This is a genomic window from Streptomyces silvisoli, assembly GCF_029269905.1.
Taxonomy (GTDB): Bacteria; Actinomycetota; Actinomycetes; order Streptomycetales; family Streptomycetaceae; genus Streptantibioticus_A; species Streptantibioticus_A silvisoli_A.
Map to the genome: position 1 here is coordinate 1 of NZ_JARJBC010000017.1, position 57,671 is coordinate 57,671.

The window sequence follows — 57,671 nt, forward strand, 5'->3', positions numbered from 1 at the left end:
TAGTGTTTCGGTGGTCATAGCGTTAGGGAAACGCCCGGTTACATTCCGAACCCGGAAGCTAAGCCTTTCAGCGCCGATGGTACTGCAGGGGGGACCCTGTGGGAGAGTAGGACACCGCCGAACAAATTTTCAGAGAGCCTCAGTTCCCGTGCCGAGCACGGGAACTGAGGCTTTTTGCGTTTTCATCATCCGTCGTTCACCCGCCGCTTGACCGCCGATCGTCGGGCCTCGGGAGCCTGGCCAGCATCGACGACTGGAGGTGCGGCGTGAAGCCGAGCGGCAGCGTGGTCGAAGGATCGTTGGTCACCGTGTTCGAGAAGGAGTTCGCGGACCTCGTGGGCGGACGGCACTGCGTTGCCGTCCAGGAGGGGCACACCGCCCTCCGCCTGTCCCTCGTCGCGCTCGGCGTGGTGCCGGGCGACGAGGTGATCGTGCCCTCGTACGGTCCCGCGGCGGCGGTGGAGGCCGTTCGGCTGGCCGGTGCCACCCCGGTCTTCGCGGACATCGACGCGCACACCTTCTGCCTGGACCCGGATGCCGTGGCAGCCGCGATCAGTTGGCGCACCGTCGCGATCGTCGCCGGGCACCGGTTCGGGCACCCGGCACCCATGCGTCGGCTGGCCGAGTTGGCGCGGGCCCATGGACTGGCCCTGGTGGAGGACGCGTCGGAGGCATGCGGGGCCGGGCTGGACCGTGAACCGGTCGGTACCTTCGGCGTTCTGGCGGCGTTCAGCCTGGCCGTCGTCACCGAGGACCCACGACTCGCCCGCAGGGTCAGGGAGTTGCGTACGCCGGAGGTGCGGCTCACCGACGAGTCCGCGGTCGCCGGGCGAGGAGAGCTGGAGCGGCTGGCCGGGTTCGCCGCGCGGCGCCGGGCCAACGCCCGTGTCTTCGACTCGGCGTTGAAGGGCGTACACATACCGCACGTGGCGGCGGGCGCCCGGCATGTCTACCACCGGTATGTGGTGCGGGTGCCGGGGAACGGCCGACCGGACCGGGACGCGTTCGCCAGGGCGCTGGCAACTCGTGGCGTCGACGCGGGAATTCCGGTGCCCACCCCGCTGCACCGCATTCCGGCCTTTCGTATGCCGGTGGATTTGCCGCACACCGAACGTGCGGCGGCCGAGACGCTGTCGCTGCCGGTGCATCCGCTCCTCACCGAGCGCGAGGTGGAGCGGATCGTCTCGGCCTGCAACGCACTCGGCGGGCTGCTTTAGCCCGCGGCCGGCCGTCAATTTTGGTCGACGGGAGCGATGGGCTACGATCTTCCCTGTCGGCGCGCCCCAATAGCTCAGTCGGCAGAGCGTCTCCATGGTAAGGAGAAGGTCTACGGTTCGATTCCGTATTGGGGCTCAGATGACGAAGGCCCCGCCTGGTGGAAATCAGGCGGGGCCTTCGTGCATTTCGCTTCGGGACCGCGGGAGTTCACTGGAGTTCGGGAACCCGCATCGCCAGGATCGCCATGTCGTCCGAGGGTGCGTCCGCGGCGAACCGTTCGACCGCCCGCTGCACCCGTGCCGCCACGGCGCCCGCGGTGAGGCCGGTGCTCTGCGCGAGGACCTCGGCGAGCCCGTCGTCGCCCAGCATCCTGCTGCCCTCACGGCGTTCGGTGACGCCGTCGGTCACGCACAGCAGCACGTCGCCGGGCTCCAGTTGCACGGTCTGCTCGATGAGCTCCAGGTCCTCCAACACGCCCAGCAGCGGCTGCGGTTCGGCCGCCGGTTCGACGGTGCCGTCCTGCCGTAGCCGCAGCGGCAGCGGATGGCCGGCGCAGACCACCTTGAGCAGTGCGCTGCCGTCCTCCTGCGGCCACAACTCCCCGTAGAGCAGGGTCAGGAAGCGGCTGCGGGCGCCCTCGTCGAGGATCGCGGCGTTGAGCCGCTCCAGTACCGCCGGGCCGCCGAAGCCCTCCCTGGCGAGCAGGCGCAGCGCGTGTCGGGCGAGGCCGGTGACCGCCGCGGCCTCCGGGCCGGTACCGCACACGTCGCCGATGGCGAAGCCCCAGCAGCCCTCGCGGATCGGGAACAGGTCGTAGAAGTCGCCGCCGACCTCGTTGCCCTCGCCCGCGGCCTGGTAGATCACCTCGACCTCGACGCCGGGGATCTGCGGCAGTTCCGGCGGCAGCAGGCTGCGTTGCAGCGACTGGCTGATTGCGGTGCGCTCCGAGTACAACCGCGCGTTGTCCAGGGCGAGCGCGGCCCGGCGGGAGAGGTCCTCGGCGAGTTCGAGGATCTCCTGGCGGAAGCGCTCGTCGGAGGGCTTGCCGAGGGTGAGCATGCCGATCACGCGGTTGCGGGCGACCAGCGGGAGTACGACCGTCTCGCCGCCGACCGCCGAGGCGGTGGCGTGCGCACCGGTGCCGGTCGCCGGACGGCCGGCCTCGGCCAGACCGAGGCTGCGCAGCGAGGCGCGCAGCGCGGTGGAGTGGGCGGCGTCGGAGGGCGCGGTCCACACCCGGGCGCCGGGGGTCGGGTCGGGGGAGGGCGGGGCGATGCGGGACAGCAGTGCCTTCAGGCCGTCGATGCGGTCCTCGTCCTCGTGCAGTACGAAGGCCAGCTCCGGCTCCGACTGCTCGGCGATGGTGTAGACGGCGCACCAACTGGCCAGGGTTGGGACGGTCATCTGGGCCATCAGGGCCAGTGTCTGGTCCCGCTCCAGCGTTCCGGCCAGCAGGTCGGAGGCCTCGACGAGGAACGACAGCGAGCCGCGGCGCAGCCGTTCCAGCTCGGTGAGCCGGGCGCTCTCCACGGCCAGTGCGATCCGGTCGGCGGCGAACTGCAGGCGCAGCGCCTCCTCGTTGCTGTAGCGGCCGGGGGATTCGGCGGCGACGCCGAGGGAGCCGGTCAGCCGCCCCTCCACCTTCAGCGGCACGGTGACCACCGAGCGCATCCCGGTGCCGGCCAGCAGCGGTACGGCGCCCGGCGCGGCGATGAGGTCCTCGTGCACGGCGGGCATGCGTGCGCTGCCGTAGCGGCCGGTGCCCGCCTCGACGGGCACCCGGGCGAACCGCTGGCGGGCCGCGGGCAGACCGGTGGAGGCGCGCACCTCCAGCTCGGTCTCGTCGTCGGTGGCGAGCAGCAGGTAGGCGGCGTCACCGTCGAGCATGTCCCGGGCCCGTTCCACGGTGCGCTGGAGCAGGCTGTCGAGGTCGTCGGGGGCGGGGGAGCCGATGAAGACCTCGAAGGGGTCGGTGGTGGTCTTGCTGCGGTCGGCCTTTGCCGGGTCCTGCGCCGAGCCGCGCAGCGGGCCGCCCTGGAGAACAGCGCGCTCGTGGTCGCGTACCAGCAGGCAGACCGTGGACGGCTCGCCGGAGGAGTCGCGCACCCGCAGATGCGAGCCGTACACCGGCTGGACCTTGCCGTCGGCGCCGCGCAGCCCGTACGAGCCCTCCCAGCGGGAGAGCCGCAGCGCCTCGGCGAGGCCGAAGCCGGTGCCGGGGGTCTGCGGCCAGGCGGTGAGGTCGCCGAGCGCCTTGCCGACGACCTGCTGCGGTGAGTGCCCGAACAGTGACTGCGCGTCCTCGTTCCAGCCGCTGATGATGCCGTCGCGGTCGACCTGGATGACGGCGACCCGGACCTGGGAGTCCGTCAACGGCAGCGAGGTGAGCGGCAGGGCGGGGCCCGCGGCGCGGGTACCGGCCGGGCGTTCGGGCAGGTCGAGCTGGAACCACACCTGCTTGTGGGTCGGGGCGTACTCCACGCCCCAGCGGGAGGCCAGCGCGGAGCACAGGATGAGGCCGCGGCCGCCCTCGCGGTCGGGGTGGCTGACGCGGTCCCCCTCGTGCAGCGGGACCTCGCGTTCGGGGTAGTGGTCGGCGACCTCGATGCGCACCGACGCCGGGTAGCGCAGGCAGAGCACGTCGGCGGCGGTGCCCGCGTGCACCACGGCGTTGGTGACCAGTTCGCTGGTGAGCACGACGGCGTCGTCGACCACGTCGCTGAAGCCCCAGCCCTGCAGGGTGTCGCGGACGAAGGCACGTGCGGTGGCGACCGAGCGTCCGACCGGCTCGAAGGTGGCGGCTGCACGCGCGGTGATCAATTGGCTCCTCATGTGTCGTGGGTCACCCGGGTCGTGGCTGCTTCGTTGCTCTCCCACATGGCGAAGCCGGGTCTCGGGAGCGTTGGTCGCGGCCGGACCACGCCCCGGTTCGGCGCTCTGCTCGCGCATGTCGCGGCACCCCTCCGCTGCCCAGGTGTACGCCCGGCTCTTGGCGGGCAACCGGATGCCAGGTTACTTACCCACCTGGGGCGCGCGTGCGCCGGTTGCGGGTGTTTTCCATCGTGATCCATCGGGATCGCTCTGTGGCAACCACACCGGGGTCTGGTATGCCATGCTGCCGAACCGTTATGGCCAAGGCCGACCATGGTGAAACACTGGGAGGGCCTTGGGCAGGGGCAAGGGCCAGGGCAAGTCGACGTTCGACCCTCCGGGAGGGACACGGTGGAGTCTGGTGCATCGCCGCGTGGCGGCGCCACGCGGACGAAGGGCGCGCGGTCCCGCGCCAACGGGACCGTCGAGGTCGACTCAGCCGCTCTGCACAGGATGCTGTCCGCGCTGGTGGCCATGCGGGACGGGAACTTCCGCAAACGACTGACGGTCTCCGGTGACGGTGTGATGGCCGAGATCGCCGCGGTCTTCAACGAGGTCGCGGACCGTAACCAGCACCTCACAGGGGAGCTGGCGCGGGTCCGGCGGGTCGTCGGCCGGGAGGGCAAGCTCACCGAGCGCCTGGAGGTCGGCGCCTGCGAGGGAGCCTGGGCCGCGGCGATCGACGCGTCGAACGCGCTGGTGGACGATCTGGTGCGGCCGGTGTCCGAGGTCGGCCGGGTGCTGTCGGCGGTCGCCGAGGGCGACCTGGAGCAGCGCATGGACCTGCGTTCGCAGGGTCCCGACGGCTCGGCGCATCCGCTGCGCGGGGAGTTCCTGAAGGTGGGCCGTACCGTCAACGGCCTGGTGGACCAGTTGTCGGCGTTCACCGACGAGGTGACGCGGGTGGCAAGTGAGGTGGGCACCGAGGGCAAGCTGGGCGGGCAGGCCCGGGTGCGCGGCATGTCGGGTTCGTGGAAGGACCTGACGGACTCGGTCAACACCATGGCGTCCCGGCTGACCGCGCAGGTGCGGGACATCGCGCTGGTCACCACGGCGGTGGCCAAGGGCGATCTGTCGCGCAAGGTCACCGTCCATGTGGCGGGCGAGATGCTGGAGTTGAAGAACACCGTCAACACGATGGTGGACCAGCTCTCGTCGTTCGCCTCCGAGGTGACCCGGGTGGCCCGGGAGGTGGGCACCGAGGGGGAACTCGGCGGCCAGGCCCAGGTGCCCGGGGTCGCCGGTGTGTGGAAGGACCTGACGGACTCGGTCAACACCATGGCCGGGAACCTGACCGCGCAGGTGCGGGACATCGCGCAGGTGACCACCGCGGTGGCCAACGGTGACCTCTCGCAGAAGATCACCATCGCGGCGCGCGGTGAGGTGGCCCAGCTCGCCGAGACGATCAACGGCATGACCGAGACGCTGCGCACCTTCGCCGACGAGGTGACCCGGGTCGCCTACGAGGTCGGAGCCGAAGGCCAGTTGGGCGGTCAGGCGCAGGTGCCGGGTGCGGCGGGTACGTGGAAGGACCTGACGGACTCCGTCAACACGGCGTTCCGCAACCTGACCGCGCAGGTGCGGGACATCGCGCAGGTGACGACCGCGGTGGCCAACGGTGACCTGTCGCAGAAGGTGACGGTCGATGTCTCCGGCGAGATGCTGGAGTTGAAGAACACCGTCAACACCATGGTCGACCAGCTCTCGTCGTTCGGCTCCGAAGTGACCCGGGTGGCACGGGAGATCGGCGTCGAGGGCGAACTCGGCGGTCAGGCGCAGGTACCCGGCGCGGCCGGTACGTGGAAGGACCTGACGGACTCCGTCAACACGGCGTTCCGCAACCTCACCGGCCAGGTGCGCAACATCGCCCAGGTGACGACCGCGGTGGCCAACGGTGACCTGTCGCAGAAGGTGACGGTCGATGTCTCCGGCGAGATGCTCCAGTTGAAGAACACCGTCAACACGATGGTGGACCAACTGTCGTCGTTCGCCGCCCAGGTGACACGGATGGCGCGTGACGTGGGTACCGAGGGCCGGCTGGGCGGTCAGGCGGAGGTGCCGGGTGTCTCGGGCACCTGGAAGGACCTGACCGACTCCGTCAACTTCATGGCGGGCAACCTGACCTCACAGGTGCGGCAGATCGCCCAGGTGACGACGGCGGTGGCGCGTGGTGACCTGTCGCAGAAGATCGAGGTCGACGCGCGCGGCGAGATCCTGGAGCTGAAGAACACCATCAACACGATGGTCGACCAGCTCTCCGCCTTCGCCGACCAGGTCACCCGGGTGGCCCGTGAGGTGGGTACCGAGGGCCGGCTGGGCGGCCAGGCGCAGGTGCCCGGGGTCGCCGGTGTGTGGCGTGACCTGACGGACTCCGTGAACGGCATGGCGTCCAACCTGACCGACCAGGTCCGCAACATCGCGCAGGTCGCCACGGCGGTGGCGCGTGGTGACCTGTCGCAGAAGATCGACGTGGACGCCCGGGGCGAGATCCTGGAGCTGAAGAACACCCTGAACACGATGGTCGACCAGCTCTCCGCCTTCGCCGAGCAGGTCACCCGGGTGGCGCGCGAAGTGGGTACCGAGGGCATCCTGGGCGGCCAGGCCGATGTGAAGGGCGTGTCGGGCACCTGGAAGGACCTGACGCAGTCCGTGAACGGCATGGCGTCGAACCTGACCGACCAGGTCCGCAGCATCGCCGAGGTGACGACGGCGGTCGCGCAGGGCGACCTGTCGAAGAAGATCACGGTGGACGCCAAGGGCGAGATCCTCGAACTGGTCACCACCGTGAACACCATGGTGGACCAGCTGTCGGCGTTCGGTGACGAGGTGACCCGGGTGGCCCGTGAGGTGGGCACCGAGGGCCGGCTGGGCGGTCAGGCGCGGGTGCGTGATGTGTCCGGCATCTGGAAGGACCTCACCGAGAACGTCAACATCATGGCGAACAACCTGACCTCGCAGGTGCGCAGTATCGCCGCGGTCTCCACCGCGGTCGCCAACGGCGACCTGACGAAGAAGGTCACCGTGGAGGCGCGCGGTGAGGTCGCGCAGCTCGCCGAGACCATCAACACGATGGTGGACACGCTGTCCGCGTTCGGTGACGAGGTCACGCGGGTGGCCCGTGAGGTGGGCACCGAGGGCGAGTTGGGCGGCCAGGCCCGGGTGCCGGGTGTGTCGGGTACCTGGAAGGACCTCACCGAGTCGGTGAACTCGATGGCGTCCAACCTCACCAACCAGGTGCGCAACATCGCGATGGTGACCACGGCGGTGGCCCGCGGCGACCTGTCCAAGAAGATCGACGTGGACGCGCGTGGCGAGATCCTGGAGCTGAAGACCACCATCAACACCATGGTCGGCCAGCTGTCGGCGTTCGGTGACGAGGTGACCCGGGTGGCCCGCGAGGTGGGTACCGAGGGCCGGCTGGGCGGTCAGGCCCGGGTGCCGGGAGTCTCCGGCATCTGGAAGGACCTTACGGACTCCGTGAACCTGATGGCCAACAACCTGACCAACCAGGTCCGCAACATCGCCGAGGTGGCGACCGCGGTGACCCGCGGCGACCTCAACCTGCGGATCGACGTGGACGCGGCGGGCGAGATCCTGGAACTCCAGGACAACATCAACACGATGATCGTCAAGCTCCGCGAGACCACGTTGGCCAACAAGGAGCAGGACTGGCTCAAGGGCAACCTGGCCCGCATCTCCGGCCTGATGCAGGGCCGTCGCGACCTGGTGGACGTGGCGGCACTGATCATGAGCGAGCTGACGCCGGTGGTCTCCGCCCAGCACGGCGCGTTCTTCCTGGCCCAGGAGATCGGGGAGAACGGCGAGCGCGGCGAGATCGGCGGTGCCGAGGGCGCGGCGTACGAGCTGCGGCTGATCGGCAGCTACGGCTACTCGCGGCGGACCATGCCGACCTCGTTCCTGCCGGGCGAGTCGCTGATCGGCCAGGCGGCGGTGGAGCGGCGCACGATCCTGGTGGAGAACGTGCCGCCGGGCTACCTGAAGATCGCCTCGGGGCTCGGTGAGGCGCCGCCCGCCCATGTGATCGTGCTGCCGCTGCTGTTCGAGGACCGGGTCCTCGGGGTGATCGAGCTGGCCTCCTTCCAGCCGCTCACCCAGATCCAGAAGGACTTCCTCAGCCAGATCGCCGAGATGATCGCGACCAGCGTCAACACCATCTCGGTCAACACCAAGACCGAGGGCCTGCTGGAGCAGTCCCAGGAGCTGACCGCGCAACTGCGGGAGCGCTCGGCCGAGTTGGAGAACCGGCAGAAGGCGCTGCAGGCCTCCAACGCCGAACTGGAGGAGAAGGCCGAGCTGCTGGCCCAGCAGAACCGCGACATCGAGGTGAAGAACACCGAGATCGAGGAGGCCCGGCAGGTGCTGGAGGAGCGGGCCGAGCAGCTCGCCGTCTCGATGCGCTACAAGTCGGAGTTCCTCGCCAACATGTCGCACGAGCTGCGCACCCCGCTCAACTCGCTGCTGATCCTGGCCAAGTTGCTGGCCGACAACGCCGACGGCAACCTGTCGCCCAAGCAGGTGGAGTTCTCCGAGACCATTCACGGCGCGGGCTCCGACCTGTTGCAGCTGATCAACGACATCCTCGACCTGTCGAAGGTCGAGGCGGGCAAGATGGACGTCAGCCCGACCCGGATCGCCCTGGTCCAGTTGGTCGACTACGTGGAGGCCACCTTCCGGCCGCTGACCGCGGAGAAGGGCCTGGACTTCTCGGTGCGGGTCTCGCCGGAACTGCCGATGACCCTGCACACCGACGAGCAGCGGCTGTTGCAGGTGCTGCGCAACCTGCTGTCCAACGCGGTGAAGTTCACCGACGCGGGCGCGGTGGAGCTGGTCATCCGCCCGGCGGGCAAGGAGATCCCGGTCGCCATCCGCGAGCAGATGCTGGAGTCCGGTTCGCTGCGCGACCCCGACCAGGAGCTGATCGCGTTCTCGGTCACCGACACCGGCATCGGCATCGCGGCCAGCAAGATGCGGGTCATCTTCGAGGCGTTCAAGCAGGCCGACGGCACTACCAGCCGCAAGTACGGCGGCACCGGCCTGGGGCTGTCCATCAGCCGGGAGATCGCCCGGCTGCTCGGCGGTGAGATCCACGCGGACAGCGAGCCGGGCCGCGGCTCGACGTTCACCCTCTACCTGCCGCTGAGCACCGGGGAGACGCCCGCCAGGGAGAAGCCGGCCGCGGACGGCGCCGCGGCGGCCGAGGAGCCGCCCGCCGCCGTGGCGCCCGAGGAGTCCGGCCACGCCCCCTACGGCCGGGGCGGCGGGCTGTCGCGGCTGCGCCGCCGGGCGCTGCCGGCCGCGGAGCGGCGGGCCGGGCCGCAGCTCGGGGAGGACTCCTGGGTGGACAGCGGCCAGCAGGAGGGCCCGCGGCGTGCGGAACGCGGCACGCGGGGCGGCTTCAACGGGCAGAAGGTGCTGATCGTCGACGACGACATCCGCAATGTCTTCGCGCTCACCAGCGTGTTGGAACAGCACGGGCTGGTGGTGCTGTACGCGGAGAACGGCCGGGAGGGCATCGAGGTGCTGGAGCAGCACGACGATGTCGCCGTCGTCCTGATGGACATCATGATGCCGGAGATGGACGGCTACGCCACGACTTCGGCGATTCGCCGGATGCCGCAGTTCGCCGGGCTGCCCATCATCGCGCTGACCGCGAAGGCGATGAAGGGCGACCGGGAGAAGAGCATCGAGTCCGGAGCGTCCGACTACGTCACCAAGCCGGTGGACACCGACCACCTGCTGTCGGTCATGGAGCAGTGGATGCGGGCGCGTTGAGACGGGCGGAGGCGAACGCGGCCGGGTGAGAGCCGGATGAGAACGCGTCATCGCACAACAAGGCGTGCCCGAAGGGGTGTGAGAGTGCGGTATGCAGGGAACCTTCTGGTCCCCCGCCACGTTTCTGCTACGTGCACAGTGACATGGCGGTGACAGGGTGTGGCGAGCGACGGGGTGCGGCTACCATGACCGGCACAAGGACGGGCGGCGTACAGGAGTCGTCCCTGGGGGCGGCGCCCGGTGCTTCCCCGAGCTCTGCGAGCAGGGGAGGCCCCATGCCGGGCCGAGGAGGACGGGCTATGGTGCAGAAGGCCAAGATCCTCCTGGTCGATGACCGGCCGGAGAATCTGCTGGCGCTGGAGGCCATCCTCTCCGCGCTCGATCAGACACTGGTTCGGGCATCGTCCGGGGAGGAGGCGCTCAAAGCGCTGCTCACGGACGACTTCGCGGTGATCCTGCTCGATGTGCAGATGCCGGGTATGGACGGGTTCGAGACCGCCGCGCACATCAAGCGCCGGGAACGCACCCGGGACATCCCGATCATCTTCCTGACCGCCATCAACCACGGTCCGCACCACACCTTCCGCGGCTATGCGGCGGGCGCGGTCGACTACATCTCCAAGCCGTTCGACCCGTGGGTGCTCAGGGCGAAGGTGTCGGTCTTCGTCGAGCTGTACATGAAGAACTGCCAACTGCGTGAGCAGGCCGCCCTGCTGCGCCTGCAGCTGGAACAGGGCGGCCACTCCGGGGGCGACGGCGGCAAGGAGCCGGTGGGCCTGATCGCCGAACTGTCGGCGCGGCTCGCGGCGGTGGAGGAGCAGGCGGAGGCGCTGTCCAAGCAGTTGGACGACTCGGCCGACGCCGCCGCGGTGGCCACCGCGGCGCATCTGGAGCGCAAGCTGACCGGTCTGCGGCGGGCGTTGGACGCGCTGGAGCCGGGCGCCGACCCGGGCCCGTCGGCGGCGCCCCCGCAGGGATGACCTGTTGACGCCGCGTCACCCTTGCTACATCTGGGCTGCGACACGAACGGGCGTATGTCACGCCTCGTACCGGCCCCTGGGGCAACGGCGGTAACCTCGGCACCATGGCCTCACGTACGTCCGGCAAGGGTTCGAGCAGCTCCGCGGCTCCCGCCAAACGCACCGGGCGCACGTCGGGCGCCGCGGGCGGTGCCGCCGGTGCTCCCCGGAAGAAGGCACCGGCGAAGAAGGCCGCCGCGAAGCCGCGTCCGGCCGCCAAGAAGGCTTCCGCCAGGAAGCCGGCGCCCAAGGCCGCGCCGAAGCCCGCGCCGAGTCCCACGCATCCGGTACTGCGGCTGGTGCGGGCCCTGTGGCTGGGCCTCGCGCACAGTGTGGGCGCGGTGTTCCGCGGTGTGGGCCGGGGCGCCCGCGGGCTGGACCCGGCGCACCGCAAGGACGGCCTGGCGCTGCTGCTGCTCGGCCTCGCGCTGGTGATCGCGGCCGGTACCTGGTCCAACCTCAGCGGGCCGGTCGGCGATCTGATCGACATGCTGGTGACCGGTGCGTTCGGCAGGCTGGACCTGCTGGTGCCGATACTGCTGGCGATCGTCGCCATCCGGCTGATGCGCTATCCGGAACGCCCGGAGGCCAACGGGCGCATCGTCATCGGCCTGTCCGCGCTGATCGTCGGCGTCCTCGGGCTGATCCACATCGGCTGTGGCGCGCCCGGGCGCGGGCAGGGCGCGCAGGCGCTGCGCGACGCGGGCGGCATGATCGGCTGGGCCGCCGCCGAGCCGCTGCTGTTCACCGTCGGCTCGGCGCTCGCCGTGCCGCTGCTGGTGCTGCTGTCGGTGTTCGGGCTGCTGGTGGTCACCGCCACACCGGTCAACGCCATCCCGCAGCGGCTCAGACACCTCGGCACCCGGCTCGGGCTGTACGACGCGGGCGACGAGGGGTACGACGACGAGCCGTACGACGACGCCGGGTACACAGACCCGGACGACCAGCCGCGCCCCCGCCGCTCCCGTAGCCGTGGCTCCGCCGCTCGCGACGCGGTGGACGCCGCGGCGGCGGAGGCCGAGGAGCTGGGCCGCCGCAGGCCGCGGCGCGGCCAGGGCGCGCCGGTGGACTTCAGCAAGCGGGAAACGGCGCGAAGCGCACCCGACCCGGTGGACGTCGCGGCCGCCGCGGCCGCCGCGCTGGACGGCGCCGTGCTGCACGGGGTGCACCCGTCTCCGGTGGTCGCGGACATCACCAGCCGGATCTCGATGGTCAAGAGCGGGCAGGGCTCCGCGGTCCCGGCCGCGCGCGCCGAGGAGACCGCGTCCCCGGCCGACGCGGTGCCGGACCTGACGAAGAAGCCCGCGCCCCCGGCCGCCGACTCGCTGCCGCCGCGGGCCGAGCAGCTCCAGCTCTCCGGCGACATCACCTACTCGCTGCCCTCCCTCGACCTGTTGGAGCGCGGCGGTCCCGGCCGGACCCGCAGCGCCGCCAACGACGCGGTGGTCGCGGCGCTGTCCGGTGTGTTCTCCGAGTTCAAGGTCGACGCCTCGGTCACCGGGTTCACCCGGGGCCCGACGGTCACCCGCTACGAGGTCGCGCTCGGCCCGGCCGTCAAGGTCGAGCGGATCACCGCGCTCACCAAGAACATCGCGTACGCGGTGGCCAGTCCGGACGTACGGATCATAAGTCCCATTCCGGGCAAGTCGGCTGTGGGTATCGAAATCCCCAACTCCGACCGGGAGATGGTCAACCTCGGCGATGTGCTGCGCTCCGCGGACGCCTCGGGCGAGGAGCACCCGATGACGGTCGGCCTGGGCAAGGACGTCGAGGGCGGCTATGTGATGGCCAACCTCGCCAAGATGCCGCACGTCCTCGTCGCCGGTGCCACCGGTTCCGGCAAGTCCTCCTGCATCAACTGCCTGATCACCTCGATCATGGCCCGGGCCACTCCGGACGAGGTGCGGATGGTGCTGGTCGACCCCAAGCGCGTCGAACTGACCGCGTACGAGGGCATCCCGCACCTGATCACCCCGATCATCACCAACCCGAAGAAGGCCGCCGAAGCGCTGCAGTGGGTGGTCCGCGAGATGGACCTGCGCTACGACGACCTCGCGGCGTACGGTTTCCGCCATATCGACGACTTCAACGCGGCGGTGCGGTCCGGCAAGGCGAAGCCGCCCGAGGGCAGCGAACGCGAACTGTCGCCGTACCCCTACCTGTTGGTGATCGTGGACGAGCTGGCGGACCTGATGATGGTGGCGCCGCGCGACGTCGAGGACTCGATCGTGCGCATCACCCAGCTCGCCCGCGCCGCCGGAATCCACCTGGTGCTCGCCACCCAGCGGCCGAGCGTCGACGTGGTCACCGGCCTGATCAAGGCCAACGTGCCCTCCCGGCTGGCCTTCGCCACCTCCTCGCTCGCCGACAGCCGGGTCATCCTCGACCAGCCGGGCGCCGAGAAGCTGATCGGCAAGGGCGACGGGCTGTTCCTGCCGATGGGCGCCAACAAGCCGATCCGGTTGCAGGGCGCGTTCGTCACCGAGGACGAGGTCTCCGCGGTGGTGGCGCACTGCAAGTCCCAGCTCGCACCGGTCTTCCGGGAGGACGTCACCGGACCCAGCGGTCCGCGCAAGGAGATCGACGAGGAGATCGGCGACGACCTCGACCTGTTGCTGCAGGCCGCGGAGCTGGTGGTGTCCACCCAGTTCGGCTCGACTTCGATGCTTCAGCGAAAGCTGCGCGTGGGCTTCGCGAAAGCGGGCAGACTCATGGATCTGATGGAGTCGCGGAACATCGTCGGACCCAGCGAGGGCTCCAAGGCGCGCGACGTCCTCGTCAAGCCTGACGAACTCGACGGGGTGCTCGCGGTGATCCGCGGCGACACACAGGGCTAGCCGTGGCCGTACGGTTCGCCCAGAGCGGTGACACGGGCAACCGTAAGCGCCGCTCGTACGTCAAACGGAGGCAGGGGGCGGGCAGATGGCCGACGGCCGACGGCGGTACGACCAAGGCCGCAGGCCGGCGGACTTCCGTTGGCCGACAAAGTCATCTCGTCCGCTTGCCTGATGCTCGCCGACCGCCCCTAAACTGAATTTCCAGCAGGTGGCTACACGCTCGAAAGGCGCCCCCGTGTCCATCGGCAACTCACCTTCCGACGCAGCTTCCGAGGCACCCCTGTCCATCGGCCGCGCCCTGCACCGGGCACGTCTCGACGCCGGTCTGACCGTGGAGGAGATCAGCGCGGCCACCCGGGTAAGGGCGCCCATCGTGCACGCGATCGAACAGGACGACTTCTCCCGCTGCGGCGGCGACGTCTACGCCCGCGGCCATATCCGCACGCTCGCGCGGGCGGTGGGCCTCGATCCGGCGCCGCTGATCGACAGCTACGACGGCGAGCACGGCGGCAAGCCCAGCCCCACCCAGGTGGCACCGGTCTACGAGGCGGAGAGGATCCGTCCGGATCCGCGCCGTCCCAACTGGACCGCGGCCATGGTCGCGGCGATCGTGATCGTGGTCGGCTTCGTCGGCTTCACGATGTTCAGCGGCGCGCGCAGCGGCACCGAGTCGGTGGCCGGGAACGCCACCCAGCCCAGCCCCAGCCACCCGGCGACCCATCCACCCGCCAGCAAGACCCCCGAGCCCAGCCGCAGCGCCATCGCCGCCGCCCCGGGCGACAAGGTCACCGTCAAGCTCACCGCCGACGGCGGCAAGAGCTGGATCACCGCGACCGCCAACGACGGGCACTCGCTGTTCGAAGGGCTACTCGACCAGGGCCAGTCCAAGATCTTCACCGACGACAAGAAGATCTCCCTGGTGCTCGGCAACGCCGGAGCGGTCAAGATGTTCGTCAACGGCAAGGACCTCGGCACAGCGGGCAACGACGGCCAGTTGGTCCGCACCGACTTCACCCCGGGCAACCCGCAGGCCGGATAGCCGCGACCAGGGGGCGCCGCCCGCCGCCCCGCGGCCGCGGGCGGCGCGCCCAGCGGCTCGCTCACGGGCAGGGTCGCCGGAGAAGTCCCGGTCAGGGACAAAGTAGGCTGAGCCCATGCCCGAACCCCGTACCGTCGCTCTCGTCACTCTCGGCTGCGCGCGCAATGAGGTGGACTCCGAGGAGCTCGCCGGCCGTCTGGCGGCGGACGGCTGGCAGCTCGTGGAGGATGCCGCCGAAGCCGATGTCGCCGTGGTCAACACCTGCGGCTTCGTCGACGCCGCCAAGAAGGACTCGGTCGACGCCCTGCTGGAGGCCAACGACCTCAAGGGCGAGGCCCGTACCAAGGCGGTCGTCGCCGTCGGATGCATGGCCGAGCGGTACGGCAAGGAACTCGCCGAAGCGCTGCCCGAGGCCGACGGTGTGCTGGGCTTCGACGACTACGCGGACATCTCCGGCCGCCTCCAGACCATCCTCTCCGGCGGCGTCCACGCCCCGCACACCCCGCGCGACCGGCGCAAGCTGCTGCCGATCAGCCCGGTGGAGCGGCAGGACAACGCCGTGGCGCTGCCCGGCCACGGCCAGGTGCCCGACGACCTGCCGGAGGGCGTCGCGCCCGCGTCAGGGCCGCGGGCGCCGCTGCGCCGCCGACTGGACTCCAGCCCGGTCGCCTCGGTGAAGCTCGCCTCGGGGTGCGACCGGCGGTGCGCCTTCTGCGCCATCCCGTCCTTCCGGGGCTCGTTCATCTCCCGCCGCCCCTCCGACGTCCTCGGCGAGACCCGCTGGCTGGCCGAGCAGGGCGTCAAGGAGGTCATGCTGGTCAGCGAGAACAACACCTCCTACGGCAAGGACCTCGGCGACATCCGGCTGCTGGAGACACTGCTGCCGGAGCTCGCGGCGGTCGACGGGATCGAGCGGATCCGGGTCAGCTACCTCCAGCCCGCCGAGATGCGGCCGACGCTGATCGACGTGCTGACCTCGACGCCCAAGGTGGCGCCCTACTTCGACCTGTCCTTCCAGCACTCGGCGCCCGGAGTGCTGCGCGCGATGCGCCGGTTCGGCGACACCGAGCGCTTCCTGCAGCTGCTGGAGACGGTGCGTGCCAAGGCGCCGCAGGCCGGTGTGCGATCCAACTTCATCGTCGGCTTCCCCGGCGAGAGCGAGGCCGACCTGGCGGAGCTGGAACGCTTCCTCAGCGAGGCGCGGCTGGACGCCATCGGCGTGTTCGGCTACTCCGACGAGGAGGGCACCGAGGCCGCCGGATACGACGGCAAGCTGGCCGAGGACGTGGTCGCCGAGCGGCTGGCCCAAGTCTCCCGGCTGGCCGAGGAACTCACCGCGCAGCGCGCCGAGGAGCGGCTGGGCGAGACCGTCGAGGTGCTGGTGGAGTCGCTGGAGGAGGGCGAGGCCGTCGGCCGCGGACTGCACCAGGCACCGGAGACCGACGGCCAGGTGGTGCTCACCTCCAGCGCGGGGGTGGCGGTCGGCGACATCGTGGCCGCCAAGGTGGTGGACACCGAGGGCGTGGACCTGGTGGCCGAGCCGCTCACCGGCGGCCCGAGCGGTACGGAGGAGGCGGGCAGATGACCGGTGTACCGGCGTCCGCGGCGGGCGGTCACCGGCCCGCGGCGGCTCCCGACCATCTCGGGGACCCGGTGGACCGGCCAGGCCTGTGGAACATCGCCAACATCCTGACCATGGTGCGGCTGCTGCTCGTACCGGGGTTCGTGCTGCTGCTGGTCCACGCGGGCGGTCACGACCCGGCGTGGCGCTCGTTCGCGTGGGCGGCCTTCGCCGTCGCCATGATCACCGACCTGTTCGACGGTGAACTGGCCCGCCGCTACAACCTGGTCACCGACTTCGGCAAGATCGCCGACCCGATAGCGGACAAGGCGATCATGGGCGCCGCGCTGGTCGGGCTGTCCGCGCTCGGCGACCTGCCGTGGGCGGTCACCGCGGTGATCCTGTTCCGCGAGATCGGCATCACGCTGATGCGGTTCTGGGTCATCAAGCACGGGGTGATCCCGGCCAGCCGCGGCGGCAAGTTGAAGACCCTCACCCAGGGCATCGCGGTGGGTATGTACGTCCTGGCGCTGACCGGGCCGCTGGCCACGCTGCGGGCCTGGGTGATGGCGGTGGCGGTGGTGCTGACCGTGGTGACCGGCCTGGACTACGTGCGGCAGGCGGTGGTGCTGCGCCGCGCCGGACTGGCCGCCCAGCGGGCCGCCGAACGCGACGCGGGGCCGGACGGCGCGGCATGACCGCCGCCGAGGCGCTGGCGCTGCTGGAGCGGCAGGGCGCGACGCTGGCCGTCGCCGAGTCGTTGACCGGGGGCCTGGTGGCCGCGGAGGTCACCGCGGTACCGGGCGCCTCGCGCACCTTCCGCGGCTCGGTCACCGCGTACGCCACCGACGTCAAACGGGACGTGCTCGGGGTGGACGGCGCGCTGCTGGCGGCGCGCGGCGCGGTGGACCCGAAGGTCGCCGCCGAGATGGCGGAGGGCGTGCGGCGCCTCCTGGGCGCCACCTGGGGGCTGGCCACCACCGGGGTCGCCGGTCCCGACCCCCAGGACGACAAGGACGTGGGCACGGTCCACGTGGCCGTCGCCGGTCCCTCGGGGACGTCGGTCGGTTCGCCCCGGCTGACGGGCGACCGCGCGGCCATCCGCGCCGCGACCGTCACCGCGGTGCTGGAACTGCTGATGGAGGCGGTGCGGGGCGGGCGGAAGGCCGACCGAGTGAACGCGAGGGCACAGGATACGGAACGCCACGGGGGAATTTGATGTTTGCAGCCCTTAGTGAACACGTCATCGCTCCCCGCACGGCCGCTGCCGGAGGCGGTACGGTGGGGCGAGAAGCTTACGGATCCGCGGTCCGAGGAGGGAGCCACCGATGATTCTGCTCCGTCGCCTGCTGGGTGACGTGCTGCGTCGGCAGCGCCAGCGTCAGGGCCGCACTCTGCGCGAGGTCTCGGCATCGGCCAGAGTCTCGTTGGGCTACCTGTCAGAGGTAGAGCGCGGCCAGAAGGAAGCTTCCTCCGAACTGCTCTCCGCGATCTGCGACGCCCTGGACGTGCGGATGTCCGAGGTCATGCGCGAGGTCAGCGATGAGCTGTCGCTCGCCGAGCTGGCTCAGTCGGCGACCACGGAGGTTGCGGCCGTGCCGGTGCGGTCGATGTTGGAGACGGTCACTCATGTGCCAGGCACTCGTGTGACGATCAAGCCACCGCAGGCGGAGGCCGTGGATGTGGTCGCGGCCTGATCGTTTGCGTCGGTGAAAGCTGGTGGGCCACAACGGCCCTGGGGCCGGGCTGTCTGACAGCCTGGCCCTTTCGCATGTTTCACCGAGCCTGAGTGGGCAGGCGCCCGGGTGGACGAAACGGACCCAAGTCCCCCAGTGGCGAGGAGGCAACACCATGGCTGTTGTGAAGACCGCTCTGTCCGACGAGGCCCGCAAGGTGGCCGCGGACGCGCTCCAGGGCGCGCTGGTCGACCTGGTGGACCTCTCCCTGGTGGCCAAGCAGGTTCACTGGAACATCGTCGGGCCGCGCTTCCGCCCGGTGCACCTCCAGCTGGACGAGGTCGTCAGCACGGCACGGACCTACTCCGACACGGTCGCCGAAAGGGCCGCCACGATCGGGGTGCCGCCGGACGGCAGGGCCGAGACGGTCGCCAAGACCAGCGCCATCGCCACCATGAAGGACGGCTGGATCAACGACAAGGACGCCGTGGACACCATGATCGCGGCGTTGGCCAGCGTCATCACGCGGATGCGTGAGCGCATCAAGGCCACCGAGGAGCCCGACCTGGTCACGCAGGACATCTTCCTGGGGCTGACCGCGGCGCTGGAGAAGCACTACTGGATGTTCCAGGCCGAGAACGCCAAGGTGTGAGTGGTCGCTTACCGTAGTTGGTGGACACTGTGCGTGCTCTGGCGGTGCTCCTATCGAGTGAAGACCGCTCCGCTCGTCGTACCAGAGGGCTAATGATCACCCGCACGGGGCATCGCACCCTGTACGGGAGCCCTCTGGGCTCCTTGTCGCAGCCTCGGGGATTCGGAGGCGGCCATGGACGCTCGATGGGCAGCGGATGCACCCCAGGAGGAACACAGTGGTGCTGTCTGGCGCCGCGTGCGGCTGATCGCGGTCGGCGCGTTCGCTCTGCTGTGGTGCTGGGCAGTGCTGCGGGTGGCGGTGCACCCCGCGCAGACCGGCCCGGTTGAGCAGGGGTTCGCGGTGAGCGGCTGGACGCTGGGGCTGCTGCCGGTGCACGTCACGCCATGGCGCGGCGCCCGCTGCGGGCGGCGCGCCACGCCCGCGTCCACGCCGGGTGAGACGGGGCGCGCGGAAGCGCGTGGCGGCGCGGGGTGCGCGCCCGCGCCGCCGTTGCCGACGCCGCGAAGGCCGGGGGCGTACACGCCGGTTGGCGCGACGGCGATATCCGCGGTTGGCACGAAACCGCGAACCCGGCGCCCCGTTAAGGGGCGTTGACGCTGACCGGCCTCAAATCGCCGGTGGCGCCGGGCCCTTCTGGCAACTCGGGCACCAGTAGGTGACGCGGGCCTCGTCGGACGGTCCCTGGTCGGCCCTGCGTACCGCGGTGCCGCAGCGTAGACACGGCTGGTGCTCGCGGTTGTACACCCAGTGGGTGCGTCCGCGCCGGGGGTTGCCCGTGGTGATATGGCCGTGGCGGGCCTTGTTGGCCTCCAGGAGCTTGTGCGCCAGGGCCACCATCCGCTCCGCGGAAGCGAGTTCACCGACTGGGGTCCAGGGCGTGACGCCGCGCAGGAAACACAGCTCCGACTTGTAGACGTTGCCGATTCCGGCGAGATTGCGCTGGTCCAGCAGTGCTTCGCCGACGGGGCGGCCGGGATCGGACAGCAGTCGGCGCAACGCCTCGGCCGGGTCCCAGTCCGGGCCGAGCAGATCGGGGCCGAGATGGCCCACGGCGCGGTCCTCCTCGGCGGTGCGCAGCAACTCCAGCACCGGCAGCCGGTAGCCGACGGCCACCGACTCGGCGGTGGCCAGCACCGCCCGGATCTGGTGGTGCGGACCGCCGCGCCACCGCTCACCGGCGGCGTAGACCTGCCAGGAGCCGTCCATCCGCAGATGCGAGTGGAGCGTCCAGCCGCCCTCAAAGCGGGTCAGCAGGTGCTTGCCGCGTGACAGCACCTCCTCGATCCGCCGCCCGGAGAAGTCCGTCGTCGCCAGTTTGGGCACGCGCAGGTCGCAGCGGACCACCGCGCGGCCCGCCAGTGCCTCCCGCAGTCGGCGCGCCGTCAGCCAGACGGTGTCTCCTTCGGGCATACCCCCATCATGCCGTGACGCCCCGGTCATGCCGTGACGGACGGCGGCGCCCGCCGGCCGTCAGCCGTGGTCGGCGAGGTCGGACGACGGCCGCAGCCGCAGGCCGCGCGGGGTGGGGTGGAAACCGGCGGCCTCCAGGGCGCGGCCCAGCGGCGAGACCAGCGCCGGCTCGCCGTTGGCGCGCTCCACCGTCAGCCTGCCCAGCGCGTCGTCCCGCACCGCGTCGGCCAGCGCCCGCACCGCCGCCCGCAGCCGAGGGCTGTCCGCACCCGAGTCACCGTCCCACGCCAGCAGCGTCTTGCCGCCGCGCTCCACGTACAGCGTCAGCTCCCCGTCGACCAGCACCACCAGGGCGCCCGCCTTGCGGCCCGGCTTGTGGCCTGGGCGCCCCTCGGTGCCGGACGGCGGATCGGGCCAGGGCAGCGCTGCGCCGTACGCGTTCGCCGGGTCCGCGGCGGCCAGTACGACGGCGCGCGGCGCCGCCGGCTGCGGCTGCTCGCGCTCGCGGGCGGTGTGCACGGCGCGTAGCCGGTCCACCGCGCCGTCCATGGCGAACTGGGCCGCGCCCAGGCCCTCCACCACATAGCCGCGACGGGTCTGCCCGCTCTCCTCGAACGCCGACAGCACGCGGTACACCGCGGAGAAGCCGCCCTCGACCCCTTCGGCCGCGACCGCGCCCCGGGTCACCACACCGTGCCGGTCCAGCAGGGTGTGCGCCAGCGCGTGTGCCCGTACGGTCGGGTCGGTCTCGGCCTGCGGTACCAGCGACCACCGCCCGGCGGTGGTCGGGGGGCCGGTGCGCGACGCCGTGGGCCGGGGCATCGAGGATCCGTACCGGCCGCGCGGGGTGGCCCTGGGCGCCCGGTGCGCCGTGGAGCCCGCCGTACGGCCCGAGCCGAGCAGCGCGCGCAGCGGGGCGAGCGTGTCGTTGGTCAGCCGCCCCGACCAGGCCAACTCCCACAACGCGTCGGCCAGTTGCGGATCGGTCGCCTCCGGCATGGTGGCCCTGACCTGTTCGGCTATCTGCCGGAAGAACAGGCCGTAGCCGCCGGACAGGGCGCCGAGGACCGCGCGGTGCAGCGGTGTCAGCTCCAGCGGCAGCGGGGCGGGGAGCAGCACAGGGGCGGTGTCGGCCAGATGGAGGGTGACCCAGCCGTCCTTGCCGGGCAGTGCCCCGGCGCCGGACCAGATCACATCGCCGGAAGCGGTGAGCTGGTCGAGCATCGCCGGGGTGTAGTCCGCGATCCGCGACGGCAGCACCAGCTTCTCCAGAGCGGAGGCGGGCACGGCGCAGCCCTGCAACTGCTCGACGGCGCGCAGCAGTCCGTCGAGCCCGCGCAGCGCCCGTGTGCCCACCTGCTGCCACTGGGGGAGGAACGCGGCCAGCGCGCCTGGCGGCACCGGCTCCAACTCGTGCCGTAGCGCCGCCAGTGACCGGCGGCGCAGCCTGCGCAGCACTCCCGCGTCGCACCACTCGTGGCCCAGGCCCTCGGGCCGGAACTCCCCCTGCACGACATGGCCGTTGGCGGCCAGCCGGTGCAGTGTGGTCTCGGCCACCGCGGCGCCGATGCCGAAGCGTGCCGCCGCGTCGGCGGCGGTGAACGGGCCGTGGGAGCGCGCGTACCGGGCGAGCAGATCGCCCAGCGGGTCCTTGACCGGCTCGGTGAACGCCTCCGGCACGCCCACCGGCAGCGCCGTGCCGAGCGCGTCCCGCAGCCGCCCGGCATCCTCGACGGCCGCCCAGTGCTCGGCGCCGCCGATCCGGACCCGGATCGCCCGCCGGGCGGCCTCCAGCTCCAGCGGCCAGCCCGGCTCCGCGCCGCGCTCGGTCAACTCCCCGCCGGTGAGCGGGCCGAGTACCCGCAGCAGATCGGCGACGCCCTCGACGTCCTTGGCCCGCCGGTCCTCGGTCAGCCACTGCAGCTCGCGCTCCAGCTCCGCCATGACGTCGGCGTCCAGCAGCTCGCGCAGCTCCGCCTGGCCGAGCAGTTCGGCCAGCAGCCGGGAGTCCAACGACAGGGCGGCGGCGCGCCGTTCGGCCAGCGGGGAGTCGCCCTCGTACAGGAACTGCGCCACATAGCCGAACAGCAGCGAGCGGGCGAACGGGGACGGCTCGGGGGTGGTCACCTCGACCAGCCGGACCGCCCGCCCCTCGATGTCGCCCATCAGCTCCACCAGGCCCGGCACGTCGAACACGTCCTGGAGGCACTCGCGGACCGCTTCCAGGACGATCGGGAACGAGCCGAACTCGGATGCCACCGAAAGGAGTTGGGCGGCCCGCTGGCGCTGCTGCCACAGCGGTGTCCGCTTGCCCGGATTGCGGCGGGGCAGCAGCAGGGCTCGGGCCGCGCACTCGCGGAACCGGGACGCGAACAGCGCGGAGCCGCCGACCTGCTCGGTGACGATCTGCTCGATCTCCCCCTTGTCGAAGACCACGTCGGCCGCCCCCACCGGGCTCTGCTCCGTGTCGTACTCCGCACCCGTCTTCAGCGGATCGACGTCCAGCAGGTCGAGGCCGAGCAGGTCGGCGTCGGGCAGCCGCAGCACGATGCCGTCGTCGGCGTGCATCACCTGGGCGTCGAACCCGTACCGCTCGGCGAGCCGGGCGCCGAGGGCGAGCGCCCACGGGGCGTGTACCTGGGCGCCGAACGGGGAGTGCACCACGACCCGCCAGTCGCCCAGCTCGTCACGGAACCGCTCCACCACGATGGTCCGGTCGTCCGGGACATGACCGCACGCCCGGCGCTGCTCGTCCAGATAGGCCAGGACGTTGTCCGCCGCCCAGGTGTCGAGCCCGGCGGAGGCGAGCCGGGCCCGCGCCTCCTGCGGGTTCTGGCCGCCGATCTCGCGGAGGAACGCGCCCAGGGCACGGCCGAGTTCGAGCGGCCTGCCGAGCTGGTCGCCCTTCCAGAACGGCAGCCTGCCGGGCACCCCGGGGGCGGGGGAGACCAGTACGCGGTCGCGGGTGATGTCCTCGATCCGCCATGAGGTGGTGCCCAGGGTGAACACATCGCCGACCCTGGACTCGTAGACCATCTCCTCGTCCAGCTCACCGACCCGGCCGCCGCCCTTCTTCGGGTCGGCGCCCGCGAGGAAGACCCCGAACAGGCCGCGGTCCGGGATGGTGCCGCCCGAGGTCACCGCCAGCCGCTGCGCACCGGGCCGCCCGCTGACCGTGCCCGCCACCCGGTCCCACACCACACGCGGGCGCAACTCGGCGAACGCGTCCGAGGGGTAGCGGCCGGCGAGCATGTCCAGCACGGCGGTGTACGCGGACTCCGGCAACGCGGCGAACGGCGCGGCGCGCCGCACCAGCGCCAGCAGCTCCTCCACGTCCCAGGTGTCCATCGCCGTCATCGCGACCAACTGCTGCGCCAGCACGTCCAGCGGGTTGGCGGGGATGCGCAGCGCCTCGATGCCGCCCTGCCGCATCCGCTCGGTGACCACGGCGGACTGCACCAGGTCGCCGCGGTACTTGGGGAAGACCACACCGGTGGAGACGGCACCCACCTGGTGTCCGGCCCGGCCCACCCGCTGTAGCCCGGAGGCCACCGACGGCGGCGACTCGACCTGTACCACCAGATCCACCGCGCCCATGTCGATGCCCAGCTCAAGGCTGGAGGTGGCGACCACGGCGGGCAGCCGCCCGGCCTTCAAGTCCTCCTCGACCAGTGCCCGTTGCTCCTTGGAGACCGAACCGTGGTGGGCCCGGGCCAGCACCGGCGGCGCACCCTTGGCGGCCCCGGAGCCGCCCATCAGCTGGGCGGGGGAGTGGTCCTCGGGCAGCGCCGGGCCGTACCCGTCGGGCGCGGCGGCCATGGCCCGCTCATGGGCGATCTCGTTGAGCCGGTTGCACAACCGCTCTGCGAGCCGACGGGAGTTGGCGAACACGATCGTGGAGCGGTGGGACTGCACCAGATCGGCGATCCGCTCCTCGACATGCGGCCAGATCGACGGCCGCTCGCCGCCGTCCGCGCCACCGGCGTCGGACACCGGGGAGCCGCCCAGCTCCCCCAGGTCCTCCACCGGGACCACGACCGACAGGTCGAACTCCTTCTGCGAGCGGGGCTGGACGATCGTCACCTTGCGCCGCGGGGACAGGAAGCGGGCCACCTCGTCCACCGGCCGCACCGTCGCGGACAGGCCGATCCGCCGGGCGGGCCGGTCCAGCAACTCGTCGAGGCGCTCCAGTGACAGCGCCAGATGCGCGCCGCGCTTGGTCCCGGCGACCGCGTGCACCTCGTCCAGGACCACCGTCTCCACACCCCGCAGCGCGTCCCGGGCGCTGGAGGTCAGCATCAGGAACAGCGATTCCGGGGTGGTGATCAGGATGTCCGGCGGCTTGACGGCGATCGAGCGGCGCTCGGCGGCCGGGGTGTCCCCGGAACGGATGCCGACCCGCACGTCCGGCTCCGGCAGCCCGAGCCGCACCGCCTCGTGCCGCAGCCCGGTCAGCGGGCTGCGCAGGTTCCGCTCGACGTCCACGGCGAGCGCCTTGAGCGGGGAGACGTACAGCACCCGGCAGCGGCGCTTGGCCTCGGCCGGGGCGGGAGTGTTCGCCAGCCGGTCCAGGGAGGCCAGGAAGGCGGCGAGCGTCTTCCCGGATCCGGTGGGCGCGACGACCAGCACGTCGGACTCCTGCGCGATGGCCCGCCAGGCCCCAGCCTGCGCGCTCGTCGGCGCGTGGAAGGCTCCCGTGAACCACGCGCGGGTGGCCGGGGCGAAGGATTCCAGGGCCGACGCCGGATTCAGCTCCCACTCCGGATCCGGTGTCTGACGACGCTTGCCGATCGACATGCCATCCATCGTGCCTCGGCCCACTGACAATCGCGCTGACCTGCGGGTTCGGGGGCGCTGGAGGTCAGCGTCCGGCGCGGGCCCGCCCGGCGGGGCCCGTGCGCTGCCCCAGCGCTAGGCGACCCCGCGGCCGTAGGCGCGCAGGGTGAGCAGCGCCTCGATGGTCAGGATGGGACGGCGTTCCAGCTGGGCGGCCGGGGTCCAGGACTGGGAGCGCAGCGGCCAGCCGCCGTCCGGGGCCTGTGCGGCGGCCAGGAAGTCCAGGGCGCGGTCCATCTCCGCGTTGGTGAACCACCGGCGCGCGAGCGAGTCGGGGGAGCGTGCGAAGTCGTACGCGTAGTAGTGGTGGTGGTGCGCGTCGGGACCCTGTGCCGGTTCCAGTACCGCCAGCCGCCGCCTGCGTACCAGCCGTCCCAGCCGCTCCGCCACCGCCTCGGCGCGGGGCCGGTCCGGAACCCCGTCCAGGAACGCGATCGCCGCCTGGACCTGCTGCGGATCGGGGTGCTCCAGGCTCTCCACCGCCGCCCAGCAGAAGTCGGTGGCCCGGAACAGCCATGCGTGCCAGACGCCGTTGCGGTGCAGTACGCCCACCACCGGGCCGGTGGCCAGCAGGTCGCCGGTCGGCTCCGCCAGGTGGGCGGCGGGATCCTGCGGCAGGTGCGGCGCGGGCAGCGCGCCGTCCGGGGTGGACGCCGAGGTCAGATAGCGGCACAGCCGCTCGGCCCGCTGGCCGCCGCAGTGGCCGATCTCGTCCAGCACCCGCAACGCGTGCGCGGCGTGCGCCGGTTGGCTGACCGGCCCGCGCAGTTCGGGCTCCAGGGCGTGCCCGTAGCCGCCGTCCTCGTTGCGGTACGCCGTGAGCGCGGTCTCGACGGGGTCGGCTCCGCCGTCCAGGAAGTGGTGGGCGAACCTGCGCTGTTCGAGCACCCGGGCGGTCAGCCACACGAAGCGCTCGGCGCGGGCGAGCGGCGAGGTCAGCAGGGTGGACGCGGTAAGGGAGCTGGAGGAGGGGACTGCGGATCCGGCCATGGCCGCACAGTAGGGCGCCGCCTGCCCGCTGCCTATGGCTGTGACCAGGGTGCACCCGTCGGTGCGAAGCGGCCGCCTCCTGGGCGGGATACTGGGGGCATGAAGTTGACGGTCTTCTGGGAGCGTATGAGCACGCACTTCGGTGCGGCGTACGCCGACTCGTTCGCCCGTGACCATGTGATGTCCGAACTGGGTGGGCGCACGGTCTACCAGGCGTTCGAGGCGGGCTGGGAGGCGAAGGACGTGTGGCGGGCGGTCTGCCAGGCGGTGGACGTGCCCGCGGAGCGGCGCTGACCGCGCTCCGGTCGGCGTCGGCCGCCGCGCGTGGCGGCATCGGCGAAAACGCTGTGACCTGCGGTTTCATGGTTATCCACAGGGGCTGGTGGGTCGCTTGACACGAAATTCGAACATCCATTCTTATGGGGTGTGCCGGGCCGTCCCTCCACGGTCCGCAGCGGCCTCGCGGACGGTGTCGGGGCGCATTGTCAGTGGCAGGCGCTAGCGTCGGTGGACGTGAAGCGATCGACTCAAGCGAACCGGGTGGAACCCATGGCAGGAACCGACCGCGAGAAGGCGCTCGACGCCGCGCTCGCACAGATTGAACGGCAGTTCGGCAAGGGTGCCGTCATGCGCCTCGGCGAGCGGCCGAACGAGCCCATCGAGATCATCCCGACCGGGTCGACCGCACTCGACGTGGCACTCGGCGTGGGCGGCCTGCCGCGCGGCCGGGTGGTGGAGGTGTACGGGCCGGAGTCCTCCGGTAAGACCACCCTCACCCTGCACGCGGTGGCCAACGCCCAGCGGGCCGGTGGCGCGGTCGCCTTCGTGGACGCCGAGCACGCCCTCGACCCCGAGTACGCCAAGAAGCTCGGCGTGGACATCGACTCGCTGATCCTGTCCCAGCCGGACAACGGCGAGCAGGCGCTGGAGATCGTGGACATGCTGGTCCGCTCCGGCGCGCTGGACCTCATCGTGATCGACTCGGTGGCCGCCCTGGTGCCCCGGGCCGAGATCGAGGGCGAGATGGGCGACTCCCATGTGGGTCTGCAGGCCCGGCTGATGAGCCAGGCGCTACGGAAGATCACCGGTGCGCTGAACCAGTCCAAGACCACCGCGATCTTCATCAACCAGCTGCGCGAGAAGGTCGGCGTGATGTTCGGTTCGCCGGAGACCACGACCGGTGGCCGCGCGCTGAAGTTCTACGCGTCGGTGCGGCTCGACATCCGCCGCATCGAGACGCTCAAGGACGGCACGGAGGCGGTCGGCAACCGCACCCGGGTCAAGGTCGTCAAGAACAAGGTCGCCCCGCCCTTCAAGCAGGCCGAGTTCGACATCCTCTACGGCCAGGGCATCAGCCGTGAGGGCGGCCTGATCGACATGGGTGTGGAGAACGGCTTCATCCGCAAGGCCGGCGCCTGGTACACCTACGAGGGCGACCAGCTCGGCCAGGGCAAGGAGAACGCCCGTAACTTCCTGAAGGACAACCCCGATCTCGCCGACGAGATCGAGAAGAAGATCAAGGAGAAGCTGGGCATCGGCGTCAGGACCGAGGCCCCGGGCGGTGAGCCGGGCGCCGACGCGGCCACGGCGACGGCGGCGGATCCGGTGGCGGCGGCCACCCCGGCCAAGCCCAGCAAGGCGGCCAAGTCCGCGGCGGCCAAGGCCTGACCATGAGGCGGTCGGACGGGTCCGGCGACGGACCCCCCTCGGCCAACGCGGAGCGGGACCTGCCACGAGATCCGGAGGAGCGGGCACGCGCGCTGTGCCTGCGCCTGCTCACCGGAACTCCCAAGACCCGTAGGCAACTTGCCGACGCCATGCGGCGGCGGGAGGTTCCCGACGAGGTCGCCGAGCGGGTGCTCTCCCGCTTCGAGGACGTGGGCCTGATCGACGACGCGGCGTTCGCGGACGCCTGGGTGGAGTCCCGGCACCATGGCCGGGGCCTGGCCCGGCGGGCGCTCGCCCGGGAACTGCGCACCCGCGGCGTGGAGTCCGCGGTGATCGAACGCGCCGTGGAGCAGCTTGACTCCACGCGTGAGGAGGAGACCGCCCGCGCGCTGGTGGAGCGCAAGCTGCGGGCCACCCGTGGCCTGGACCGGGACAAGCGGATACGGCGGCTCGCCGGAATGCTCGCCCGCAAGGGATACCCGGAGGGACTGGCGCTACGAGTGGTCCGGCGAGCCCTGGAGGAAGAGGGCGAGGACGCCGAGTTCCTGGACGGCTATCTGCCCGAGTGAGCGACCGGTGCGGCAACCTGCCCGGCGGAGGGGGAGACCGGCAGGCCCGCCGCGCGCCAGGCCTGGAATCCACCGACCAGATCGGTGGCCCGGCGCAGCCCGAGCGCCTGAAGCGAGACCGCGGCGAAGCTGGACGCGTACCCCTCGTTGCACAGCACGATGATCTGGCGGCCGTCGCCGGTCGCCTCGGCGATCCGGTGGTCGCAGAGCGGATCGAGGCGCCACTCCAGCTCGTTGCGCTCCACGATGACGGCGCCCGGAACGGTACCGTCGCGCTCGCGGAGCGCGGCATAGCGGATGTCCACCAGCAGCGCCCCGTCGTCCACCGCCGCCCGGGCCTGGGCCGGGGTCAGCCGTACCAGCCGGGCGCGGGCGTCGGCCAACAGGGCGTCCACGCCACGGGGTTCGGGCACGGTCACCACTCCTGCGGCCGCTCGACCAGCGCCAGGCGAAGTACCCGGCCGCTCCTGCTGTACCGCCGCATCATAGGCAGCGGCGGATAGTACACATGGACCGACACGGCGTGTTGCTCCTCGGAGGCGTTCACCACCTGGTGCACGTGGTACGGGCCGAAGGCGCGGCCCCGCCCGACCGGGAGCCTACGGGTGCGGTCCACATCGTCGGTGAGTTCCAGTGACTGCCAGCCGGCGGTCGGCAGCGGCACGGCGACCGACTCCTCGGCCAACTCGCCCAGCGCGGTGGCGAACGCGCCCCGTGACCCACCGTGGTCGTGCCAGCCGGTCTCGGCGCCCGGCGGCCAGCCGATCAGCCACGCCTCACTGCCGCCCGGTCCCTCCAGCCGCACCCAGGTGCGGCCCATCGGATCGAGTGGCAGCCGGTCCAGCACCTCGGGGTCGGCGGCGGTGCGGCGGGCGAAGTCAAGCAGTTCGGCCTCGGTCGGAGCGGGCAAGGCGGCAGGAGGCGCGGGGCGCGCCGGAGCATCGGCGTATGACACGTCGTTGAGCGACAAGGGGAACCGTCCCAGGTGATCGCGAGAAGGCGCGGCCCATACCGCGCGGAGGAGGAAACCGGATCAACGGGACGGCCGACACACGCAGCCCGCGTAGCGGACCAGGTCCAGATGGACCCTCCGCACAAGACGCAGCTCGGTGTCAGTCACGCTACGGAGTCAACCACGTGCCGCGAGAGGGGGTCAAGGAGAGATCCGCCGATCCGTCACGATCGGCGGGCCGGCCGCACACCGGTCATGAGCGCGACTGCGCGGTGGCGGCCGCCTCCTCGCTCAGCTCCTGCGCACCGGCACCCGGCGAGTCGTCCGTGTCCCGGCCCGCCGTCGCCCCGCCGGTGGGCCGCTGCAGTGGCGGGCCGCCCCGGGCCACGTCGGCGTAGGCGTACAGATCGGTCGGGCGGCAGCCGTTCATCGCGCCCACCACATGGCCGTCCGGGCGGATCAGCAGCACGGTGTGCGCGGTGGCACCCGGATAGTTCTCGGCGACCAGCAACTCGGTACGGGTCGGCAACGCCGCGACCGCGGTGGACAGTTGGGGCATCAGCCCGGCGGTCAGCCAGTGCCTGCTCTCCCACACCCCGGTACCCGGCGCCACCAGCACCGCCAGCAGATCGCGGCCCAGCCGCTCCCGCAGCCGCCCACGCGTACCGTCCAGCGCGACCACCGGCACATCGGCGGCCTCCCCACGTGGCCATGCGACCGCACCGGGGCCCGGTGCGCGACCGCCACCGTGGGGAGTGGTCAGCGCCAGCGGCGACCGGTCGTAGACCGGTGGAGCGCCGAGCAGGCCGCGGCCGAGGTGGCCGTCCGTCAGCAGGTCGGTGTGGCGGCTCATCGGTCCGGACAGCAGCGAGCGGCGCAGCGTATGCCAGGCCCCGGAGCTGCGCAGCAGCGGCAGCGCCTGGTCGGCGGCGCGCAGTCTGGCCCCCACCGCGTACCGCCGCTCGGCCTGGTAGCTGTCCAGCAGGGTGTCGGAGGCGCCCTGGTGCCAGGCGATGGCCAGCTTCCAGGCGAGGTTCTCCGCGTCCCGCAGCCCCTCCTCAAGCCCCTGCGTCCCCAACGCGCCCAGCAGATGGGCGGCGTCGCCCGCGAGGAAGGCCCGCCCGGAGCGCCACCGGCGCGCCAGCCGTTGGTGCACCGGATACTCGGCGGACCCCAGCAGGTCGTACGGGGGTACCGAGCCCTCGCACCACTCGGCGAGCGTGGACCGGATCAGCGTCACCAGGGCGTCCGCCGTCAGCGGGTGGCCGCCCAGCGGAAGCGCCCAGTCCATCCGCCACACCCCGTCCGGCAGCGGACGCGCCAGCACCTGCGAGCCCCGGCCGCCCGGTGGATCGCGGTGCAGCAGCGCGGTACCGGGCTCGGGCAGGTCGACCCGCAGCGCCGCGACCGCGTGCCGCTCCACGGCGGTTCGGCCGGGGAAGCGCACCTGAAGGAGTTTGCGCAGGGTGGAGCGCGGTCCGTCGCAGCCGACCAGATAGCTGCCGCGCCACCAGGTGTCCGGCGGCCCGGAGGTCCCGGCGGCGCCGCGGGTGTGCACGCTGAGGCCGTGCTCGTCCTGTTCGAAGGCGTACAACCGGCTGCCGGGCGCGACCTTGATCAGTTCCTGTCCGGCGAGCGCCTCGCGCAGGCCCTGCCGCAGCCGGTCCTGCGGCAGGTGCAGCGGCGACGGCTCGGTGTCGGCGTCGAACTCGACGTACTGCACCTCCTGACGGCGGCTCAGGGTTCGCCAGGCCGTCCAGCGTGCCGCGTCGGTGTGTACGGCGGTGTAGCCGAGCCGGGCCAGCAGTTCGGCGGTCCGCGGGCGCAGCACGACGGTGCGCTCGGGCTGCCGCTCGTGCCAGGAGGAGCCGTCGTCCAGCAGGAGGACGGGGACACCGTGCCGGGCGAGGCAGAGGGAGAGGGTCAGGCCGGTGCTGCCCGCACCCGCGACGATCACCGGTTCCATGCGGCGGATCCTCGGTGTGCGGGGGAGATGGCGGTGGCTGCCCGGCGTGCGATCACATCGTGTATGCAACCCACTGCCGCTACCTGCGTCAAGCGCCGCCACGGCCAGTGCGCCGCTGGTTGCCGCCGTCCGACTTAGCCGCGCCCCCGTGCGCCGCGTCGTTCGATCCAGCGGGCCAGCGCGGACAGCGCCAGGCACACCGCCACGTAGCCGGCTGCGATGACGACGAGCACCGCGAGGTATGGACGGCCGCCGGGCGTCATGGTGTTGGAGGTGGCCAGCCGACCCGCGTGGAGGAGTTCCCCGTAGGCGATGACGAAGCCCAGCGAGGTGTCCTTCAGGGTGACCGCCAACTGGCTGACGGCGGTCGGCAGCACCGCCCGCAGCGCCTGCGGGACCAGCACCGTCGCCATCACCCTGGACTTGCGCAGCCCCACGGCGTACCCGGCCTCCGCCTGCCCCCTGGGCACCGCGCTGATCCCCGCCCGCAGCACCTCGGCCTGCACGCACCCGTGGTACAGGGTGAGCCCCAGCACCAGGGCCCAGGACGGCGGGAGGGCGCCGGCGTACAGGGCGAAGACCAGGACCAGCGGCGGCAGTGACCGGAAGAACTCCACGACGGCCGTCGCCGCCCACCGCACCGGCCGGTGCTCCGACAGCCGCCCCACCGCCAGCAACGCGCCGAGCGCCAACGAACCCGCTGCCGCCAGTGCGAACGCTCTCAGGATCGCCAAGGCCCCGTCGCCGACGCGCTGTTGGAGCCCGCGGTCCCGGACCGGATCCCATACGGCCGCCGCGAACTGCCCGTTGCCGCACAGCCGTAGCGCGACGAGGGCGGCCAGCGCGAGGATCGCCGCGGTACTGGCGAGCGCGTAGATCCGTCTGCGGCGGCGCGTCCTGGGGCCGGGCGCGTCGAACAGCGCGCCGGCGCTCATCTCGCCACCGCCAGCCGGTGCTCAAGCAGCTGGAACAACTCGCTGATAACGAAGGTGATCAGGAGATACGCCAGCGCGATCCAGACGAAGACCTCCAGGACGTCGTGGCCGGTCGCGCTCAGCCGCCTCTGCTCGGCGAACAGATCCGTGACGTCGAACGAGCCCGCGATCGCGGAGTTCTTGGTGAGCGCGACCATCAGGCTGCCGATCGGCGCGACGGCGGTACGGCCCGCCTGCGGCAGCACGACCAGCCGCAGCGTCTGCGGGAACGTCATGCCCAGACTGCGGGCCGCCTCGGCCTGCCCCAGCGGCACCGAGTCGACCCCGTGGCGCAGCGCCTCGCCGACGAACGCCGAGGTGTAGCAGCCCAACGCGCCCACCGCGAGGGCGAAGTGGCTGGTGCCGGGGAACAGGATCCGCGGTGCGGCGAACACCGCGACCAGGAACAGCAGCGTCACCGGGGTGTTGCGCAGCAGCGTCACCCACACCGTCGCGAGGATCCGCAGTGCGGGAACCGGGGATACCCGGCAGGCCGCGACCAGCACCCCCAGGGCCAGCGAGAGCGCCGCGCTGACCGAGGTGAGCAGCAGGGTGCCGACGAAGCCGTGGCGGAACAGGGCGAAGTCGTCGAGGAGTACGTGCACGCGCATCCTTTCCGGCGGATGGTGAACACGTGGGTCGCGGCGGCCGGGTGGCCGCCGGTCCGCCTCGTCGTGGTCGCTGGAAGCGTTCGGTGAACGGCTCGGTGGTGCGGAGGTTCCCGGGGGCGCCTCAGTGGTGCAGGATCTTCGACAGGAAGTCCTTCGCCCGTTCGCTGCGCGGACTGCTGAAGAACCGGTCGGGCGGGGCCTGTTCGACGATCCGGCCGTCCGCCATGAAGACCACCCGGTGGGCCGCGGAGCGCGCGAAGCCCATCTCGTGCGTGACCACGACCATGGTCATGCCGTCCCGGGCGAGTTGCCGCATGACCTCCAGCACCTCGTTGATCATCTCCGGGTCCAGCGCCGAGGTCGGCTCGTCGAACAGCATCACCTTGGGCGCCATCGCCAACGCCCGGGCTATCGCCACGCGTTGCTGCTGGCCGCCGGAGAGCTGCGCCGGGTACTTGTCCGCCTGGCCGCTCACCCCGACCCGGTCCAGCAGGCTGCGAGCGGTGCGCTCGGCCGTCTCCCTGGGCGACTTGCGCACCTTGATCTGGCCGAGGGTGACGTTCTCCAGCACCGTCTTGTGCGCGAAGAGGTTGAACGACTGGAAGACCATGCCGACGTCGGCGCGCAGCCGGGCCAGCTCGCGCCCCTCCTGGGGCAGCGGCCTGCCGTCGATACTGATGGCGCCGGAGTCGATGGTCTCCAGCCGGTTGATCGTGCGGCACAGGGTGGACTTGCCGGAGCCGGAGGGGCCTATCACCACGACGACCTCGCCGCGCGCCACGGTGAGGTCGATGTCCCGGAGTACATGCAGCGCGCCGAAGTGCTTGTTGACGCCGTCCAGCACGACCAGCGGCTCGCCCGAGGGCGGTACGGCGCGCTCGGACCATGGGGACGCCGGTGACACCGGAGAGTCGCTCATCGGGCGGTCGCTCCACGTTCGTCGGGTTGGGTGGACCCTATGATCCCCTCCCGTCCACGTCAGTACATCTGAGCGGAACTTGAGCATCACGATCCGGCAACCCTCCGTGGCTTCCCTGTCACGCTAGGTGGTCGGCAGGTGGGTACGGTGCGTACCGGCTGGGTAACGGTGTGCGCTTCACTCCTGGACCCTCTTGACGGGGCACCCGGGTGTCGGGGTGTATTCGATGCTGCCGGCTGCGCACGCCGGGTACGGACAGGCAGGACTGGGGGGAGAGCCGATGCGGCTGTTGCTGGTCGAGGACGACGACAGGGTCGCCGCCGCGCTGTCCGCGGTGCTCGCCAGACACGGCATCGACGTCGTCCACGCCCGCAGCGGCGAGGAGGCGCTGCGCGCCCTGCTGCCGGACGCCGGACCGCCGTTCGCGGTGGTGCTGCTCGACCTGGGCCTGCCGGACCAGGACGGCTTCGAGGTGTGCGGCCGCATCAAGCGCGGCACCGACACCCGGGTGATCATGGTGACCGCGCGGGCGGACGTACGGTCCAGGATCCACGGCCTCAACCTCGGCGCCGACGACTACGTGGTCAAGCCGTACGACACCGGCGAACTGCTCGCCCGCATCCACGCCGTCAGCCGCCGCCCGCCCGAGCACCGCGACCCGGACGTGCCCGCGGACGGGCCCCGGCCCGAGGTGCGGCTCGGCCCGATCGCCATAGAGCTGCCCACCCGGCAGGTCGCGGTGGACGGTGAACCGGTGGCGCTGACCCGCAAGGAGTTCGACCTGCTGGCGCTGCTCGCCCAGCGGCCCGGAGTGGTCTTCCGCCGGGAGCAGATCATCAGCGAGGTGTGGCGTACCAACTGGGAGGGCACCGGGCGCACCCTGGAGGTCCATGTGGCCTCGCTGCGCTCCAAGTTGGGGCTGCCCACGCTGATCGAGACCGTACGCGGGGTCGGCTACCGGCTCGTCGTCCCGGCCGCCCGGTAGGCGCCCGCCCCGTGCGCACCCGCCTCCTTCCGCTGCTGCTCGTCCTGATGGCGGCAGTACTGATCGCCCTCGGCTTCCCGCTCGCCGCCAGCCTGGCCGCCGCGCAGCAGCAGCGGCTCATCGTGGACCGCATCGACGACACCGCGCGGTTCGCCGCCATCGCCCAGTACGTGAGCGCCAGCAGCGAGCCGGACGGCACCATCGTGGTCAACGACGGCGAGCGGGAGTCGACCCTGCGCAGCGAACTCACCCGCTACGAGGACCTGTACGGGATACGCGTCGGCGTCTTCTACCGCGACGGCTCGACGATGGCGGTGGCCCCCCGGAACTGGCTCACCCGACGCCAGGTCGTCGCCGACCCGTCGTTCCAGGAGGCGCTGGCCGGACGGCGCAGCCACAACCCGCCGCAGGTGTGGCCGTGGCAGCGCAGCCGGATCACCGTCGCCTCGCCCATCGTGCGGGACGGCGACGTGGTCGCCGTCGTCCTCACCGACTCGCCCACCGGCGCCATGCGCTCCCGGGTGCTGCACGGCTGGCTGCTGATCGTGGGCGGTGAACTGGCCGCCACGGTGGTGGCCGTGCTGGCCGCGATCCGGCTCACCGCCTGGGTGCTGCGGCCGGTCAGGGTACTGGACCGGGCCGCCCACGACATCGCCACCGGACGGCTGGCCTCACGCGTCGCGGCGGCCGGCGGGCCGCCCGAACTGCGCCGCCTGGCACGGTCGTTCAACGAGATGGCCGACAACGTCGAAGCGGTGCTGGAGCAGCAGCGGGCCTTCGTCGCGGACGCCTCCCACCAGTTGCGCAACCCGCTGTCCGCGCTGCTGCTGCGGATAGAGCTGCTCAGCCTGGAACTGCCGGAAGACAACGCGGAGATCGCCTCGGTACGGGAGGAGGGCAAGCGGCTGGCGACCGTGCTGGACGACCTGCTGGGCCTGGCCACCGCCGAACACGCCGCCGCAAACCTGCGGTTGACCGACATCGCGGCGCTCGCCGCGGACCGGGTCGCCGCCTGGCGGCCCGCCGCGGACCGGGCGGGGGTCGAGCTCCGCCACGAGGGTGCCGCGGCGGCCACCGGCTGGGCCGACCCCATCGCACTGTCCAGCGCCCTGGACGCGGTGGTGGACAACGCGGTGAAGTTCACCCCGGACGGTGCGGAGGTGGTGGTCAGCGTGCTGACCGGGGCGGACACCGTCAAGGTGGTGGTCGCCGACGGCGGTCCCGGGCTCACCGAGGACGAACTCGCCCGGATCGGCGACCGGTTCTGGCGCGGCTCGCGCCACCAGAACGTGGACGGCTCGGGCCTCGGCCTGTCCATCGCCCGGGTGCTGCTCGCCAAGGGCGGCGGCACGATCGGCTACGCGCCCAACCAGCCGCACGGACTGCGGGTGACGCTCACCGTGCCGCGTAGCGAACCTACGGCTTGACCGACAGGTAGTAGCGGCGCGCGCCCTCGTGCAGCGGCAGCGGATCGGTGAAGATCGCGGTACGCAGGTCGACCTGCTGGGCCGAGTGCACCACCGCGCCGATGCTGTCCCGGCTGTCGATCACCGTCTGGGTGACCCGCTGCACCAGCGCGGGGTCGGTGCGGTCCGTGGTGACTAAAAGGTTCGCCACCGCGATCGTCTCGATCGACTGCCCGTGCTGCACGTTGGGGTACGCGTCCGGCGGCATCACCGCCGCCCGGTAGAAGTCGGCGGCGGCGCCGAGTTGGTGCAGCGGCTGTATCACGTCGGCGAGCGGGACCAGTTTGATCGGGTACTCCCTGGCCAGTTGCTGGATCGCCAGGGTGGGCAGCCCGCCGGACCAGAAGAACGCGTCCAGCTTCCCGGACTCCAGCAGCCCCGGCGCGGTGTCAACCCCGGCGGGCACCGCCTTCAGGTCCCGGTCCGCGTCGAGTCGGGCGGCCTTGAGCAGCCGCCGCGCGATGAGGCTCACGCCGGAGCCCGGCTGGCCGATGCCCACCCGCAGCCCGCGCAGGTCGCGCACCGAGTTCACCTTCGACCGGGCGGGCACGATCAGTTGCATGTAGTCGTCGTACAGCCGGGCCACCGCCCGCAGATGCGAGGCGCCGGGCCCGTGGTAGTCGGCCGCGGCGTCGGCCTGGGTGAAGGTGAAGTCGGCCTGGCCGGAAGCCAGGTACTCCAGGTTCTGCACCGACCCCTGCGACGCCTTCAGCCGCACCGCCACCCCGGGCAGGTCACGCCGGAGATCGCCCTGGAGCAACTCCCCGTACTTCTGGTACACCCCGCTCGGCACCCCGGTGGCGACGGTCAGCGGCCCACGCGGATACGGCGCCCCGGCAGAGTGCAGCACCTCCCACAGCACCAGCGCGCCCGCCAGCCCCAGGGCGATCCCCAACCGCACGGCCCGCCCTCGCCTGGCTGGTAGCTGAAACCTCATGACCCGCGATCCTGCCAGCACGACCGGGGCTTGATAAGGGCGCGGCGGCGGCTGGGCCGGAGCACGTACCCTGGTGGATTGAGATGAGCGCGAAGACATATGAGGTGCGCACCTACGGGTGCCAGATGAACGTCCACGACTCCGAGCGGCTGGCCGGGCTGCTGGAGGACGCGGGGTATGTACGGGCATCCACTGGTGATGACGCCGATGTGGTGGTCTTCAACACCTGTGCGGTGCGGGAGAACGCCGACAACCGGCTCTACGGCAATCTCGGGCAGCTCGCGCCCAGGAAGGCCGCGCGGCCGGGTATGCAGATCGCGGTCGGCGGCTGCCTCGCGCAGAAGGACCGGGACACCATCGTCAAGAAGGCGCCCTGGGTCGACGTGGTCTTCGGCACCCACAACATCGGACAGCTGCCGGTGCTGCTGGAGCGGGCCAGGATCGCGGAAGAGGCGCAGGTCGAGATCGTCGAGTCGCTGGAGACCTTCCCCTCCACGCTGCCCACCCGCCGCGAGTCCGCCTACGCCGCATGGGTCGCCATCTCCGTCGGCTGCAACAACACCTGCACCTTCTGCATCGTCCCGGCGCTGCGCGGCAAGGAGAAGGACCGCCGTCCCGGCGACATCCTGGCCGAGGTCGAGACGCTGGTCGCGGACGGCGTCATCGAGGTCACGCTGCTCGGCCAGAACGTCAACGCGTACGGCTCCGACATCGGCGACCGCGAGGCGTTCTCCAAGCTGCTGCGCGCCTGCGGCAACGTCGAGGGCCTGGAGCGGGTGCGCTTCACCTCGCCGCACCCCCGGGACTTCACCGACGACGTGATCGCGGCGATGGCCGAGACGCCGAACGTGATGCACCAGCTGCACATGCCGCTGCAGTCCGGCTCCGACACCGTGCTCAAGGCGATGCGCCGCTCCTACCGGCAGGAGCGCTACCTCGGCATCATCGAGAAGGTGCGCGCCGCGATGCCGGACGCCGCCATCTCCACCGACATCATCGTCGGCTTCCCCGGCGAGACCGAGGCTGACTTCGAGCAGACCCTGCACGTGGTGCGGGAGGCGCGCTTCGCCCAGGCCTTCACCTTCCAGTACTCCAAGCGGCCGGGCACCCCGGCCGCCACGATGGACGGGCAGATCCCCAAGGAGGTCGTCCAGGAGCGCTACGAGCGGCTGGTCGCGCTCCAGGAGGAGATCTCCTGGGAGGAGAACAAGAAGCAGGTGGGACGCACCCTTGAGGTGCTGGTCGCCGAGGGCGAGGGCCGCAAGGACGACGCCACCCACCGGCTGTCGGGCCGGGCGCCCGACAACCGCCTGGTGCACTTCGAGCGCCCCACGGAGCCGGTGCGTCCGGGCGACGTGGTGACCGTCGAGGTCACCTACGCGGCCCCGCACCACCTGCTCGCCGAGCGCCCCGCCCTGGCGGTGCGGCGCACCGGTGCGGGCGACGCGTGGGAGCGGCGCACCGCCGCGCCCGAGCCCAAGGGCGTGATGCTCGGCCTGCCCACCGTCGGCGTCCCGGCGCCCGCCCCGGCCCCGGCGAACGCCTGCGGCTGCGACTGAGCCGCGGAACGGGGACGCGCGGGGGCGGGTGGAAGAGGCGGCGGTCGTCGCCGCTCGGGCCGCACGACGGCCCGGTGCCCGAACGGCCCTCATGGCCGGGCCGCGACGTCCTGCTCTGACCGCCCGGGCGATCACCGCCCGGTAAGGTGCCGGACATGCTGGTCGCCGCCGCCGTAGTGCCCTGCCCGCCGTTGCTGGTGCCTGAGGTCGCGGTGGGTGCCGCGCCCGAGCTGGACGGGCTGCGGGCCGCCTGTGCGGACGCCGTCGGGGTGCTGGCCGCCGCCAGGCCCGACCGCCTGATGGTGCTCGGGCCCGCCGAGCAGTCCGGGCGGGGACCGCATCCGCAGGGTGCCACCGGCTCGTTCCGGTCGTTCGGCGTCCACCTGGACGTCACGCTCGGGGAGCGGCAGGGCGAGGCGCCCGGACGGCTGCTGCCCCCGTCGCTCGCGGTGGCGGCCTGGCTGCTGACCCGCACCGAGTGGACCGCGGCGCCCGTCGAGGGCCTCGGGGTCGGTGAGCCGCTGGCCCCGGAGTCGTGCGCCGAGCTGGGCCGGGAACTGGCGGCGTCCGCGCAGCGGGTGGCGATGCTGGTGGCCGCGGACGGCAGCGCGCGGCGCAGCCCGAAGGGTCCCGGCTACTTCGACGAGCGGGCCGAGCCGTTCGACGCCTCGGTGGCCGCCGCGCTGGCGCGCGCCGACACCACCGCGCTCGCCGCCCTGGACGCCAAGCTCGCCGCCGAGCTGCTGGCCGCCGGGCGGGCGCCCTGGCAGGTGCTCGCGGGCGCGGCCGAGGGCGCGCGACTGCGCGGCGAGCTGCTGTACGACGAAGCGCCGTACGGCGTCGGGTACTTCGTGGCCGCCTGGTCCTGAGGGCGGGCGCGGTACGCGACGGGCCGCGCAGCGCTTGGCTGCGCGGCCCGTCGGGTTGGCGGGCCGTCAGGCCCGGGGCACGGGGCTCAGTTGCGGGCGCCTTCGCCGGTCTCGCTGTCGGCCGCCTTGTCGGCGGACTGCTGCTTGGGGATGCCGACCTGGTCGGCGGACTCCGCGGACTTGGCCGACTCCTCCGGTGTCTCCTCCGGTGCTGTGCTGGCGCTCTCGGCCGGCGCCGCCTCGGTCGCCGCCTTGGTGGACGAACCACGCCGAAGCCAATCGAAAACACCCATTAGTTACTCCAGACCTTGCTCGTGCGGGGGAAAAACCGCGTCCGCTCGGGCAACGACCGCACACGTGACCAGTCACGTAACTCGATCGAGGGCGGTGCCCGAAATTTGGGAGACTGGGGAGGTGAACAACGTTGTCCCATCCCCCCGCACCCCCCGGGTGATCGCCGTCGTCGGCCCCACCGCCGCCGGAAAGTCCGACCTGGGCGTCCGGCTCGCACAGTCCCTCGGCGGCGAGGTCGTCAACGCCGACTCCATGCAGCTCTACCGCGGGATGGACATCGGCACCGCCAAGCTCACCGAGAGCGAGCGCGGTGGTGTCCCGCACCATCTGCTCGACATCTGGGACGTGACGGTGGCGGCCAGCGTCGCCGAGTACCAGCGGCTGGCGCGCGCCGAGATCGACCGGCTGCTGGCGGCCGGGCGCACCCCGATCCTGGTCGGCGGCTCCGGCCTGTACGTACGGGCCGCGATCGACGTCCTGGAGTTCCCCGGCACCGACCCCGAGGTGCGGGCCCGGCTGGAGCGGGAGTTGCAGGAGCGCGGCACCGGTCCGCTGCACGCCCGGCTGGCCGCCGTGGACCCCGAGGCGGCGCGGTCGATCCTGCCCAGCAACGGGCGCCGCATCGTGCGCGCGCTGGAGGTCGTGGAGATCACCGGCCGCCCGTTCACCGCCAACCTGCCCGGCCCGGACGCCCAGCGGTCGGTCTACGACACCGTCCAGATCGGTGTGGACGTACCGCGCCCGGTGCTCGACGAGCGGATCACCCTGCGGGTGGACCGGATGTGGCAGGCCGGACTGCTGGACGAGGTGCGGGCGCTGGAGGCCGTCGGGCTGCGGGACGGGCTGACGGCCTCCCGCGCGCTGGGCTACCAGCAGGTGCTGGCGCACTTCGCCGGTGAGTGCGGCGAGGACGAGGCGCGGGCGGAGACCGTGCGCGCCACCAAGCGCTTCGCGCGCCGTCAGGACTCGTGGTTCCGCCGTGACGCGAGGGTGCACTGGATCAGCGGTGGGCTAACGGAACTCGCCGACCAGGCAATGGCGTTGCTCGAACGGGCGGTCACAGCCTGATCACGTGATGGCCACGGGACGCCCCGCTGGGGGTTGACCGCCCTGACACCGTGCCATTATCGAGCACGGGCTACATCGGACGAGGTGGGAGGGCGTGTGGCGATGGAGGCCGGCCCTCGTGACCGACCCGGGCGGGACCAGCGGCGGCCTGCGGACGAACTGCCGCAGCCGCGCCCGGACAGTGAGCTGGCGGCCCTCCCGTTGACCGACGACGGCCCCGCCGAGGACGAGACGGACCCGGAAGCGGAATCCGACGCGCAGTCCTTCCGGGAACTGCGCCCACCGCGCCGGATGCGCATCTGGCAACTCGTCCCGATCGTCGGGCTGGGCACCGTGGGTTCGCTGATGTTCGCCTTCCCGCTCGCCTTCGAGTTCGGCGACGGGGGACCGGTGGTCGCCATGCTCGGCCTGCTGCTCAGCTGCTGTTCGGCGGGCTGGGCCATCATGGCCGCCCGCCGGGTCGGCTACACCTGGCCGGGCCTGCCCGCCCGGGGCTCCGGCCAGCGCCCCGACTGGCGCTTCGTCGCCGGTTACACCGCCTTCGCCCTCCTGGTCGCCCTGCTGGCCGTCTGGCGCGTGGCCCGCCTGCGCTGAACCCGGGCCCTCGCAAAGGCTCGCCGCGTCGCCGGGCAACCGGCGCCGCGGACCGGCGCTCCCGACGCACCGCGGCCCGTGAAGGGCCGCAGGATACGATCGAAGACGTGAACGCCGCACCGCAGCCGCTGTCCTTCCTCAAGGGCCACGGCACCGAGAACGACTTCGTGATCGTCCCCGACCCGGACGGTCGGCTCGACCTGTCCGCCGCGGACGTGGCCCGGCTGTGCGACCGCAGGGCGGGCATCGGCGGCGACGGCCTGCTGCGCGTGGTGCGCTGCGCCGCGCACCCGGAGGCCACCGCGCTCGCCGACGAGGCCGAGTGGTTCATGGACTACCGCAACAGCGACGGCAGCGTCGCCGAGATGTGCGGCAACGGTGTCCGGGTCTTCGCCCGCTACCTGGAGCGCGCCGGGCTCGCCGAGGCGGGCGACCTGGCCGTCGCCACCCGCGCCGGGATCCGCCGGGTCCACCTCGCCAAGCCGGGCCCGGACGGCACGCCCGGCGACATCACCGTGGACATGGGCCGTGCGCTGCTGCCCGCCGGTGAGATCACCGTCACCGTGGGCGAGCGCTCCTGGCCCGCCCGCAACGTCAACATGGGCAACCCGCACGCCGTCGCGTTCGTCGCGGACCTCGCCGACGCCGGGAAGCTGTTCGACGCCCCGCTGGTGAGCCCCGCCGACGCCTACCCCGCAGGCGTCAACGTCGAGTTCGTGGTCGACCGCGGCCCGCGCCATGTGGCCCTGCGGGTGCACGAGCGCGGCTCCGGCGAGACGCGCTCCTGCGGCACCGGCGCCTGCGCCGTGATGGTCGCCGCCGCGCGCCGCGACGGGGTCGACCCGGCCGTCACCGGCAGCCCCGTCCGCTACACGGTCGACGTCCCCGGCGGACGGCTGGTGATCGCCGAACACCCTGACGGCACCGTGGAGATGACCGGCCCCGCGGTCATCGTCGCGGAGGGCGTCATCGATCCGCACTGGCTCGCGACCGCCGACTAGACCGCAAATGTGTCGGTATCCGGGTTCCCTCTAAAGGGTGGTCCGGCGGGTGATCCGGATCACCCTGGGCGAGAGGCCGACAGCAGCCGGTGGCGGGCTCGGTAGCATCAAGCACCGGCGCGGCATCCAGCACGCCGCCGGTGTTGGCTGCCGGAGGTGCCCGATGAGCGCTAAGAACGCCGTTGACGCGGTGACCGCATCCCAGGGGACCGAGCGCAGGCGCGGTCTGTCCCGCCTGGATCTGCGCAGACTGGGCCGGGCCGCGCTGTTGGGTGCGGCCGGTGGCCGGGACCGGCTGCCCGACGCCATCGAGCACATCGCCAAGGTGCACCGCGGCCACCATCCGCGCGCCGACCTCGACGCGCTGCGCCGGGCGTACGTGCTCGCCGAGGCCTCGCACCGCGGCCAGTTCCGCAAGAGCGGTGAGCCCTACATCACCCATCCGCTGGCCGTCACCCTGATCCTGGCCGAACTCGGCGCGGAGACAACGACGTTGACGGCGTCCTTGCTGCACGACACCGTCGAGGACACCGACGTGACGCTCGATCAGGTGGGCGAGCAGTTCGGCGCGGAGGTGCGCTACCTCGTCGACGGTGTCACCAAGCTGGAGAAGGTGGACTACGGGGCTGCGGCCGAGCCCGAGACGTTCCGCAAGATGCTGGTCGCCACCGGCAACGACGTCCGTGTGATGTCCATCAAGCTGGCCGACCGGCTGCACAACATGCGAACCCTCGGCGTGATGCGCCCGGAGAAGCAGGCCAGGATCGCCAAGGTCACCGGGGACGTGCTCATTCCGCTGGCCGAGCGGTTGGGCGTGCAGGCGCTCAAGACCGAGCTGGAGGACATGGTCTTCGCCATCCTGCACCCCGAGGACTACGCCAGGGCAAGGGAGTTGATGCTGGACCACTACTCCCGGCCGGAACCGCTGGAGAAGGTCGCCGACGAGGTGCGGGCGGTGCTGCGGGACGCCGGGATCACCGCGGAGGTGGGGATCCGCGCCCGGCATGTGCTCTCCGTACACCGGGCGCGGCTCAAACGCGGCGGGCAGCTCGGCGGCAGCGAGTTCGGCCGGCTGCTGGTGCTGGTCGGCGAGGACGCCGACTGCTACGCCGTACTGGGGGAGTTGCACACCTGCTTCACTCCGGTGATTGCGGAATTCAAGGACTTCATCGCGGCCCCGAAGTTCAACCTCTACCAGTCGCTGCACACCGCCATCGCCGACCGGCACGGCGCGATCACCGAAGTCCTGGTCCGCACCCGGCAGATGCACCGGGTCGCCGAAGCCGGCGTGGTCGCCCTGGGCAACCCCTATACGACGGCGGACAGTTCGGACGACGGCGAGCGCACCGACCCCACCCGGCCCGGCTGGCTCTCCCGGCTGCTGGAGTGGCAGCGGGACGCCTCCGACCCGGACACGTTCTGGACCGCGCTGCGCGACGAACTGGCCCAGGACCGGGAGATCACCGTCTTCTCCGCCGACGGCGGCACCATCGGCCTGTCCGCCGGGGCCTCCTGTATCGACGCGGCGTACGCGCTGCACGGCGAGACGGCGCACACCTGCGTGGGCGCCCGGGTCAACGGCCGCCTCGTCTCGCTCGGCACCGCGCTGCGCGACGGCGACACCCTGCACCTGCTGATGGCCGCGGGCTCCGGTCCGTCCCCGGACTGGCTGGGCCACGCGCACACCGCCGCCGCGCGGATCGCGATCAGCCGCTGGCTGGCCGCCCACCCCGAGGAACGCGCCGAGGAGGAGCCCGCCGCGCAGGAGGGCGGCGGCGCGTCCCGCCCGGTGCGCACCGCCGAGGAGGCGCCGGCCGCCGAGCCCGTCGCGGTCACCGACCGGCCGGGCGCGGCGGTACGGCTGGCCCGCTGCTGTACCCCGGTGCCGCCGGACGCGGTGACCGGGTTCGTCATCCGCGGCGGCACCGTCGCCGTGCACCGCGCCGAGTGTCCGGCGGTGGCCAGGATGACCGCCGCCGGGCGTGCGCCGCAGACCGTGCGCTGGCGCACCGAGACGCCCGCCGCCGGATACCGGGTCACCGTCCGCGCCGAGGCGCTGGGCCGCCCCCACCTGCTGGCCGACCTCACCGAGGCGATCTCCGCCGAGGGCGTCGGCATCCTCGCCGCCGACGTGGAACCCCCGCAGGAGCAGCGGGTCCGCCACACGTACACCATCGAACTGCCCGAGCCGGGCGCCCTGTCCGCGCTGATGCGGGCGATGCGCCGGGTGCCCGGCGTCTACGACGTCTACCGCACCCAGGCCCGCCCGATGGCCGCCGCCCGCGGCTGACGGCAACCGCGCTGACCTTCTGGGGCCGATCGGGTGCGGAACCGGCCGCGCCGCCCGCGGACCCGACCGCCGCGCTGATAAGCGGTGGTCCATGTTCGCAACCACCGTCGGCCGGGCGGTCGTGGCCGCCGCCACCGTCCTCGCCCTGACCGGCGCCCAGCAGCCCGGCGCACCGGCGGTCGGCCGAGGCGACCGGCTCTATCCGGCGGTCGGCGATCCGAGCTACGACGCCACCGCCTACGACATCTCGCTCGACTACCACGGGCTAGGCCGGCCGCTGGACGCGGTCACCCGGATCCGGGCCCGCGCGCTGACCGCCCTGGACGGCTTCCAACTGGACTTCACGGGTGCGCGGGTGTCGTCGGTGCTGGTCGACGGGCGTCCGGCGCGGTTCACCCGACAGGGGGAGCGACTGCTGGTCACGCCGTGGCGGCAGATCCGCGCCCGTGAAGCCATGACCGTCACCATCACCCACACCAGCGACCCGCACGGCCTGCCGGGCGACGGCGGCTGGATCCGCACCAGAGACGGGCTGGCGATGGGCAACCAGCCGGAGTCCGCGCACCGCGTCTTCCCCTGCAACGACCACCCCTCCGACAAGGCCCGCTTCACCTTCCGGATCACCGCGCCGAACGGCATCACCGTGGTCGCCAACGGACTGCCGCTGGGTGCCCCGCGCGTCTCCCCGGCCGGCACCACCTGGACGTACCGCACCGCGCACCCGATGGCCACCGAGCTGGCCCAGGTCTCCATCGGGCGCTCCGCCGTCCTGCGGCACACCGGCCCCGAGGGCCTGCCGCTGCGCGATGTGGTGGCCGCCGCCGACCGAGACCGGCTGGCCGCCCGGCTGGCGCTGACCCCCGGGCAGCTGACCTGGATGGAGGCGCAGGTCGGCCGCTACCCCTTCGAGACGTACGGGATCCTCGACGTCGACACCACGACCGGCTTCGAGCTGGAGACCCAGACCCTGTCCCTGTTCGAGCGGCGGGTCCTGCTCGCCCCCGAGCGCCTGGCCGCGCCGCTGATGGTGCACGAGCTGTCCCACCAGTGGTTCGGTGACAGCGTCACCCCCGCCGCCTGGTCCGACCTGTGGCTCAACGAGGGCCACGCCACCTGGTACGAGTGGCGCTACCGGGCGGAGAAGAGGTACGGGGAGTCGCTGGACCAGCAGGCCAGGAGCGCCTACCAGCGGGACGCCGCCAACCGCCGCCTCGCGGGCCCGCCCGCCCTGCCCAAGCCGCCCGCCCGTGACCAGCTGTCGATCTTCCGCGACAACGTGTACTCCGGCGGCGCCCTGGCCCTGTACGCACTTCGCCAGGAGATCGGCGACGCCGTGTTCCGGCGTCTGGAGCGTGTCTGGGTCACCGTGCACCGCGACGGCAACGCCTCCACCGCCGACTTCATCACCCTGGCCTCGCACGTCGCCGGACGCGACCTGTCCGGTTTCCTGCGCGGCTGGCTCTACGGCAAGACCACCCCGCCCATGCCCGGCCACCCCAAGTGGCGGCAGGGGGCGGCCCCGGCGAAACACACGTGACGTGGCCGCCGTACCGTGCGACCATCGAGGCGGCCGCCGTGGGAATCCTCCGGCCCCGCGCCGCGTTACCACATACGACGGACGGTCCTGGCCGCCCGGGCCGCAAACCATCATCTCCGTGACGCAAAGGAACAAATGACCAACTCCACTGCTCCCTCCTCGGCCCACGAGGCCGACCGCCAGCGCCTTTCCGAGAACCGTCGGGCCCACGCCCTGATGGACGAGGACACCGCGTGGAGCCAGGAGATCGACGGGGAGCGGGACGGCGAGCAGTTCGACCGCTCGGACCGTGCTTCGCTGCGCCGCGTCGCGGGCTTGTCCACCGAGCTGGAGGACATCACCGAGGTCGAGTACCGGCAGCTGCGCCTGGAGCGCGTGGTGCTGGTCGGAGTGTGGACCGACGGCACGGTGGACGACGCCGACAACTCCCTGGCCGAGCTGGCCGCGCTCGCCGAGACCGCGGGCGCCCTGGTCCTCGACGGAGTGATCCAGCGCCGCGACAAGCCCGACCCGGCCACCTACATCGGCTCCGGCAAGGCCCAGGAACTGCGCGACATCGTCGTGGAGACCGGCGCCGACACCGTGGTCTGCGACGGTGAGCTGAGCCCCGGCCAGCTGATCCACCTGGAAGACGTGGTCAAGGTCAAGGTGGTCGACCGCACCGCGCTGATCCTCGACATCTTCGCCCAGCACGCCAAGTCCCGAGAGGGCAAGGCGCAGGTCTCCCTGGCCCAGATGCAGTACATGCTGCCCAGGCTGCGCGGCTGGGGCCAGTCGCTGTCCCGGCAGATGGGTGGTGGTGGCTCCGGCTCGTCCGGCGGCGGCATGGCCACCCGCGGCCCCGGTGAGACCAAGATCGAGACCGACCGGCGGCGGATCCGCGAGAAGATGGCGAAGATGCGCCGGGAGATCGCGGAGATGAAGACCAGCCGCGATCTGAAGCGCAAGGAGCGCAAGCGCCACCAGGTCCCCTCGGTGGCCATCGCGGGCTACACCAACGCGGGCAAGTCCTCGCTGCTCAACCGGCTCACCGGGGCCGGCGTCCTGGTGGAGAACGCGCTGTTCGCCACCTTGGACCCCACCGTGCGACGGGCCGAGACGCCCAGCGGTCGGCTCTACACGCTCGCCGACACCGTCGGGTTCGTCCGGCACCTGCCGCACCACCTGGTCGAGGCGTTCCGCTCCACCATGGAGGAGGTCGCCGACGCCGACCTGATCCTGCACGTGGTGGACGGCTCGCACCCGGTCCCCGAGGAGCAGCTCGCCGCGGTGCGCGAGGTGTTCCGCGACGTCGGCGCGCTCGACGTGCCGGAGATCGTGGTGGTCAACAAGGCGGACGCGGCGGACCCGCTGGTCCTCCAGCGGCTGCTGCGCAACGAGAAGCACTCCATCGCGGTCTCCGCCCGCACCGGTCGCGGCATGGACGAGCTGCTGCGGCTGATCGACGACGAACTGCCCCGGCCCGCCGTACGGGTTGAGGCGCTCGTGCCGTACACGCACGGCGCGCTGGTCTCCCGGGTGCACGCCAGCGGCGAGGTGCTCGCCGAGGAGCACACCGGCGAGGGCACGCTGCTCACCGCCCGGGTGCACGACGACCTCGCCGCCGAACTGGAGCCGTTCGCCCTCGCGGTCCAACGCTGAGCGCACACCGGCACCGAGGCCCGCCAGCCCCTTCCGGGGCGGCGGGCCTCAACTCGTGTGACGAGTCCTACTGGTTGGCGAACTTCTGGCTGATCGCCTGGTAGACGCCCTGCGCCTCCGGGCCCAGGTGCGGTCCGGCCAGCCAGGTGTTGTCGGCCGGGCCGATGGAGGTGTTGGACACCAGCGCCACCTGGCCGTCCGGCATCTTGGCGAACCAGCCGCCGCCCGAGGAACCGCCGGTCATCGTGCAGCCCAGCCGGTACTCGGTCGGCATGCTCGGGTCCAGCGACAACCGGCCCGGCTTGCCCAGGCAGTCGAACATCTTCTGGCCGTCGTACGGTGCGGCCGCCGGGTAGCCCCAGGCGCCGACCGAGCTGAACTGGTTCACCGCCGGAGCGTTGAACCACACCGGCAGTGCCGCGCCCACCGTCTCCTGGAGGGACTTGCCGCCCGCGTTCTCCGGCTTCACGTGCAGCACCGCGAAGTCGTACGGGGAGCCGTAGCCGCCGGTCTCCGAACCCGTGGAGATCCACTGGCTGGAGGTCTGCGCCCAGTCCGCCCACCACACGCCGTACGGGGCGACCTCGCTCTGCGGGGCGGAGTTGACCTGCGAGGCGGGCAGGGCCTGGTCGTTGTAGGACGGCACGAAGGCGATGTTGCGGTACCAGCCGCCCTTGGCGCCCGCGTGCACACAGTGTCCCGCGGTCCACACCAGGTTGGACTTGCCCGGGTGCGCCGGGTCGTCGACCACCGTGCCGGAGCAGACGAACGAGCCCTGCGGGGTGTCGAAGAACACCTTGCCCACCGGCGCCGCGTTGTTGTGGTACGGCGTCTGCACTGCCTGCGCGGCCTTCGCCGCGGGCGCCGGGTCGGAGACCCCCCGGTCCTGGCCGATGCTGGTCGGAACCTCGTTCGGGCTGTCCTTCGCCTGGCTCATCCGGGACGGCTTCCACAGGTTCTTGATGACCGGGTTGATGAAGTCGGCCGCCTGGTGCGCCCAGTGGTCCCACTTCTTCCAGTCGCCCTGCTTCCACTTCTGCAGGTCCCGGGTGGGCAGCTTCGGTGTCGACTGCCCGGCCGGGGCGACCGACGCGCTCGGCTTGGCGTCGGCGTCAGGCTGGTTCGGGCCGCACGCGGTGGCCGACAGCGCGATGACCGCGGTGACGGCCGCCGTGGCGAGGGCGGACCGGCGGATGGCTGGCATTGGGTGTTCTCCCCCTGATGTCTCACGTCCGAGGACGTCGAGACGCTGATGTGTCCTTGTCATGCTCCGGCGTGGAGCGATGCACCATCATGCCGCTGCCGATGGGGACGGTTTACGGGGGGTGTGTGGTTCACCTGTGAAGGTTGGGGCCCCCGCCGTGGTGCGCCGTCCGACCGTCAAGGTCTCCCCAACGGCCGTTGCCAGCCGCCGCCCCGGGCGTTGACACGGGGAGGGAAACGCCCTCCGCGCACCCCAACGCCAACCTCCCAGGAGGACCCGTCCCGTGGCCGCAACGCCATCCACCGCCCTCGCCTCCGCGCCCACCCAGTCCGCCGAGCGGCTCGCAACTCCGCTGCCCGGCAACGGAGTCGAGGGCGGTGGCGGCGGCGAGGCCGAGGGCATCCTGCGGCGGCAGGCGGCACGCGAGTCGGCGGCGCGCACCTACGCCCGGTCACTGCCGATCGTGCCGGTACGGGCCCGCGGCATGACCATCGAGGGCGCCGACGGCCGACGCTACCTCGACTGCCTCGCCGGCGCGGGGACGTTGGCGCTCGGCCACAACCACCCGGTGGCGCTGGAGGCGATCCGCTCGGTACTGGACTCCGGTGCGCCGCTGCACGTCCTGGACCTCGCCACCCCCATCAAGGACGCCTTCACCACCGCCCTGTTGGAGACCCTGCCGCCGGAACTCGCCGACCACGCGCGGATCCAGTTCTGCGGCCCCGCCGGTACCGACGCGGTGGAGGCCGCGCTCAAGCTGGTGCGCACCGCCACCGGACGCGGCGGACTGCTCGCCTTCTCCGGCGCGTACCACGGGATGACCTCCGCCGCGCTCGCCGCCACCGGCGACACCGCCGCCCGGGCCACCGTCGGCGACGCCGACGCCCGGGTGACCCGGCTGCCCTACCCGTACGACTACCGCTGCCCGTTCGGCGTCGGCGGGACCGGGGGCGCCGAGCTCTCGGCGCGCTGGACGGCCAGCCTGCTGGACGACCCCAAGGGAGGCGTGCAGCCGCCCGCCGGGATGGTCGTGGAAGCGGTACAGGGCGAGGGCGGAGTGATCCCCGCCCCCGACAACTGGCTGCGCCGGATGCGGGAGATCACCAAGCGACGCGGCATCCCGCTGATCGTCGACGAGGTGCAGACCGGGGTGGGCCGCACCGGCGCCTTCTGGGCGGTGGAACACAGCGGGATCGTGCCGGACGTCATGGTGCTGTCCAAGGCCATCGGCGGCAGCCTGCCGCTCGCCGTGATCGTCTATCGCGCGGAACTCGACGCCTGGCAGCCGGGAGCACACGCCGGAACGTTTCGCGGGAACCAGCTCGCCATGGCGGCGGGGATGGCCACCCTGCGGTACGTACAGGAGAACCGGCTGGCCGAACGGGCCGCCACGGTGGGCGCCCGGATGCTCACCCGGCTGCGCGGCCTCGCCGCCCACCACGCCTGCATCGGCGACGTACGCGGACGCGGCCTGATGATCGGCGTCGAGCTGGTCGACGCCGACGCCGACCGAGACGAGTACGGCGCACTGCCCGCCGCCCCCCAACTCGCCACCGCCGTACGGACCGAGGCACTGCGCCGAGGACTGATCGTGGAACTCGGCGGACGGCACGGCAGCGTGGTGCGGCTGCTGCCACCGCTGACCATCACCGACGAGCAGACCGAGGCGGTGCTCGACCGGCTGACCGACGCCATCGCCGCCGCCGACCGGCTGGCCCGCAAGGCGAAGGCGAGCGGCGCGAAATGAATCGCGGCCGGTGCGCGGTGCCGAACACGCGCCGGGAGCACGCGGAGCGCGAGACGCGCGCCCGGATCACAGGGCAGGCGGTCGCGCACCCAGTGATCCGAAACCGGGGCATCGCACCCGCCCGGGGTGGGGTAACCCTCCGTCGTACCTCGCGCCGCCCCACCGGACGGCGTACCGCCGACCACCGCTCCCAGGCCGTCCCACCGTCGTCCATCCCCCCACGGAGCACAGCGATGACCTCCCACCCGCCCCTGGCCGACGCCACGCCCGACGCCACCCCGCCGGGCCCCGCCCGCGGCCCCGCCATCCCGTCCGCGCCCCGCCGGGCCGACGCCGAACCGGCGCACCACGCCGAGACCGGCCACTTCGACGCCGAGCACAACGGTGTGCCGCGCACCGGGCCGCGGGACACCGACCCGCTGGAGCAGCGGGACGCCTACGCCACCGCCAACCACGCCGGCCTGGAGAGCCTGTTGCGCTGCTGGGCGCGGGAGACCGGCGGCACCCCGGACCCGGACGGCACACTGCGGATCCCGCTCACCTCGACCGGCGTCACGCTCCATGTCCCGGTACGGCACTGGTCCGCGGTCGGCACCCACCGCTTCGGCCCGCCCGCCATGCCGTCCGGGGCGCCGGTGGACGCCGTCACCCTCGCCGTACTGCTCGCCCGGGAGACCGGCGCCGCGGCCGAGGAGGCCGCCGACCTGGCCGCCCGGGTCGCCGACTCGGTGGGCCGCACCGCGGTCTTCGTGGACGACCGGCGGGCCAACCCGACCGCACCGCCCGGCACCCCGCCGTTCCTGGAAGCCGAACAGTCGCTGCTGCTCGGCCATCCGCTGCACCCCACCCCCAAGAGCCGCCAGGACCTGTCCGGCGCGGAGGCCCGCGTCTACTCGCCGGAGACCCGCGGCGCGTATCCGCTGCACTGGATGGCCGTCGACCGCTCGGTGCTGGCCACCGACTCCGCCTGGACCGACCGCGGCCGCGCCATCCCCGCCGACCGCGTCACCGCCCGACTGGCCGGAAAGGGACTCAGGCTGCCGCCCGGCACCGTGGCCCTGCCGCTGCACCCCTGGCAGGCACGCGAAGTACGGCACCGCCCCCGGGTGCGCCAACTCCTCGACGCCGGACTGCTGCACGACCTCGGCCCGTACGGCGACCACTGGCATCCGACCTCCTCCATCCGTACCGTCTACCGGCCCGACGCGCCCGCGATGCTCAAGCTCTCGCTCGCCGTGCGGATCACCAACTCCCGCCGGGAGAACCTCCGTAAGGAACTCGTCCGCGGCGTGGAGGTCCACCGGCTGCTGCGCAGCGGACTCGCCCAGCAGTGGCACGCCAACCACCCCGGCTTCGACATCGTGCGCGACCCGGCATGGCTCGCCGTCGACACACCCGACGGCGAACCCGTTCCCGGCCTCGACGTCGTACTGCGCCACGTCTCGTTCGGCGCGCAGGACGACATCAACTGCCTTGCCGGGCTGACCTCTCCGCGCCCCTGGCCCGGCTGCCCGCCGACGCTCGCCCGCTCCCGACTCGCCGACATCGTCGCCCGGCTCGCCGCCCGTACCGGCAGGACCGGCCCGGCCGTGGCCACCGAGTGGTTCCTGCGCTATCTGCACACCGTGGTCGGCCCCGTGCTCTGGCTGGACGGTCAGGCCGGTGTGGCACTCGAAGCCCACCAGCAGAACACCCTCGTCCTGCTGGACCCCGACGGCTGGCCCACCGGCGGACGCTACCGGGACAACCAGGGCTACTACTTCCGCGAGTCCCGGCGTGCCGAACTCGGTCGGCGGCTGCCGGGCATCGGCACCGCCAGCGAGACCTTCGTCGCCGACGAGGTGGCGGACGAGCGGTTCGCCTACTACCTCGGTATCAACAACGCCCTGGGTCTCATCGGCGCGTTCGGCGCCCAGCGGCTCGCCGACGAACAGGTGCTGCTCGCCGCCTTCCGGCGCTTCCTCGTACAGGCCGCCAAGGACAGCGGCTCCACGCTCCCGGAGCGGCTGCTGCACGCGACCACCCTGCGCTGCAAGGCCAACCTCCTCACCCGCCTGCACGGCCTGGACGAACTCGTGGGCCCGGTCGACACCCAGTCCGTGTACGTCACCATCCCCAACCCCCTTGCCGTACCAGCGGCGTGACACTCCAGGAGAGGAGGGGCGCCACCGATGCCGCCCACCGACTCCAGTACCAACACCGACGTCAGTGCCAGTATCGACGCCACCACTGACAACCGCCCCGCAACGACCACCGGCAGCGGCGACGACACCCTGGACCTCACCCTGGACTCCGACGCCGTCGACCTGGTCATCCCGCCCAGCGTCCCGGCGGCGGGAGCGGGCTCGCTGACCAGGAGCCTGGTCGACGACCTGCTCGACGACATCAGCGGCTGGGGCCCGGTCAACACCCCTCGCGGCGTCTTCCAACTCGTCCCGGTGGTCCCCGACCGTGACGTGCCCATCATCACGCGGTGGATGAACGATCCGGCGGTCGACGAGTTCTGGCAACTCGCCGGACCCGAGGAGAGCACCCGCCGCCATCTGCGCACCCAACTCGACGGAGACGGCCGAAGCCGCCCCTGCCTCGGCGTCCTGGACGGCACCCCCATGAGCTACTGGGAGGTCTACCGCGCCGACCTCGACCCCGTCGCCCGCTACTACCCGTCCCGTCCCCATGACACCGGCATCCACCTGCTCATCGGCAAGGTCGCCGACCGCGGACGGGGCCTGGGCACCGCCCTGCTGCGCGCCGTCGCCGACCACATCCTCGACCACCGACCAGCCTGCGCCCGGGTCATCGCCGAACCCGACCTGCGCAACACCCCGTCCGTCGCCGCGTTCCTCGGCGCCGGATTCCGCTTCGCCGCCGAACTCGAACTGCGCGACAAACGCGCGGCGTTGATGATCCGCGACCGGGCGCTGCGCCATCTGCTGTGACCGCAACCGCCACTCCCTCGTCCCAGGAGCCGCTTCGTGCTATACCGTCCCGCAGAACTCGACCCTGGAATCTGGATCCGCGTCGCCCGCCGTCTGCTCGCCAAGATGATCGGCGAGTTCTGCTACGAGGAGGTGCTCACCCCGATCCCCCAGGACGAAGCGGGCGGCTACCGGCTGGACCTGGCGGACGGCGTCACCTACCACTTCCTGGCCCGCCGCGGATCCTACGGAAGCTGGCGGGTAGACCCGCGGTCGCTCACCCCCACCGGCGACCCGCTGCACTTCCTCACCCACGCACACCGCCAGCTCGGCATCACCGGTGACACCCTCGGCCACCTGGTACGCGAACTCAACGCCACACTGATCGCCGATGCCAGGCTGGACGCCGTGGCGCTCGACGCCGGCGAACTGGCCGACCTGGACTACGCCGAGTTGGAGGGCAGGCAGACCGGACACCCCTGGATCGTGGTCAACAAGGGCCGCCTCGGTTTCTCCGCCACCGACGCCGACCGCTGGACCCCGGAGGCCCGCCGCGCCCAGCCGCTGCCGTGGATCGCGGTGCGCACCACCCTCGCCGCCTACCGCGGCGTACCGTCGCTGAGCGGCCCCGAGCGGCTCTACTCCCGCGAACTGGACGAACCGGTACGCGAGTTGTTCGCCCGTACGCTGCGCGAGCGCGGCCTGATGCCCGAGGACTACCTCTACCTGCCGGTGCACCCCTGGCAGTGGGACGAGACCGTCCTGCCGCTGTTCGCCGCCTCCATCGCCGCCGACGACATCGTCCCGCTGCCCACCGACGGCGATCTGCGGCTGCCGCAGCAGTCCATCCGCACCTTCCTCAACACCAGCCGCCCCGACCGGCACACCGTCAAACTGCCGCTGTCCATCCTCAACACCCTCGTCTGGCGCGGACTGCCCACCGAACGCACCCTCGCCGCGCCCGCCGTCACCTCCTGGGTGCACGCGGTGCGCGACGCCGACCCGTTCCTGCGCGACGACTGCCGGGTGATCCTGCTGGGCGAGGTCGCCTCCGTCGCCGTCGACCACCCCGTCTACCGCCAGCTGCCGGAAGTCCCCTACCAGTACAAGGAGTTGCTCGGCGCCATCTGGCGCGAACCGCTCACCGGACACCTCGGCCCCGGCGAGCGCGCCCGCACCCTCGCCGCGCTGATCCACACCGACCCCGAGGGGCGGTCCTTCACCGCGGAACTCGTCCGCCGCTCCGGACTCGCCCCGCACACCTGGCTGCGCCGCCTGTTCGCCGCCCTGCTGCCGCCGCTGCTGCACTTCCTCTACCAGTACGGAACGGTCTTCTCCCCGCACGGCGAGAACGCCATCGTCGTCTTCGACCAGGACGACGTACCGGTCCGGCTGGCGATCAAGGACTTCGTGGACGACATCAACATCAGCGCCGAACCCCTACCGGAACACCGCACCATGCCCGACGCGGTACGCGAGGTGCTGCTCACCGAACCACCCACGTTCCTCACCCAGTTCATCCACTCCGGCCTGTTCGTGGGCGTCTTCCGCTACCTCGCCCCGCTGTGCGAGGAGCAACTCGGCGTTCCCGAGGACGAGTTCTGGGGGCTGGTGCGCGACGAGGTGCTGCGCCACCAGGACCGCTTCCCCGAGCTGAAGGAGCGTTTCGTGACCTTCGACCTGCTCACCCCGCGCATCGACCGGCTCTGCCTGAACCGCAACCGGCTGCACCTCGACGGCTACCGCGACCGGCCGCATCGCCCGCACGCCGCCGTCCACGGGACCGTGCCCAACCCGCTGTACGCGCTGTGACCGGTGCGGTTCGGGGAGTGTCCGGCGGGGCCGCCGGTTTCCGGGACCGTTGTCAGTGGCGGCACGTAGGGTGGGTACTCCTATGAGCAAGCCCGACCTCACCGAACTGCTGCACGCCGCCGTCACCGCCGTGGGCGGTGTGGAGCGCCCCGGCCAGGTCGCCATGGCCCAGGCCGTGGCGACCGCCGTGGACGACGGCACCCATCTGCTGGCCCAGGCCGGGACCGGTACCGGAAAGTCCCTCGGCTACCTGGTCCCGGCGCTGGCACACGGCGAGCCGGTGGTGGTGGCCACCGCGACCCTCGCCCTCCAGCGCCAGCTGGTCGAGCGCGACCTGCCGCGCACCGTGGCCGCGCTCGGCCCCCTGCTGCGCCGCGAACCGCAGTTCGCGATGCTCAAGGGCCGCTCGAACTACCTGTGCCTGCACCGGGTGCACGAGGGCGTGCCCAGTGACGAGGAAGACGGCCTGTTCGACCCCATGGAGCAGATGGGCGGGCCCACCAGCAAGCTCGGCAAGGACCTGGTGCGGCTGCGGGACTGGGCCGACGAGACCGAGACCGGGGACCGCGACGCGCTCAGCCCCGGCGTCTCCGACCGTGCCTGGTCCCAGGTCTCGGTCACCTCCCGGGAGTGCCTGGGCGCCACCAAGTGCCCTTACGGCGCCGAGTGCTTCGCCGAGGCCGCTCGGGAGCGGGCCAAACTGGCCGATGTGGTGGTGACCAACCACGCGCTGCTGGCCATCGACGCCATCGAGGGCGCCCCGGTGCTGCCCAGCCATGAGGTACTGATCGTCGACGAGGCCCATGAACTGGTCTCCCGGGTCACCGGGGTGGCCACCGGCGAGCTGACCCCGGGCGGCGTCAACCGCGCCGTGAAGCGGTCCGCCAAGCTGGTCAACGAGAAGGCCGCGGACGCGCTGCTGACCGCCGCCGAGGGCTTCGAGCGGGTCATGGAGCTGGCGCTGCCCGGCCGCCTGGAGGAGATCCCGGAGGACCTGGCGTATGTGCTGGCCGCGCTGCGGGACGCCTGCCGCCAGGTGATCACTTCGCTGGGCGAGGTGCGCGACCGTTCGGTGGCGGACGAGGACGCGGTGCGCAAGCAGGCGCTGGCGTCGATCGAGAACGTGCACGGGGTGGCCGAGCGGCTGCTGGAGGAGTCGGAGTACGACGTGGTCTGGTGCGAGCGGCACGACCGCTTCGGCGCCTCACTGCGGGTCGCGCCGCTGTCGGTCTCCGGGCTGCTGCGCGAGAAGCTGTTCGCCGAGCGTTCGGTGGTGCTGACCTCGGCCACCCTCAAGCTCGGGGGCGACTTCAACGGGGTGGCGGCCTCACTGGGCCTGGCCCCGGAGGGCACCGGGGGCGACGATATGCCCGTCTGGCAGGGGATCGACGTCGGGTCGCCCTTCGACTACCGCAAGCAGGGCATCCTCTACGTCGCCAAGCACCTGGCGACACCGGGGCGCGAAGGCAGCCGCACCGACATGCTGGACGAACTCGCCGAACTGATCGAGGCAGCCGGCGGCCGGACGCTGGGGCTGTTCTCCTCTATGCGGGCCGCCCAGGCGGCGGCCGAGGCGCTGCGCGGCCGACTGGACTTCCCGATCCTGCTGCAGGGCGAGGAGACGCTCGGGGAGCTGATCCGCACTTTCGCCGATGACGCCGGCACGTGTTTGTTCGGCACGCTGTCGCTGTGGCAGGGCGTGGATGTTCCTGGTTCCAATTGCCAACTCGTGGTGATGGACAGAATTCCGTTCCCGCGCCCTGACGATCCGCTGATGAGCGCCAGGCAAAAGGCCGTTGAGGAAAACGGTGGTAACGGGTTTATGGCGGTGGCCGCCACTCACGCGGCGCTGCTGATGGCGCAGGGGGCGGGCCGGCTGATCCGTGCCACCGGTGACCGTGGTGTGGTCGCGGTGCTCGATCCGCGGCTGGCCACGGCCCGGTACGGGGGGTTCCTGCGGGCCTCGATGCCGGAGTTCTGGTACACCACGGACCGCAACCAGGTGCGCCGGTCGCTGGCGGCCATCGCGGCGGCGGCCGAAGCGACGGCCTGAGGGCGGTCCGGGGCGCGGAGCCCGGCGGGAGTGCGGACACGGCGGGACCCCGGAACCCTGCTGGGTTCCGGGGTCCGGGTCGTGTCGTTCGGCCGGATCGTTCAGACCCGGCGCAGTACGGCCACCACCTTG

At 72.1% G+C, this 57,671-nt stretch carries 43 protein-coding genes, 1 tRNA gene, 1 rRNA gene and 1 pseudogene (1 of these 46 running past the window's edge); 31 read left to right on the forward strand and 15 right to left on the reverse strand.

Annotated elements, in window-relative coordinates; all coding sequences use genetic code 11:
* Nucleotides 1-6 precede the first annotated feature (6 nt).
* The 3 genes from rrf to P3G67_RS24305 all read left to right on the forward strand — a co-directional run bounded on the left by rrf (nucleotide 7) and on the right by P3G67_RS24305 (nucleotide 1,353).
* A 5S ribosomal RNA gene (gene rrf, locus P3G67_RS24295) occupies nucleotides 7-123 on the forward strand.
* 143 nt (nucleotides 124-266) lie between these two features.
* Nucleotides 267-1,217 carry a DegT/DnrJ/EryC1/StrS family aminotransferase gene (locus P3G67_RS24300; protein ID WP_276095380.1) on the forward strand — a complete coding sequence of 317 codons (951 nt, stop codon included), beginning with the start codon at nucleotides 267-269 and terminating at the stop codon, nucleotides 1,215-1,217.
* Between the two features lie 63 nt (nucleotides 1,218-1,280).
* A tRNA-Thr gene (locus tag P3G67_RS24305) sits at nucleotides 1,281-1,353 on the forward strand.
* A gap of 72 nt (nucleotides 1,354-1,425) precedes the next feature.
* Here P3G67_RS24305 and P3G67_RS24310 read toward each other — a convergent pair.
* Entirely contained in the window at nucleotides 1,426-4,038 is a 2,613-nt protein-coding gene (locus P3G67_RS24310; RefSeq protein WP_391858333.1) for a SpoIIE family protein phosphatase, read from the reverse strand.
* Between the two features lie 402 nt (nucleotides 4,039-4,440).
* On the opposite strand from P3G67_RS24310, the gene P3G67_RS24315 reads away from it, so the two are divergent.
* The 10 genes from P3G67_RS24315 (at nucleotide 4,441) to P3G67_RS24360 (ending at nucleotide 19,263) form a co-directional block, all read left to right on the forward strand.
* Entirely contained in the window at nucleotides 4,441-9,882 is a 5,442-nt protein-coding gene (locus P3G67_RS24315) for a HAMP domain-containing protein (protein WP_276095382.1), read from the forward strand.
* Between the two features lie 299 nt (nucleotides 9,883-10,181).
* The gene (locus tag P3G67_RS24320) at nucleotides 10,182-10,862 is read left to right on the forward strand and encodes a response regulator (protein ID WP_276095383.1); all 681 of its coding nucleotides are present in this window, start codon (nucleotides 10,182-10,184) and stop codon (nucleotides 10,860-10,862) included.
* 104 nt (nucleotides 10,863-10,966) lie between these two features.
* Entirely contained in the window at nucleotides 10,967-13,738 is a 2,772-nt protein-coding gene (locus P3G67_RS24325; RefSeq protein WP_276095384.1) for a DNA translocase FtsK, read from the forward strand.
* A gap of 235 nt (nucleotides 13,739-13,973) precedes the next feature.
* Complete coding sequence (locus tag P3G67_RS24330; protein ID WP_276095385.1) at nucleotides 13,974-14,777, forward strand: helix-turn-helix domain-containing protein; 804 nt, start codon at nucleotides 13,974-13,976, stop codon at nucleotides 14,775-14,777.
* A 115-nt stretch (nucleotides 14,778-14,892) separates the two neighbouring features.
* Nucleotides 14,893-16,362 (forward strand): 30S ribosomal protein S12 methylthiotransferase RimO, encoded by a 1,470-nt coding sequence (gene rimO, locus P3G67_RS24335; RefSeq protein WP_276095386.1) that lies wholly within the window; start codon nucleotides 14,893-14,895, stop codon nucleotides 16,360-16,362.
* Complete coding sequence (pgsA, locus tag P3G67_RS24340) at nucleotides 16,359-17,036, forward strand: CDP-diacylglycerol--glycerol-3-phosphate 3-phosphatidyltransferase (protein WP_269856652.1); 678 nt, start codon at nucleotides 16,359-16,361, stop codon at nucleotides 17,034-17,036. The genes rimO and pgsA overlap by 4 nt, the downstream gene beginning before the upstream one ends.
* Nucleotides 17,033-17,557: a CinA family protein gene (locus P3G67_RS24345; protein WP_276095387.1), complete on the forward strand. Its 525-nt coding sequence runs from the start codon at nucleotides 17,033-17,035 to the stop codon at nucleotides 17,555-17,557. The genes pgsA and P3G67_RS24345 overlap by 4 nt, the downstream gene beginning before the upstream one ends.
* Nucleotides 17,558-17,666: 109 nt before the next feature.
* Nucleotides 17,667-18,035, forward strand: coding sequence for a helix-turn-helix domain-containing protein (locus tag P3G67_RS24350; RefSeq protein WP_269856650.1), 369 nt, complete (start codon nucleotides 17,667-17,669; stop codon nucleotides 18,033-18,035).
* A 154-nt stretch (nucleotides 18,036-18,189) separates the two neighbouring features.
* Nucleotides 18,190-18,666, forward strand: a complete 477-nt coding sequence (locus P3G67_RS24355) for a Dps family protein (RefSeq protein WP_269856649.1) — start codon at nucleotides 18,190-18,192, stop codon at nucleotides 18,664-18,666.
* Nucleotides 18,667-18,840: 174 nt separating this feature from the next.
* Nucleotides 18,841-19,263: a hypothetical protein gene (locus tag P3G67_RS24360; protein WP_276095388.1), complete on the forward strand. Its 423-nt coding sequence runs from the start codon at nucleotides 18,841-18,843 to the stop codon at nucleotides 19,261-19,263.
* Between the two features lie 12 nt (nucleotides 19,264-19,275).
* On the opposite strand, the gene P3G67_RS24365 is transcribed toward P3G67_RS24360, so the two are convergent.
* The 3 genes from P3G67_RS24365 to P3G67_RS24375 all read right to left on the reverse strand — a co-directional run bounded on the left by P3G67_RS24365 (nucleotide 19,276) and on the right by P3G67_RS24375 (nucleotide 25,905).
* Nucleotides 19,276-20,079 carry an Fpg/Nei family DNA glycosylase gene (locus P3G67_RS24365; protein ID WP_276095389.1) on the reverse strand — a complete coding sequence of 268 codons (804 nt, stop codon included), beginning with the start codon at nucleotides 20,077-20,079 and terminating at the stop codon, nucleotides 19,276-19,278.
* A 60-nt stretch (nucleotides 20,080-20,139) separates the two neighbouring features.
* Nucleotides 20,140-24,876: an ATP-dependent helicase gene (locus tag P3G67_RS24370; RefSeq protein ID WP_276095390.1), complete on the reverse strand. Its 4,737-nt coding sequence runs from the start codon at nucleotides 24,874-24,876 to the stop codon at nucleotides 20,140-20,142.
* Between the two features lie 114 nt (nucleotides 24,877-24,990).
* Nucleotides 24,991-25,905, reverse strand: a complete 915-nt coding sequence (locus P3G67_RS24375; protein WP_276095391.1) for a hypothetical protein — start codon at nucleotides 25,903-25,905, stop codon at nucleotides 24,991-24,993.
* 99 nt (nucleotides 25,906-26,004) lie between these two features.
* On the opposite strand from P3G67_RS24375, the gene P3G67_RS24380 reads away from it, so the two are divergent.
* The 3 genes and pseudogenes from P3G67_RS24380 to recX form a co-directional block, all read left to right on the forward strand.
* Entirely contained in the window at nucleotides 26,005-26,199 is a 195-nt protein-coding gene (locus P3G67_RS24380; RefSeq protein WP_269856644.1) for a DUF3046 domain-containing protein, read from the forward strand.
* Between the two features lie 255 nt (nucleotides 26,200-26,454).
* Entirely contained in the window at nucleotides 26,455-27,573 is a 1,119-nt protein-coding gene (gene recA / locus P3G67_RS24385) for a recombinase RecA (protein WP_276095392.1), read from the forward strand.
* Nucleotides 27,549-28,142, forward strand: a pseudogene (recX, locus tag P3G67_RS24390) (recombination regulator RecX); the annotation flags it as partial. The gene recA and the pseudogene recX, both read left to right, overlap by 25 nt.
* Here the strand turns inward: recX and P3G67_RS24395 are convergent.
* From P3G67_RS24395 to P3G67_RS24420, 7 genes are all read right to left on the reverse strand, one after another.
* On the reverse strand, nucleotides 28,127-28,555 hold the full coding sequence (locus tag P3G67_RS24395) for a rhodanese-like domain-containing protein (RefSeq protein ID WP_276095393.1): 429 nt from the start codon (nucleotides 28,553-28,555) through the stop codon (nucleotides 28,127-28,129). The pseudogene recX and the gene P3G67_RS24395 overlap by 16 nt on opposite strands.
* Before the next feature lie 2 nt (nucleotides 28,556-28,557).
* Nucleotides 28,558-29,052, reverse strand: coding sequence for a cysteine dioxygenase (locus tag P3G67_RS24400; protein WP_313881182.1), 495 nt, complete (start codon nucleotides 29,050-29,052; stop codon nucleotides 28,558-28,560).
* Between the two features lie 123 nt (nucleotides 29,053-29,175).
* The gene (locus P3G67_RS36115) at nucleotides 29,176-29,262 is read right to left on the reverse strand and encodes a putative leader peptide (protein WP_391858336.1); all 87 of its coding nucleotides are present in this window, start codon (nucleotides 29,260-29,262) and stop codon (nucleotides 29,176-29,178) included.
* A gap of 85 nt (nucleotides 29,263-29,347) precedes the next feature.
* Nucleotides 29,348-31,060: an FAD-dependent monooxygenase gene (locus P3G67_RS24405; RefSeq protein WP_276095395.1), complete on the reverse strand. Its 1,713-nt coding sequence runs from the start codon at nucleotides 31,058-31,060 to the stop codon at nucleotides 29,348-29,350.
* Between the two features lie 134 nt (nucleotides 31,061-31,194).
* The gene (locus P3G67_RS24410) at nucleotides 31,195-31,995 is read right to left on the reverse strand and encodes an amino acid ABC transporter permease (protein ID WP_276095396.1); all 801 of its coding nucleotides are present in this window, start codon (nucleotides 31,993-31,995) and stop codon (nucleotides 31,195-31,197) included.
* On the reverse strand, nucleotides 31,992-32,639 hold the full coding sequence (locus P3G67_RS24415; RefSeq protein WP_276095397.1) for an amino acid ABC transporter permease: 648 nt from the start codon (nucleotides 32,637-32,639) through the stop codon (nucleotides 31,992-31,994). Before P3G67_RS24415 ends, P3G67_RS24410 begins: the two co-directional genes overlap by 4 nt.
* A 127-nt stretch (nucleotides 32,640-32,766) precedes the next feature.
* A complete protein-coding gene (locus tag P3G67_RS24420) occupies nucleotides 32,767-33,564 on the reverse strand; it encodes an amino acid ABC transporter ATP-binding protein (protein WP_391858334.1) in 798 nt (265 codons plus the stop codon).
* Nucleotides 33,565-33,844: 280 nt separating this feature from the next.
* Here P3G67_RS24420 and P3G67_RS24425 point away from each other — a divergent pair, with 280 nt between their 5' ends.
* Nucleotides 33,845-34,549 carry a response regulator transcription factor gene (locus P3G67_RS24425; protein ID WP_276095514.1) on the forward strand — a complete coding sequence of 235 codons (705 nt, stop codon included), beginning with the start codon at nucleotides 33,845-33,847 and terminating at the stop codon, nucleotides 34,547-34,549.
* Nucleotides 34,550-34,560: 11 nt separating this feature from the next.
* Nucleotides 34,561-35,976 carry a sensor histidine kinase gene (locus tag P3G67_RS24430; protein ID WP_276095398.1) on the forward strand — a complete coding sequence of 472 codons (1,416 nt, stop codon included), beginning with the start codon at nucleotides 34,561-34,563 and terminating at the stop codon, nucleotides 35,974-35,976.
* Here P3G67_RS24430 and P3G67_RS24435 read toward each other — a convergent pair.
* Nucleotides 35,966-36,952: a TAXI family TRAP transporter solute-binding subunit gene (locus P3G67_RS24435; protein WP_276095399.1), complete on the reverse strand. Its 987-nt coding sequence runs from the start codon at nucleotides 36,950-36,952 to the stop codon at nucleotides 35,966-35,968. The two genes, P3G67_RS24430 and P3G67_RS24435, sit on opposite strands and share 11 nt — an antisense overlap.
* An 83-nt stretch (nucleotides 36,953-37,035) precedes the next feature.
* Between P3G67_RS24435 and miaB the strand changes: the two genes are divergently transcribed.
* Nucleotides 37,036-38,511 carry a tRNA (N6-isopentenyl adenosine(37)-C2)-methylthiotransferase MiaB gene (gene miaB, locus P3G67_RS24440; protein WP_276095400.1) on the forward strand — a complete coding sequence of 492 codons (1,476 nt, stop codon included), beginning with the start codon at nucleotides 37,036-37,038 and terminating at the stop codon, nucleotides 38,509-38,511.
* 155 nt (nucleotides 38,512-38,666) lie between these two features.
* On the forward strand, nucleotides 38,667-39,380 hold the full coding sequence (locus P3G67_RS24445) for a class III extradiol dioxygenase subunit B-like domain-containing protein (protein WP_269856633.1): 714 nt from the start codon (nucleotides 38,667-38,669) through the stop codon (nucleotides 39,378-39,380).
* A gap of 86 nt (nucleotides 39,381-39,466) precedes the next feature.
* On the opposite strand, the gene P3G67_RS24450 is transcribed toward P3G67_RS24445, so the two are convergent.
* Nucleotides 39,467-39,673, reverse strand: a complete 207-nt coding sequence (locus tag P3G67_RS24450; protein WP_269856632.1) for a gliding motility protein — start codon at nucleotides 39,671-39,673, stop codon at nucleotides 39,467-39,469.
* A gap of 121 nt (nucleotides 39,674-39,794) precedes the next feature.
* Here P3G67_RS24450 and miaA point away from each other — a divergent pair, with 121 nt between their 5' ends.
* From miaA to hflX, 6 genes are all read left to right on the forward strand, one after another.
* A complete protein-coding gene (gene miaA / locus P3G67_RS24455) occupies nucleotides 39,795-40,742 on the forward strand; it encodes a tRNA (adenosine(37)-N6)-dimethylallyltransferase MiaA (RefSeq protein WP_276095401.1) in 948 nt (315 codons plus the stop codon).
* 102 nt (nucleotides 40,743-40,844) lie between these two features.
* Nucleotides 40,845-41,336, forward strand: coding sequence for a hypothetical protein (locus tag P3G67_RS24460; protein ID WP_276095402.1), 492 nt, complete (start codon nucleotides 40,845-40,847; stop codon nucleotides 41,334-41,336).
* Between the two features lie 107 nt (nucleotides 41,337-41,443).
* Nucleotides 41,444-42,337, forward strand: coding sequence for a diaminopimelate epimerase (dapF, locus tag P3G67_RS24465; RefSeq protein WP_276095403.1), 894 nt, complete (start codon nucleotides 41,444-41,446; stop codon nucleotides 42,335-42,337).
* A 163-nt stretch (nucleotides 42,338-42,500) separates the two neighbouring features.
* A complete protein-coding gene (locus tag P3G67_RS24470) occupies nucleotides 42,501-44,627 on the forward strand; it encodes a RelA/SpoT family protein (RefSeq protein ID WP_269856628.1) in 2,127 nt (708 codons plus the stop codon).
* 91 nt (nucleotides 44,628-44,718) lie between these two features.
* On the forward strand, nucleotides 44,719-46,164 hold the full coding sequence (locus tag P3G67_RS24475) for a M1 family metallopeptidase (protein ID WP_276095404.1): 1,446 nt from the start codon (nucleotides 44,719-44,721) through the stop codon (nucleotides 46,162-46,164).
* 135 nt (nucleotides 46,165-46,299) lie between these two features.
* Complete coding sequence (gene hflX, locus P3G67_RS24480; protein WP_269856626.1) at nucleotides 46,300-47,805, forward strand: GTPase HflX; 1,506 nt, start codon at nucleotides 46,300-46,302, stop codon at nucleotides 47,803-47,805.
* Between the two features lie 67 nt (nucleotides 47,806-47,872).
* Here hflX and P3G67_RS24485 read toward each other — a convergent pair whose 3' ends face one another.
* On the reverse strand, nucleotides 47,873-49,009 hold the full coding sequence (locus P3G67_RS24485) for a trypsin-like serine peptidase (protein ID WP_276095405.1): 1,137 nt from the start codon (nucleotides 49,007-49,009) through the stop codon (nucleotides 47,873-47,875).
* Nucleotides 49,010-49,361: 352 nt separating this feature from the next.
* Here P3G67_RS24485 and P3G67_RS24490 point away from each other — a divergent pair, with 352 nt between their 5' ends.
* The 5 genes from P3G67_RS24490 to P3G67_RS24510 all read left to right on the forward strand — a co-directional run bounded on the left by P3G67_RS24490 (nucleotide 49,362) and on the right by P3G67_RS24510 (nucleotide 57,539).
* Nucleotides 49,362-50,756, forward strand: coding sequence for a diaminobutyrate--2-oxoglutarate transaminase (locus tag P3G67_RS24490; protein ID WP_276095515.1), 1,395 nt, complete (start codon nucleotides 49,362-49,364; stop codon nucleotides 50,754-50,756).
* Between the two features lie 233 nt (nucleotides 50,757-50,989).
* Nucleotides 50,990-52,900: an IucA/IucC family protein gene (locus tag P3G67_RS24495; RefSeq protein ID WP_276095406.1), complete on the forward strand. Its 1,911-nt coding sequence runs from the start codon at nucleotides 50,990-50,992 to the stop codon at nucleotides 52,898-52,900.
* Nucleotides 52,901-52,927: 27 nt separating this feature from the next.
* Entirely contained in the window at nucleotides 52,928-53,695 is a 768-nt protein-coding gene (locus tag P3G67_RS24500; RefSeq protein WP_276095407.1) for a GNAT family N-acetyltransferase, read from the forward strand.
* A gap of 36 nt (nucleotides 53,696-53,731) precedes the next feature.
* Nucleotides 53,732-55,486 (forward strand): IucA/IucC family protein, encoded by a 1,755-nt coding sequence (locus tag P3G67_RS24505; protein ID WP_276095408.1) that lies wholly within the window; start codon nucleotides 53,732-53,734, stop codon nucleotides 55,484-55,486.
* An 82-nt stretch (nucleotides 55,487-55,568) separates the two neighbouring features.
* On the forward strand, nucleotides 55,569-57,539 hold the full coding sequence (locus tag P3G67_RS24510) for an ATP-dependent DNA helicase (RefSeq protein WP_276095409.1): 1,971 nt from the start codon (nucleotides 55,569-55,571) through the stop codon (nucleotides 57,537-57,539).
* 101 nt (nucleotides 57,540-57,640) lie between these two features.
* Here P3G67_RS24510 and lexA read toward each other — a convergent pair whose 3' ends face one another.
* On the reverse strand, nucleotides 57,641-57,671 hold the final stretch of the coding sequence (gene lexA / locus P3G67_RS24515) for a transcriptional repressor LexA (RefSeq protein ID WP_276095410.1). The gene runs 740 nt beyond the window's last position; only the last 31 of its 771 coding nucleotides appear in the window; its start codon lies beyond the right edge, outside the window; it ends in the stop codon at nucleotides 57,641-57,643.

Bases quoted from the DNA above. Each gene is read 5' to 3' on its own strand.
- P3G67_RS24345 (WP_276095387.1), top strand. From the start codon at position 17,033: ATGACCGCCGCCGAGGCGCTGGCGCTGCTGGAGCGGCAGGGCGCGACG.
- P3G67_RS24405 (WP_276095395.1), bottom strand. From the start codon at position 31,060: ATGGAACCGGTGATCGTCGCGGGTGCGGGCAGCACCGGCCTGACCCTC.
- P3G67_RS24355 (WP_269856649.1), top strand. From the start codon at position 18,190: ATGGCTGTTGTGAAGACCGCTCTGTCCGACGAGGCCCGCAAGGTGGCC.
- P3G67_RS24450 (WP_269856632.1), bottom strand. From the start codon at position 39,673: ATGGGTGTTTTCGATTGGCTTCGGCGTGGTTCGTCCACCAAGGCGGCG.
- P3G67_RS24495 (WP_276095406.1), top strand. From the start codon at position 50,990: ATGACCTCCCACCCGCCCCTGGCCGACGCCACGCCCGACGCCACCCCG.
- P3G67_RS24360 (WP_276095388.1), top strand. From the start codon at position 18,841: ATGGACGCTCGATGGGCAGCGGATGCACCCCAGGAGGAACACAGTGGT.
- P3G67_RS24380 (WP_269856644.1), top strand. From the start codon at position 26,005: ATGAAGTTGACGGTCTTCTGGGAGCGTATGAGCACGCACTTCGGTGCG.
- P3G67_RS24445 (WP_269856633.1), top strand. From the start codon at position 38,667: ATGCTGGTCGCCGCCGCCGTAGTGCCCTGCCCGCCGTTGCTGGTGCCT.
- P3G67_RS24510 (WP_276095409.1), top strand. From the start codon at position 55,569: ATGAGCAAGCCCGACCTCACCGAACTGCTGCACGCCGCCGTCACCGCC.
- recA (WP_276095392.1), top strand. From the start codon at position 26,455: ATGGCAGGAACCGACCGCGAGAAGGCGCTCGACGCCGCGCTCGCACAG.
- P3G67_RS24435 (WP_276095399.1), bottom strand. From the start codon at position 36,952: ATGAGGTTTCAGCTACCAGCCAGGCGAGGGCGGGCCGTGCGGTTGGGG.
- pgsA (WP_269856652.1), top strand. From the start codon at position 16,359: ATGACCGGTGTACCGGCGTCCGCGGCGGGCGGTCACCGGCCCGCGGCG.
- P3G67_RS24375 (WP_276095391.1), bottom strand. From the start codon at position 25,905: ATGGCCGGATCCGCAGTCCCCTCCTCCAGCTCCCTTACCGCGTCCACC.
- miaB (WP_276095400.1), top strand. From the start codon at position 37,036: ATGAGCGCGAAGACATATGAGGTGCGCACCTACGGGTGCCAGATGAAC.
- P3G67_RS24470 (WP_269856628.1), top strand. From the start codon at position 42,501: ATGAGCGCTAAGAACGCCGTTGACGCGGTGACCGCATCCCAGGGGACC.
- P3G67_RS24460 (WP_276095402.1), top strand. From the start codon at position 40,845: ATGGAGGCCGGCCCTCGTGACCGACCCGGGCGGGACCAGCGGCGGCCT.
- hflX (WP_269856626.1), top strand. From the start codon at position 46,300: ATGACCAACTCCACTGCTCCCTCCTCGGCCCACGAGGCCGACCGCCAG.
- P3G67_RS24365 (WP_276095389.1), bottom strand. From the start codon at position 20,079: ATGCCCGAAGGAGACACCGTCTGGCTGACGGCGCGCCGACTGCGGGAG.
- rimO (WP_276095386.1), top strand. From the start codon at position 14,893: ATGCCCGAACCCCGTACCGTCGCTCTCGTCACTCTCGGCTGCGCGCGC.
- P3G67_RS24420 (WP_391858334.1), bottom strand. From the start codon at position 33,564: ATGAGCGACTCTCCGGTGTCACCGGCGTCCCCATGGTCCGAGCGCGCC.
- P3G67_RS24320 (WP_276095383.1), top strand. From the start codon at position 10,182: ATGGTGCAGAAGGCCAAGATCCTCCTGGTCGATGACCGGCCGGAGAAT.
- P3G67_RS24350 (WP_269856650.1), top strand. From the start codon at position 17,667: ATGATTCTGCTCCGTCGCCTGCTGGGTGACGTGCTGCGTCGGCAGCGC.
- P3G67_RS24485 (WP_276095405.1), bottom strand. From the start codon at position 49,009: ATGCCAGCCATCCGCCGGTCCGCCCTCGCCACGGCGGCCGTCACCGCG.
- P3G67_RS24410 (WP_276095396.1), bottom strand. From the start codon at position 31,995: ATGAGCGCCGGCGCGCTGTTCGACGCGCCCGGCCCCAGGACGCGCCGC.
- P3G67_RS24500 (WP_276095407.1), top strand. From the start codon at position 52,928: ATGCCGCCCACCGACTCCAGTACCAACACCGACGTCAGTGCCAGTATC.
- P3G67_RS24475 (WP_276095404.1), top strand. From the start codon at position 44,719: ATGTTCGCAACCACCGTCGGCCGGGCGGTCGTGGCCGCCGCCACCGTC.
- P3G67_RS24325 (WP_276095384.1), top strand. From the start codon at position 10,967: ATGGCCTCACGTACGTCCGGCAAGGGTTCGAGCAGCTCCGCGGCTCCC.
- P3G67_RS24425 (WP_276095514.1), top strand. From the start codon at position 33,845: ATGCGGCTGTTGCTGGTCGAGGACGACGACAGGGTCGCCGCCGCGCTG.
- P3G67_RS24370 (WP_276095390.1), bottom strand. From the start codon at position 24,876: ATGTCGATCGGCAAGCGTCGTCAGACACCGGATCCGGAGTGGGAGCTG.